Origin of the sequence: Pseudomonas sp. Hp2, from assembly GCF_006386585.1 — a bacterium.
Lineage (GTDB): Bacteria > Pseudomonadota > Gammaproteobacteria > Xanthomonadales > Xanthomonadaceae > Pseudomonas_S > Pseudomonas_S boreopolis.
This window is the reverse complement of sequence record NZ_VAHJ01000002.1, coordinates 395,921-452,608: the sequence shown is the minus strand read 5'-3', so window position 1 is coordinate 452,608 and position 56,688 is coordinate 395,921. Positions and strand designations below refer to the sequence as shown.

The following is a 56,688-nucleotide window of genomic DNA, read 5'->3' as shown; positions in this document are numbered from 1 at the left end:
CTGCGTCCGGACGCCGGCTCGAAGTAGCGGCCATTACCTTCGTTCACAATGACCGATCCTACGTATCCGCGATCGAGCAGATTGTCGAGACGTGCGTAGGCATTCCATTCCCAGGAACCGCGGTGCCACCGATAGCCCGAGGAGAGCGAGGCCACGAAATAACCGGGTGCCGAATCGCTGTTGGCGTCATTCACGTAGATCTTGCTGAGGTAGCGCCCTTCGATGCCCAACCGCCAGCCCTCGGGGGGAGACCAGGCAAGCGCACCGTAGAGCATTTCCCTCGCAACCCCCGGAATGCGGTTTCCTGACGAGATCGCGGATCCCGCCACATCATCGCGGTAGCGTGCATCGATCCGGGTGTAGGCCCAATCGGTGCGCCAGTTTGTTGACTCCAGAATTGCGCTCCATTCCAGTTCGACGCCGTCGCGTCGGGTGCGTCCGCCATTGCGATAGGTTGCGCGACCATCGATGCTTCCGGCCGAGACGATTTCATCGCGCGTGTCGGTATGGAAAAGCGCCAAGGACAGCAGTCCGCCAGCTACTTGCGTTTTTGCTCCTAGCTCGTAGTTGTCGCTGACGGCTGGCTGCAAGCCCAGGTTCAGTCCAGCGCCTCCGTCTGGCCGATAGGAGGCTTCGTTGGTCGTCGGCGTTTCGAAACCACGGCCATAGGATGCGTAGAGCATCGTCGCCGAATTGATTCGATACCGCAGCGCACCCATTGGCAGCACCTTTCGATAACGAGTCGACCCGCTGTCGTTGCCGTTTCCTTCGGCGATGTAGTGGTCATTGGAGTCGAAACCCACGGTGCCGTACCGAAGGCCGGTGTCCAGCGTCCATCCTGGCGCAAACTCCCAGGATGCCTGGACATAAGGGTCGAGGTTGAAGACATCGTTGGTTTCATCTCGACGCAGTCTGCCACGTACCCCCACGGCACTCGGACTGCTGGCACTTCCCGTGAAGTTCTCGTAGCCCCTACGGCGCTCGCTCAGCGAGTCGTAGGACACCCCTCCGATCAAGGTGAGCGGCTGGCCAGCCAAACTCAGGCGTGATGTCCAACGCAGGTCGATGCCACCGTACTCGCGCTGAAGATCAATCACGCCACCGGCATGTTGGGGATTGCGCTGTGTGGCAACGGGAATGGATTGATACTGTACGGTGTCACGTTCACCGTAGTAGACCATGGCACGAAGATCGTTATTGGCATCCACTTGCCGCTCGTAGACTAGGCCACCTTGGGACTGCCTGACCGTCTTGCGGGTGTTGTACTGTTCCGCCTGCGGCGTGGCCTGCCTCGGATCTGCCTCATATTGCGAGCGGGTCAGGCCCAGCGGGTCGTCGGCCCTCAGATCCACGCTGTTGGCAACGAGGGTCAAGCGGCTATCGGGATCAAGCTGCAAACCCAGCTTCACGTTCCCCAAGTTCTTTTCTGCCCCACTGTGGCTGCGGTATCCGCCTGTGGTGAAGCGGTTGGTACTGACCACATAGTCGAGTGGGTCAGAGGCGCCGCTGACCTTGAGCCCGTAGCGCTCGGTGTCGTCGCTTCCAGCGCCGGCATCCGCTTGGACGCGGGGCGCTCCAGCGCCATCTTCAGTAAAGACCTGGAGCACACCACCCGACGCATTGCCGTACAAGGCCGAGAATGGTCCACGGAGCACCTCGATGCGGTCGATTGACGCGATGTCGATGTTCGACGTCTGTCCCTGTCCGTCCGGCATGGTGGCAGGGATACCGTCCACGTAGAGCCTGACGCCACGCACACCAAACGTCGAGCGGGCACCGTACCCGCGCATGGATATCTGCAAATCCTGCGCATAGTTCTGGCGATTCTGTATCTGCAGGCCGGGCACGTGCCCGAGGCTTTCTGAAAGATTGATTCCCGGACGGTCCGTACGCATCTGGACGCCATCGACAATGCTCACTGATGCGGGCGTGTCCTGCGGGCTGGTGCCATAACGAGTACTGGTGACCACGACCGTATCCAGCGTGGTGGTTTGCGCTACCGCAACCGCAATTGGCGTCAGAGTCATGCCCCAACAAGCCATACCCGACACCGCAATGCGAAAGGAGCTTCCCATCATGAGGCTATAGCGCAAAGACAAGCTTGAGGCTTGCGACCAAGATGTCGTCGCGATCACCTAGCCCACCGGGATGGCGGACATACTGGAAGCCCGGGCGCAGTGTTGCAGCCGGTGTCAGCTTGTATCCGTAGTTCAACTCGGCCGCTTGCTCGTGGTCCTGCGGGCTTGCTTGTCTCAGCCCAGCCTCATTCTGCGCTCGTTGCGACCGGCTGACTCGATTGTTCACCGATACCTGACCGATGCCCAAGGTGACATCGTCCTTGGGACGCCCCGGAAGCGGCCCCGTAAAGCTGAAGATCAGTGCCGCCTTGCTGTGAAGTCGATTGGTCGCGCGATCAGTCACCGCTAGGTTGCCCACGACCGTCAACCCGTGCGAACCATCGGCCCTCGGTGCCAGCAGTTGCTGCACCACATTGGCGTGGAAGCCCGCATGGTGGTTCTCCCTTGCAAACTCGCCCCCCGAGACCGCCTGGTACTCGCCATTCACGTCATAGACGATGTTGTTCGAATTGCTCGTGTCGTACCAGCCACCGACCTTGTAGGTGCCTGGCAGGTCGTGCCGGCTCCCGAACGTCGGGGTCCACTGAAGCTCCGCAGCATAGATCGTGCCGGTCGCGCCGCCGGTTCCGAGATAGAAGCCCCGGTCCTCGCTCAGGTTCACCGGATTGGACTCGATGACGCCGAGGTTGACATGCAGCGTCGGGGCAAGTCGCTGACGCAGGCGCACGCCCCAGGAGCTCACGGGCAAGTTGTAGAGATAGCCACTGACGATCTGGCTTGAGGCCGGACCGCACAGTACGACGTTCGAGATGTTGCCGCACGGGGTCGCGCCATAGTCCTCGCCATGCGTGACCCGGCCGAACTTCAGTGCGGTTGCCCCATCGTTGAAGCTCTGTTCGTACCAGAAATCGGACAGTCGCCAGATCTCCCCGCGGCCGTAGATGGATTGCAGAGGCTGGAGCAGCCCGAGATTGGCGTCGTTGGACAGGTTGTTGCCGTGCCGGTTGGTCAATGTCACCTGCAACTTGCCTCCCGGATGGCCCCACGCCTTGTCCGTGTCGATGGTGACCCCGAGCAGGAACTGGCCCGCCGCACGGCCCGCCTCACGCGTCCCCCCGTTGAAGTTGTGGACGGAATCGACAACCTCGCTTCCAGTGAATGTGACACCGTCCTCCGCGAGACGGTGGCGCAGCCCGCCCCAGTCACCAGTCAATGTCGAGCGATTCCAGAAGCTGCTATCGGCGGCTTCCTGTGCGTCAGCGACGCCCGTACCCAGTAGCGCAGAAAGAATCACGCTTTTTTGCAACGAGCGCATAGGGGCTATTTTCATTCTTGGAATTCCTGGACCTGCTCGGCGCGGCATCCGGTACTTAACTCGCATGAACCGCGCGTCCCATCCGGGCGGTAAGCGCGGGCATTGGGAATTGCCTCAGCCGAACGGGATGATTGGGACGCTGGCCTTGTGGCCAAGAGGACGGCTTTGCCGTCCTCTTGATGCCAGCACTTCAGCGCGGCGGCCGTGCCTGCCCGGGCAGGGCGTAGGCGATGATGTAGTCGCCATGGTCGGGTGCCGCGCGGGAACCGCTCGCCGTCACCACGACGTACTGCCTGCCATCAGCCGGAGAGGTGAACACCAGCGGCGTCGAACCACCGCCCACCGGCAGCGGGCTTTTCCAGACCACCTCGCCCGTCATGACGTCGATCGCACGCAGGTAGTAGTCGGAGGTGGCTGAGAAGAACACCAGCCCCGAACCTGTCGTCACCGCGCCGCCCAGTGTCGGCATGCCAAGCTCGACCGGCAGATGGGTCTTCATACCCAGCGGGCCAAACTGCTCGGGCGTACCCAGCGAGCGATGCCACAAGACCTTGTGCGTGGTCATGTCGATGGCGGCCATGGTGCCGAAGGGGGGCGTTGTGCACGGCACGCCGAGGAAGGACTGCACCATGCCACGCTCGGCACCATAGGGGGTGTTGGCCATCGGAATCACGCCACCGACACCTTCCACCGACTTGTTGGCCAGCCGTCCGTTCGTCTCCTCGCGGGTGAGCAACCGGCCCTTCATCATGATCCGCATGTCGTTGACGATCATGATGTCGTGCTGCTTGTCTATCGATTGTCCACCCCAGTTGGTGGTGCCGTACCAGGAGGGATTCTCGAGATACCACTTCAACTGCGGCGGCGTGTAGTCGCCCTCGTAGTGCAGTCCCTTGAACTGCACACGGCAATTCAGTTGGTCGATCGGCGTGATGCCCCACATCTTGGCTTCGGTCAGCATGCCATCGCGCATCTCAGGCATGCCGACCGAATAGGGCTGTGTCGGCGACAGGCGTTCCCCCGGCACCCCCTTGGTGGGTACCGGGCGCTCCTCGACCTGCGTGAGCGGCTTGCCGGTGCGGCGATCCAGGACGAAGATCTGTCCGTTCTTGCCCGCCTGCACAAGCGCCGGCACTCGCCCACCCTTGCCATCGGGCATGTCGTAAAGCACTGGTTTGGACGGAAGGTCGTAATCCCACACGTCGTGGTGTACGAGTTGGTATACCCAGCGCTCCTGCCCAGTAGTGGCATCGAGTGCAACCACCGATTGCGATACCCGATCGGTGGCCGCCGAACGCTGTCCACCGAAAAGGTCGGGGGTACCGCCACCGGTAGGCAGGTACACCATGTTGAGTTCTGGATCGTAGCTGGGCGTTGCCCACATGTTCGGGGTGCCGCGGGTATAGAACTCCCCATCAGCCGGCTTGCCGGTCTGGCCAGGACGGCCCACATCCCATGCCCAGGTCAATTCCCCCGTGACGGCGTTGAATGCGCGCACGACACCCGAGGGCTCATCGGTTGATTGGTTGTCCATCACCCAGCCGCCGACGATGAGATTGCGGCCTGCCAGCAATGGCCCCGAGGTGGGGTTGTAGAAGCCCGGGATGACCTTGCCCATGCCCTCGGCCAGATACACGGTTCCATCTTCGCCGAAAGAAGGCACGGGCTCACCGGTCTCCGCGTCCAGGGCGATCAGCCGCATGTCGCCGGTGGTGAGGTAGACACGCTTCTTGCCGGGCGCGTCGTTGGCCAGTTCGGGAATCTCGAAGTACGCCAGCGAGCGGCATCGCATCCAGTTCGCCGTGGACGCCGGTGTCACCTTGGGGTCGAAGTGCCAGAGCTTCTCGCCTGTATCCCCGCGCACCGCGAAGACCTGCCCCGACTGGGTGCACGGGTAGAGCGTATTGCCGATCTGGAGCGGCGTATTCTGGTTCTCCCGACCATCCGCGCTGATGTCTCCAGTACGCAACGTCCAGGCGACTTGCAACTGGCCGACATTGTCCTTGGTGATCTGCGTATCCGGCGAGAACTGTTCTCCCGTCGTGGTGCGTCCAAATCCTACCCAGTCCTTGGGTTCGCGGTCGGGCCTGTAGTCCGCAGCGACCTGCGGAGCCGATCCGGATTTCACGAGCCAGATGGGGGAGAACGCACCCACGAGGGTCGCTACCAGGCCGGCAGCGGTCGCACCGGCGATCCCGTAAGAGAGTCCGCGTATGCGCGGAATGCCCCTGGCTCCAGGCAAGCACGGAACGCAGACGGCCAAGAGCAACCCGAGAACCGCGAACATGCCAAGCCGTGCGGCGAGCGGCCAGAACTGGAAGCCGGCTTCCCAGAGCGACCATAGCGCTGTGACGACGAAGAACCCCAAGTACAGGTACGCCGCACGCACGCTGAGTCTTGCAAGCAGAATCGCCGTGGCGATAAGAGCGATGCCTGCAGGCACATAGTAGAGTGACCCACCAAGCATGATCAGCTTGGTGCCGTTATAGAGGAAATACAGTCCAACCAGGCCAATCAACAGGCCTAAAATGATCGTATAGAGCCTAAGAGTCGCTAACAAAACTCCGGAAGATTCCGTAGGCAGATGATCGAGCAGGCAAGCGACAGCCACGCCAGATGGATGTCGACGCGCCGCTCGATCGGCATGCTCAGGTTGAGAGGGCATAACATGTTCTCCTGAAGGAACAATCGCCAACCCTGAACACAGGCGAAGATTCCGAGAATGGCTGTGTGCGACGTTGGATCAGGACCGGGCCTGTCCTCGAAGCGGTTGGCACCAATTGCCCGGCGTATGGAATCTGTCTATTTAGATCGAATTTCGAACAGATGACCGCGAGCGCCGAGACAATTCCGCGCAAGACGCCGTTTAGCCCACACTGTTCTAGCCGCGAAACAACCAGGAAATCCATTATCGAGGCGCAGGAACATGGTGAACTTGTGTAGTCCTGCGACTATATGTCACTGTGCATAGAGGGATAAATGCTCCACAGAGAACAACAATGTGGACTTAAATTCCACAGATGGTTCGGGGTCTATACATCCCTCTCTAACCAATTTCATTCATGGGCTGTCTAGTCCAGTGCACCGCTTTGTGCATGCTCGACCAAGCAATCAATGACATAGCGAACACGAGGCGCGAGCGAGGCCTCCCTGAGCCAGATGAGGTGAACATCGACATTGACGTCGGAATAGTCGCTCAGCACCGGAACAAGATGCCCCTCTTGGATTTTGTCTCTAAGGAGAGAAATCGGCATCTGGCACAGTCCAAATCCGGCTGCGGCGGTCTCGACAATGGACTCTCCATCACTCAGGCGATGTGTTGCTGGAGGCGTTACGAGTTTCGACCTTCCTCCATCGCGTACGGTCCAGTGCTGCGGCGGCCCATCCTCGGTACCGACAATGCAACTATGGTTGATCAGATCGTCAGGTGTTGCCGGCACTCCGCGGCGCTCAAGGTACGCCGGGGAAGCGCAGATGATCCTTTGCTGGCTCGCCAGCTTCCGGGCGACGAGGTGGCTGCTGTCCTGAAGCTGGCCGAATCGCACCACCAGATCCGCATCCACCTGCATGGGATCAATCACTCCATCGTTGAATGTCATGGTCAGTTGAAGATGTGGGTGAGGTTCAGCCACCTTCAAGAGAATGGGCATCAGCACACGCCGACCGAATGCAATCGGCATATCCACATGTATACGGCCACGCAGCACCTGGTCGTTCGAGGTAATCCTCGCCTCTACGGCGGCAATGCTCTCCATGGCCAACGAACATGCCTTGAAGTAAGCCTCACCATCAAACGTCAGGCGTAGTCGCCTTGTCGTGCGGTGGATCAGACGCACTCCCAGCCGCGTCTCCAAGCGTTTGATGCTCTTGCCGACAGCCGATTTCGTGACCCCAAGCCGCTCGGCTGCCGCCGTAAAGCTTCCCAACTGAGCCACGGTCACAAATGCGCTTATCCCGGACAGGGATTCAGGAAGCATCTCCACCTTCGTTCTCCAATGCATTAATTGTGGAAATTTGCTCGCCACAGCGTATCCGGCGAAGCGGTTTATCCCGCCGTTTCATTGCCACTATCATGGTTCACGCTTCTCAGCTGCACGGCATTGGCCTCCAGTCCATCGCAGTTGATCTGCGCCCCGCTGAATCGGCTCGTACAGCGACAACGCCACGTAGCGATTTACCGGGAAGAAAGCGCCGTCATTGAAAATCAAGGCGGGTAGCGTCCTTTCATCTAAAGAAAGCTGAGGAAATATCATGCCGGTCGTACGCGTAAGCTGGTTTGAAGGTAAAGACACGAAGGCAAAGCAGGCCGTTGCGGCCGAAATCACCGAGAGCATCGTCAAGAACACCGGAACTGATCCGAGTTACATTTACGTCATCTTCGAAGACGTAGCTCCCTCCGACTGGGCAGGGGCCGGTAAGCTCTTTGGTGGAAGCACCGACGCCCCCACCTGACGCAGTCTTGCACCGTTAACCATAAACAGCGCTGCGCATCTCGAAGAGGCAAGCGCCATTGACCCTTGCCGTCCCGCGAAACGGCGCGGGCCAGTAGGCAGGCAACTGTCGACTCTCCGGTTGCCCCCTTTCCGGGAGCGCTGCTCCTTGACTTGACCAGGAATAGGCCACGCGGAGCTTTCGCTAGGCCAGTCGCCCAAGTTCGCCGTTTCCATTTCCCCAGACGTCTCGACCAATGCGCCACTACGTCAAGCCCCCTGGCAATCGACAGGGGGCTTGAATCGGCAGTTCGGGCTTGAAGCCGCACTCCACCGACTAGCGGATGAATCCATTGATCGGCGCAAGGTATTCCGCGCCGAAAGTGTCGAGCCTCGCCCGTGCGGCCTCATCCGGTTTTCCGTACACCGTCAGGCGTGCCACATCGACCATCCATGCAAAGCGCTCGGCGAATGGGGCGAAGGTGACATCCACGTGCGAAACCAGCGATTCCGAGTCACGGTAGTGCTCGAAGATGTGGACGATGCTCCCGTCCGTATTGGCACTGTATTCGTACGCGAGGGTTCCCGGCTCCTTGCTCGCACCTGCCACGGCCTCGGAAATCATCTGCTTGAATTTCTCGAACTGACCCGGCTTCACCTTCAGTTCAAATACCACATAGACGTTCTTGCTCATCTTTACTTCCTTCGTTGTTGAAAAATCGCCTGAAGCTCGTCCAGGCACGAGTGGTCGAGTCGCGGATGCAGGCATCAATCCCTTGACTCATCAGCTTCGATCGTAGCGACGCCTCTCTTAAGCGGGAGTGGTTTCAGGGCATGGAGCCGGGCTGGGAAACACTGGCAACAGGTATTCGCCCAGCTCGTCGATCACCTCCGAGGCGGGGCGCCGCTGCGGCTTGAAGTGCAGGCCGACGTGCGAGACACCTTGTTCCTGCTGCCGCAGCCAGAGTTCGCGCAGCGCGTTGCGTCCGCCTCGCAACACACGACCCGGCTGGATCGGCTTGTTCGGATCGCGGTCCAGGTCGAACAGCGTGCCGTAGCCATAGGGCTTGAAAACATCAGTCCCGCAGGCCGCACGCCACTGCGCGATGATCTGTGGGATCCGCATCGGGTCGGCGATGTACGAGAGGATTCCGTCGACCTGCTGTGCGGTCCAGTCCAGTGTCTGGCCTGCATGGCCGATCACGATGCTGGGCAGCCTCGGTGCCACCGGCTTGGGCACCAGATCCAGCCCGCCATCGAGGCGACCATAGAAGCGCGATTCGTGAATCGGCCAGGCGTGTTCGGTCGTGGCCCGGATTACCGCCAGCGCATCACGGAAGCGCTCGGCCCGGTTGCCGTACTCGACACCGAACGCCGGATACTCGACCGGCCGGTCGCCGGTGGCGAGCCCCAGCACGAAGCGCCCGCCCAGCAGCTGGTCGATGGTCGCGGCTTGCTTGGCGACGATCACCGGATCGCGCAGCGGCAGCACGATACCCGCGGTGCCGATCGTGATATTGCGGGTGATCGCCGCGAGGAAGCCCGCGTAGACCATCGGGTCGAGGACTTGGCCGACATCGCCGAAGTTGGGATCGTAGAAGGGCACGTCGCGCAGCCAGATCGCCGAGAAACCTGCGGCATCGGCATTCCTGGCCAGTTCGGCGTGTCCGGCCAGGGTCGGGCCAGCGCTGTCGGGATAGCTTTCCAATGGTGAGATGAAGCCGAACGTCAGGCGTCCCGGCTGGAACACTCTTGCATAGCCTGGATGGCGGGCAAGGCTCGTAGGCAGCTTGCCGAGCGCGGTGGGCAACGTCATGGTCAATCTCACATCTCCGGGACAAGGGTGCCCGGCACGCACCAAGCCCACTTGAAAACCAGAACTCTATCCCCCCGGATTAACAAGAAAAATGGGGTAAATTTCCAAACATATCGGAACAAAAACGCAGGAATAGACGATGAACTACTTCGGAGCGCTCGAAGCGTTCGTGCAGGCAGCGGAAACCCGCAGCTTCACCGAGGCCGGACGACGGCAGGGCGTTTCATCGTCGGCAATCGGCCGCTCGGTGGCGCGATTGGAAGAGGAGTTGGGCGTGCGCTTGTTCCACCGCTCCACCCGCGCCATTGCACTGACCGCCGAAGGCGAGCTGTTCCTGCAGCGTTGCTACCGGATCTTCTCCGAGCTCGACGTCGCCAAGAACGAGTTGAGCAGGGCCGCAGGGACGCCGCAGGGACGCCTTCGAATCGGACTGCCCCAGTTGGGCGCGCACCTGATGCGCCACCTGATCGAGTTCCAGCAGGCCTTCCCCGAGATCGACCTGGAGCTGGATTTCAGCGACCGTCTGGTCAATGTGATCGAGGAGGGTTTCGATGCCGTGATGCGCATAGGGGACGTCGACGACTCCCGGCTGACCATGCGCAGGCTCGACGGCTACCGTCACCGGCTCGTGGCGGCTCCCGGCTATTTGTCTCGCCACGGGACACCGACTCGGCCTGCCGAACTGGCCGATCACGCCTGCCTGCGCTATCGCTATCCCAGCACTGGCAAGCTCGCTCCTTGGCCATTGTTCGCACGAGGCCGGCCGCTTTTTCTGGAACTGCCGCAATCGGCGGTCAGCAACACCATCGATTCCCTGTTGGACATGGCCGAAGCGGGTCTGGGCATCGCTCTGTTGCCGGACTTCATCGTCGCAGATGCCGTTGCGAAAGGCCGCTTGGCGGTGATGCTGGACAAGCATGTACGCGACCACCGCAACTTCTGCATCCTCTGGCCCTCCAGTCGGCACACCTCACCCAAGATCAAGGCATTCGTGGATTTCATGGTTTCCCGGCTCGGTGCGGCCGGTGCCCTCCAGCGCAGATAGCCTGCTCCCTCCGTGAGCCACCAGCACCACATCATGACAAAAAAGGCATGATTCAAGACTGGTTTTGGTCTTAGACACCATTCACCATCACGCCGGAAAATTCATCGGGATATCTGCGGGCAGCCGACGGGCGCCTTGCACCGGCACCGCTCCATATCCCATCAGGCCAAGACAAGGTCATGTCTCTGACATTACCGCGACTCTGCTGGACGACGGGAGGAACGGCACACCGCCACGACTCATGCTCGCGCCGGATGGTCCATCTTGGCGCCCCTGGCAGACTCGTGGAGGTTTCATGTCTTCAACAACTACTACAACAGCAACAGCATCAACCGGGCGCAGCAAGACCGGCTGTCTGGTGCGTCCGCTGGTGGTACTCATCACGTTGCTCGCCGTCTGGTTCCTGGTCGGCGGCATCATGCTCGCAGTAGCTGGGGGATCCTGGTACTACTTGCTGTCCGGTATTGCACTATTGGTTTCCGGCGTCCAGCTATGGCGCCGCAAGAGCACTGGCGCCTGGTGGTTCGCGCTGGTGTTCGGCGCAACCATTCTTTGGACCATATGGGAAAGCGGCTCCGACTACTGGGGCTGGGTTCCACGCCTGAGCCTGCTCACCGTACTGGGCTTCCTGCTCAGCCTGGTCCTTCCCGACCTCGATCGCGGAACGCCTCGCAGGATTGCTCTCGTCTTCACAGGCGCGTTGACGGCGGTCTTCGCGGTGGCCTTCGGCCTGGCCTTCGTTCCTCACAACGTCATCGCCCCGGCCGGCGCCATGCCCGATAAACCGTTGATCGGCGCAGATACCAATGCCGGGATTCCGGACTCGGACTGGGTCGCCTACGGTCGCGACAGCCGCGCCACCCGCTACAGCCCGCTGGCACAGATCACGCCGGCCAACGTGGGCAACCTCAAGCGTGCCTGGGTGTACCGGACCGGTTCACTGCCGCTGGATGAGAAGAACAACCGCTGGGCGCCACAGACCACTCCGTTGAAGATCGGCGATGCCATCTACCTGTGCACCGCCACCAACGATATGCTGCGCCTGGATCCGGCGACCGGCAAGGAAGTCTGGCGCTACAAGTCCGACGTGCGCGAGCAAGACATCCCGTACACGGCCGCCTGCCGTGGCGTAACTTACTACGAGTCACCGCAGACGCCGGCCGGCCAGGCCTGCCATGCCCGCATCATCGAGGGCACCCTCAACATGAAGCTGGTCGCGGTGGATGCCGAGACCGGCAAGCCCTGCGAGCATTTCGGCGAGAGTGGCCGGGTCGACCTCATGGTGGGCATGGGCAAGACCGTGCCAGGCATGGCGGCGGTCACCTCGCCACCCGTGGTGGTCAATGGCGTCATCGTCGCCAACCACCAAGTCATGGACGGCCAGCGCCGCTGGTCGCCATCGGGCGTGATCCGTGGCTATGACGCCGAGACTGGCGCCTTCCGTTGGGCCTGGGACGTGAACCGTCCGCACGAGCATGGCCTGCCGCCGCCCGGCCAGTCCTACAGCAAGGGGACACCCAACTCCTGGACCAACATGACCGGCGACAACAAGCTGGGGCTGGCCTATGTGCCGACCGGCAACTCCACGGTCGACTACTACTCGGCGATGCGCACCCCGGAGGAAAATGCCGTCAGTTCGTCCGTCGTCGCGCTCGATGTGCAGACCGGCGAGCCGCGCTGGGTGTTCCAGACCGTGCACAAGGACGCCTGGGACTACGACATGGGGTCGCAGGTCACCCTGCTGGACTATCCCGATGCCAATGGCCAGCCGGTTCCTGCCATGATCGTACCGACCAAGCGTGGCCAGACCTTCGTACTCGATCGTCGCGACGGCAAGCCACTGAGTCCGGTGGAGGAGCGTCCGGCACCGGCGGGGAACGTGCCGGGCGATCCGCGCGCGCCGACACAGCCCTGGTCGGTCGAGATGCCGCGCATGAGCGGCCCGGATCTCACCGAGCAGATGATGTGGGGCATCACTCCCCTGGACCAGCTGTATTGCCGCATCAAGTTCCGCAACACCCGCTACGACGGAGAGTTCACCCCGCCTGGCGTGGGCGATCACTGGCTCGTCTATCCCGGCTTCAACGGCGGCAGCGATTGGGGCAGCATGGCCTATGATCCGAAACGGGGCATCCTGGTTGGCAACTACAACAACCTGCCCGTGCGCGAACGCCTGATCCCGCGTGCCGAGGCCGACAAGATGGGGCTTCGCTCGATGGACAACCCGGAATACAAGCCCGGTGGAACGCCCGTCGAAGGCAACGGCCCTCAGGAAGACACGCCCTACGCGATCGAGACGACCATCCTGATGGTCAAGCTGACCAACATGCTGTGCACCGAGCCGCCCTACGGAGGAGTCAAGGCGATCGACATGCACACGCGCAAGGTCCTGTGGGAGCGCCCGTTCGGAACGGCGCGCGCGAATGGCCCGTTCAACATTCCCACCGGCCTGCCGATCGAGACCGGTACGCCCAACAACGGCGGCCCGATGATCACGGGTAGCGGCCTGGTGTTCATCGGCGCGGCCACCGACAACCTGCTGCGTGCAATCGATCTGGCGACCGGCAAGATCATCTGGAAGGACGTGCTGCCGGCAGGCGGGCAGGCCACCCCGATGACCTATGAGTACAAGGGACGCCAGTATGTGCTGATGATGGCCGGTGGCCATCACGTGATGGGTACCCCGACTGCGGACTATCTCGTCGCCTATGCATTAGATCAGTGACTGGTAGCGACAGATCAGTGACTGGTAGCGACCGGAAGCGGCGACATGATCGCCGTTCCCGGCTGGCTCGCTCGTCATTTCACGTGCGCGCGAGAGTCGCCCACCTCTGCTTCCCATACCCAAGCAAGGATTGCTCCGGACAGCGCGATGCCGGGATGAACACCAAGTCACTCGTTACCTGGGACAGCGACGGTGCCGTACGAAATCCACGTCAGTCTTCACTTTACTGGCCGCAAGAAAGCCTCAGATATGCGCCCCCCCCTGAATGCTCCATTCGTAAGAAGCAGTCTCCATTGCGCCGCCCCGGTAATTTCGGTGCCGACCTTCGCCCAGGCGCCAGCCTCCAAACCAGATTTGAGGAGCGCCTTCTGGAAGAAGTTCCTCCGACGGTTCCGCCGCCCGAACATAGCGGGACATCTGCGCCTGATACTCAGCACACAGGGAGCCCTGGCACTGGCCCTGCCCCTTGTTGGCTGCATGACCGTTCCCGACGTTCGGGAACCTGCCCTTGCCACGCCCGCGGCGGCGTTGCGGGCGCGATCGATCGCAGTCACCCGTCATCCGGCCCTGAGTGAGCAACCTGCACCATCCCAGTGGTGGCATCTGTTCGGTGATCCGACGCTGACGACACTTGAAGCCGAAGCCGCCGCTTCCAACCTCGATCTTCTGGCTGCCTCTGCACGCATCGAGGAAAGTCGCGCACAACTGGGGATGGTCGATGCTGCACGCCGGCCACAAGTCTCTGTCCAAGCCGGCTACACCCGCTCGGCCTTGAGCGAACACTCGCCGATGGTTTTGCTCGGCGCGCCAAGCGAACCGACGAGCACCTGGTCGCTGGGACTACAGGCTGGATGGGAACTGGATCTGTGGGGCTACCTGCGGCATCAGAGCGAATCGGCCGAAGCCAGACTGCAGGCCAGCGCCTACGGCATGGACGCGGTGAAGGTCTCCGTTGCCGGCGATGTCGCCCGTACCTACCTGTTGCTGCGCGGCGTGCAGGCGCAACTGGGCATCGTCGAGGAGAACCTCCAGATTGCCAGGAACTTAGTGCGCATGACCGAAAGCCGTCAGCGCAACGGCGTCGCGACACGCTTCGATGCCGCCGCCGCCCATGCAGACGTTGCGAGTATCCAGGCACGCCTGGCGCAATTGCAGCAACAACGCGATGCCTTGATGAACGCCCTGGCGCTGCTCCTGAGCAAGCCGCCACGAGAGCTGGACGAACGCCTGGCCGATGCCGCGTTGCCGGCACTGCCCGAGCGCCTCCCCATCGGCGTGCCTTCGGAGTTGGCCCGCAACCGCCCTGATATCCTGCAAGCGGAAGCCCGCTTGCGTGCTTCCGTGGCGGATATCGGGGCTGCGGAAGCCGATTTCTATCCGCGCATCCGTCTCACGGGCAGCGTCGGCGTGCAGGCGTTCGAGCTTTCCGACCTGGGCAGTTGGAGCTCTCGGCAGTTCTCGGTGGGGCCGGCGCTCCACCTGCCGATCTTCCAGGGCGGCAGGCTCAAGAGCAACCTGGCCCTGAGCGATGCCCGGCATCGCCTAGCGGGCATCGCCTACCGGCAAACCGTGCTGCGCGCCTGGCATGAGGTGGACAACGCACTTAGCGCTTACGCCACCGAACTGAAGCGGCACGAGCAATTGCAGCTTGCCTGGACGCAGAACCAGACGGCGCTGGAAGTGGCCCAACGCGCCTATCAGCAGGGCACGTCGGACTTCACTTCCGTCCTGGTCGCCAGGCGCTCGCTGCTGTCCAGCCAGGCCGAACTGGCCGATTGCGCGACCGCCTCCGCCCTGTCGGTCGTGGCGCTCTACCGGGCGCTCGGCGGCGGCTGGTCTTCGGAACTGCGGATGGAGACTGCGGCAACGGACAAGGATGCCTCATGACGCCACCACCCGCGCCGGCAGGTACAAGCGCACCACCGCCTGGAAAACCGCCTATGCCGGCATTCGGCCCACGCCTGGCTTGCGGCCTGCTCGGCGTGTTGCTGGCGGCGATGGTGGCCGGCCTGAACAGCCGCGTTCCCGGGCTGGTGCTGAGCGACGTGCAGGGAGCTCTGGGCTTTGCGCGTGACGATGCGTCCTGGCTGACCACTGCCTACTCGGCCGGGGAGCTGGCGGCCATGCCGTTTGCGACCTGGCTTGCCATCACCTTCTCGCTACGCCGCTTCCACCTGGCGTCGCTGACGGCCGCGCTGACCTTGGCGGCCATCATGCCTTTCGTGCGGGATCTGCATCTCCTGCTGGCGTTGCGCGCGCTTCAAGGGCTGTTTTCCGGTGCGCTGATCCCGATGCTCATGGTGGCGGCATTGAGCTTCCTTCCGTTGCCTATCCGCCTGCACGGCCTGGCACTCTATGCGCTGACCGCCACCTTTTCGCCAAACGTCGCACTCTGGTTGGCGACGTTGTGCGTGGACCGGATGGCAGACTGGCGCTGGGCCTACTGGCAGGCGATCCCGCCGGGATTGCTGGCGATGGCGATGATGGCCTGGGGCGTGCCGAAGGTGCCCATGGCGCTGTCGCGCCTGAAGCAAGGCAACTGGTTGGGCATGGCACTGGGAATCCCGGGTCTGGCCCTGCTGGTGGTCGGGGTGGATCAGGGCGTGCGCCTGGACTGGTTCAACTCGCCACTGATCGTGGCGTCGCTGATGACGGGGACCGTGTTGACCGGGCTGTTCCTGGTCACCGATTGGCGACACCCTACCCCCTTCCTGCGGCTGCAGTTGCTCGGCCGCCGGAATCTTGGCCTGGGCTTCAGCGTGTTCGTGTGCCTGTTGATGATCGTGGCCACGGCCGTCACCTTGCCGGCCAACGTGCTGGGGCAGTTGCAGGGCTTCCGCCTGGAGCAGAGCGCCACGCTTGGCCTGATCGTCGGATTGCCGCAGCTGGTGCTCGGCTTCTGTGTCGCGCTGCTGCTCTATCAACGCTGGGTCGACGCCCGCTACGTCTTCGCTACGGGACTGGCTTTCATCGCAGCGGCCTGCTGGCTGGCCAGCGGCATCACCAGCGAATGGATGGTGGCGCAATTTGTTCCCGCAGAAATCCTGTACACCATCGGCCAGCCGATGGCGATCGTCTCGCTGCTGTTCCTGGCCACGAGTGTCGTCCAGCCCATGGACGGCCCCTTTGTCGCCAGCGTCGTCAACACCTTGCGTGCGTTCAGTTCGGTGTTGGGCGGCGCGCTCATCGGCCAGCTCACGACCGTGCGCGGCCACTTCCACAGCGAGATGCTGGTTGATCGTGCGGGAAGAGTGCTACCTCGCCTATCGCCGTCCGACTTTGGACTGGACACCCTGGCCGGGAGCATCGCCCAGCAAGCCAGCGTCCTGGCCGCAGCGGATGTCTACCGAACATTCGGCCTGTTGGCCCTGCTGCTGATCCCGCTGGTCCTGACGCTCACCTACATCCCTGCGCCCATGACGCAGCCCACTTCAGTCGCGTCATCTGCCGTACCGGCAAGCACCACACCTTGACCTTCTACCATCGGTAAACAGTATTTCATGGCTACCAACCTTCGCTTTCGCATCACCGTGGGCACGATTGCGCTCATCGTTCTACTCGTCGCCCTGGTCGTCCTCAATCGGTCCGAATCCAACGCCTCCGAACAAAGTACCGATGACGCCTATCTACAGGCGGACTCCACGATGGTCGCTCCACAGGTGGCTGGCGTCATCACGCGTGTGGGGGTCGAAGACCACCAACTCGTGCAGGCCGGCACCCTGCTGGTCAGCATTGATGACCGGGAACTTCGCATTGCCGTCGATACTGCCAAGGCCACCGTCGATAGCCTGGAGGCACAACTGGACCGCCAGCAGAGCAGCATCGCGCAAGCCCGCGCAGCAGTCGCCGCCTCCACGGCCAACTTGAAGCTTGCCGAAACCAATCGGAAACGCTTCGCCAATCTGGCACGCGATGGATCCGGCACGGTCCAGGCTCAGCAACAGGCCGAAGCGGAATGGGATGTTCAACGCGCCGCACGCGAACGTGATCGGGCTGGACTGCGTTCGGCCGAACAACAGGTTGCCATCCTGCGTGCCGAGTTGGAAAAAGCAAAGGCCGCTAAAGCGGATGCCGAGTTGAACCTGTCTTACGCCAGTGTACATGCACCCATTGGTGGCGTCGTCGCTCAACGCCGGGCCAGGTTGGGCGGCTATGCCCGCGTGGGCGAACCGTTGTTGACCTTGGTTCCTCTGGATGCTTTGTACGTGGAAGCCAATTTCCGCGAGACGCAACTTGCACGTGTGCGGATAGGCCAGCCGGTGGACATCACCGTCGACGCGCTACCCGGAGAACATTTCAAGGGGCACGTCGAGAGCCTGGGGCCAGCCAGCGGAGTGAGCTTCTCACCCGTACCGTCCCAAAATGCCACTGGCAATTTCACCAAGATCGTGCAGCGTCTGCCCGTACGCATCCGCCTCGAACCAGGCCAGAAGAACACCAGTCTTTTGCGGGTCGGCATGTCCGTGCGTCCGAACATCGACGTGACGGCAAAGGACGCAAGCACTGAACCATCCGAGGCTTCATCGTGAAGCCAATATTCAGAACGTCAACACCTCAGGGGATTGCGATGCAAGGTTATCAGATTACCTTCTTCACTCAGCAAGATCGCACACATGGTTCGACGCCTCTCGCTCAATGGCTGGTCGAGCAGGCTAAACAGCAGGGCATCCGCGGGGCGACATTGTCTGGAGCCATCGAAGGGCTGGGACACGACGGAAAGACTCACGCGATCAACATGTTCGACTTGTCGGATCAGCCGGTTCAAGTCACGCTCGTTGTCAACGACGAAGAAGCCAAGCGGCTTTTTTCTCATCTCACGCAAGAGAAAGTACAGGTGTTCTACATGATTCTGCCGGCAGAGTTCGGGATGTTGGGCGGCGACGGCTCTGGCATGCCACAGATGCTATCGTCTCCAAGCGGCGCGTAAGTCGAGACGCGGAGTCATTGTTCCGTTGCGTTACCGCGCCACTGCTACGGCACTGCAGCCAGCGATCAGAAATCATGGAATCGGTTGTGCTTGGCATCCAAGGACGCCGGATCATCGTCCGCGAACTTGCGGACAACAGCCTTGACCGATTCAATCAGCCCGCGGTCTTCCTGCGCGCGGTGACACATGAGTACCGGAATCGTCACATTGGCATCCTCGATAAGGCGATACGCGATATCGGATCGCAAGTGCCGCGAGTTAGCTGGGACCAAGCAGAATCCGAGGCCCGCCGCGACGAACGCCAGTGCAGTGTCGATCTCGCTGACTTCCCTGATCTCTGACGGCCGACTCGCGGAGGCGCGAAGCCAAGCGATGGTCTGGTCGGCAAAGCCCGCCTTGTGGCCGCTCGGATAGACGATGACTTCCCTGTCGTCGAGATCGGCAATTCCAATTGACCCTTCACTCAAGGCCAGTACATCGTCAGGGGGTATGGCGACGAACAGTCGTTCGTCACGCATCGGGATCTGCACAATGTCAGGTTCGAGATAGCGAGATCGGCTGAAGCCGATATCGATCACCCCCTTCCGCAGAGCGTCGTCTTGATCTCCCGACATCATCTCCCGCCAGCGGATATCAACGTCAGGCAGCGCCTCGGCAAGGTGCTTCATCACATGGGAAATGCCACCGTAGACGATGGTGGGCGAGAATGCGATGGTCAGGGTGCGCTTGCGTCCCGCCCCGAGTTTTCTAGCAGTGGCCTGCATTCGCTCCACGCGATCCAGCACAGCCAGCGCATCCTCGTAGAAGCGGCGTCCTGCATCTGTCAGCATGAAAGGACGCGCGCGCCGATCGATCAACTGAGCGCCAAGCTGCTCTTCCAAGCGAGCGATCTGCCTACTCAGGGCCGGCTGAGCAATGTGAAGTGACTCCGCCGCACGAGTGAAGTTGCGTAGCTCAACCACCACGACGAACTTGCGCAATTGCTTCAACTCAACCATCAGATAGTCCTAGAGAGAAGCGCGGCAATGCAATGCCTACACGTAAAAATCTCAGCCCTCGCCTTCGTTAGTAGAGTTCTCATTTGCCTATACAAGAATAGCAACTCGTCCATAGCGCATAGTGGAATTTATTTCAACTGAGTGAATACCGTGACCTCGTATATCACCCCAAAGGGAAGCGCTACGATTAAAGCAACCTCTTATCCAGGCAGTCTTCCTAAAGGCAATAGCTCATGTCAATTTCGGATCTTATCAACTCCCGCACATCTGCAAACAGCTACGATACGTCACGCGACTTGTCTGAGGCGGATATTTCGGAGTTAATCTTCCTTGCAACACGCGCCCCTACCGCCTTTAATTTTCAAAACTGGAAATTCATCGCGGTACGTAGCAAAGAAGCAAAGGCACGACTCCTGCCACTGGCTTTCGATCAACAGAAAGTAGTCGATGCTGCCGTGACATTCATCATATGTGGGACGTTGGAACCTCACACGACGCTACCCGCTTCGCTATTGCCAACGTTTGAAACAGGCATCATCGACGAAGCTACCTATAACGCCTGGATTGTGGCCGCGCAAGGCAACTACCAGAATAACCAGGTACTTCAACGTGACGAAGCTATCCGCTCGGGTTCCCTCGCAGCGATGACGCTGATGCTGGCAGCAAAGGGGAAGGGCTTGGTATCAGCGCCGATGATTGGATTTGACCCCGTTGGAGTGTCCGAAGCGTTTGGACTCGCCGCCACCGAAGTTCCTGTAATGCTGGTGACAGTGGGATATCCAGGGCCAGCGAACTGGCCGCAGAAGCCGCGCAAGCCTGTGCAGGACGTATTGTCATTCGTCTGATCGCCATACCAGCCCTGCTCTAGGTCGCCAGGGAGCTATGTTGATGGAGTTGCGACACCTCCGCTGCTTTATAGTCCTGGCAGAAGAACTGCACTTCACACGAGCCGCCGAGCGCCTTCACATTGACCAATCGCCGCTTTCCAGAACCATCAAGGAACTGGAAGACGATTTAGGCATGCTGCTATTTGACCGTGACCGTCGCGGAACTCGTCTAACCCGTGCCGGCGCAGTCTTTCTGCAAGACGTGCGCCGTCTGTTCACCACACTGGATCAGGCTCGCGAGAACGTCAAAGCCGTTTCCGCTGGGTATCGTGGCAGCCTGCGAATTGCGGTATCCGATGGCGCAATTGATCCACGCCTTTCCGAGTTCCTGGCGCGTTGCCGCGAAGAAGAACCGGAGATCGAGATTCGACTCTCCGAGGTCCCGTTCCCCGAACAACTGCGTGGATTGCGGTCGGGCGACTTCAACATCGGTTTCGCGCATGCCGACAACACTGGCAGCGGTATCGTTGCTGAAGCCATCTGGCGAACGCCCATCGTGGCGGCACTCCCGGCCCGTCATCCGTTGCTCATCCACAAGGAAGTACCGCTCAATGAACTGGCGCGGTTTCCCTTGGTCATGTGCGATCCGCAAATATGCGAGGGATACTTCAGGGAACTGACCCGCCTGCTGTGCACGCAAGAACATCAACCGAACGTCATCGAACACGCAACCTCGCTGGATGTAATGCTTACCCTCGTCGCCGCAGGCTACGGCATCGGCTTTACTTCTTCGGTCCGGGTGGCGACCTGCCGCCTCCCGAACATCGTGATTCGCCCCTTAGCAGTCGAGTCCGCCATCATCACGACCTATCTACTCAGGCCCGACAGCGAAAGCCCATCCTTTCCATTGGGGCGATTCCTGGCACGCTTGCACGCCCCCGCCGACGACTAAGAGCCGCTAACAAAACTGACTTGAACGCTGGTTCGCAGGTGGCAAAATTGCCGGCATGCCCCGTCGCAAAGAGATCCCCGCCGCGCTGTGGAAGCGCATCGAACCGCTGATCCCGTCAGTAAAGCCTTCGCCCAAGGGCGGGCGGCCGCGCGTCAGCGACCAGCAAGCCCTCAACGGCATCGTCTATGTCCTGCGTACCGGCATCCCATGGGAAGAATTGCCTCTGGAACTTGGCTACGGCAGCGGCATGACCTGTTGGCGCCGGTTGCGCGACTGGCAGGCCGCAGGCGTCTGGCATCGCCTGCATCAGACCCTGCTGGCCGAACTGCGGCGGGCCGACAGGCTGGACCTGAGCCGAGCCGGCCTGGATGCGGCCAGTGTGGCTTCCCCCCGGGGGGCGCGTACACCGGGCCGAACCCGACCGATCGCGGCAAGCTCGGCAGCAAGCGGCATCTGATCGTCGATCGCAACGGCGTTCCCTTGGCGTTCTGTGTGACCGGAGCCAACCGGCACGACTCGGTGGTCTTCGAGGCACTGGTCGATGCCTTGCCGCCGATCGCCGGCAAGCCCGGGCGTCCACGGCGTTTGCCAGGCAAGTTGCACGCCGACAAGGCCTACGATATCGATCGCTGCCGCGCGCATCTCAAGCAACGGGGCATCACCCCCCGCATCGCTCGCAAGGGGATAGAGCGCAACGACCGATTGGGGCGGCATCGCTGGGTGGTCGAGCGCACGCATGCCTGGTTCGCCGGAATGGGCAAGCTGCGCATCCGCTTCGAGCGGCGCGTCGACATCCATCTGGCGTGGCTGTCGCTTGCCTGCTCGATCATCTGCCTACGGAATCTTCCGGAGTTTTGTTAGCGACTCTAAGCCTCGGAGACCGTTCACGGCTTCTCTCCGGAACGAAGGTTGCTTTCCGTAGCAGCCATCAGATCGGCCGCGCTTTTATCCAAAGCCCCAGCGATTCTCAGGATCATCGCCAAGGTTGGCATGTGCTCTCCGCGCTCAATCTTGCCCAAGTGAGAACGCTCGATCCCAGCCCGGACGGCGAACACATCCTGAGCAATGCCTTGTTCCAGCCGGGCAGCACGAACGGCATGGCCGAAGGCCATTGCAGGTTCAGCTTCGTAGGTGGGTGTGCCGGCTGGACGGCCTCGTTGGACTGAGCGCTTTTGCATTAGCAAAAGCGTCGAATATCTGGGTAAATTAAACCACGTTAACTTTAACTCTTGCTATGATATTTGCCTGTTTTTACGCATCTAACACTCCTTCCCTGGAGGGGGCCATGAGCACCTCCCAACGGTCTATAACGCTGAAGCTCGCAGCCTCGCCCGGCGCGCTGTCCCCGCTGCTGGCGAACCTGCTCGCGCTGCAACGCGCAGAAGAACCTGAAACGCAGGTGCTGCTGGAGGAAGCGCCCCCCGAGGACCTTCTCCATGGACTGGGCAGCGGTCGCTACGACTTCGGCATCACATGGACGACGTCAGCGGAACCATCTCTACGCAGCCAACCGCTCTGGAACGAAGAATTGGGCATCGCTGTTCCTTCGCGGTCGCCCCTGCTCGTGCATGCGGCTATTCCATCGGAAGCACTTCAGCTCTATCCCCTGATCCAGGCCTGCATTGCACTGAGCGATGACCTACTGAGGCAGTTGGACTGCCCACTCCAGGATGCCTCTTCGTTCGAGTTGATGGCAGCCCTGGTCGCCGCAGGCTACGGTATCGGTGTAGCACCGCGCTCGCGCATTTCGCAGGCGCACGGCTGGGGCATCGTCTGTCGCCCTTTGGCTGGCGGGCCTCATTCCGTCAGGGTACAGTTGCTGCGGGCCGGCTCCAAGCAAGAGCCGGCCGCAGACCGTTTCGCGGAGCGCGCAGCGAAGATCACGGCCGCAGACCACTGAACCCGACAGGATCATTGGTAGCAGACTGCCTCGCGAACTACGCGAGCCGCTTCCTGAAGCGTGCCAGGCGTCACCGCTTCGATCGGGGAGCGACCGCCCAGCCGCTCCTGCGGCGCGACCAGTACACGATAGAGCCGCCACATATCCGGGCCGCCGTCCTCCACAGACCGAATCGCTTCCCAAGCCAGCTTCTGCTTGACGGGATCGAGCTGCCAGTCGGGGATGCGTTGCCCGCGGTTGCCCAGGCTCAGCGAGAGTAACTTGCCGGCCTTGATCTCGCGGTTGATCTGGTCCTTGGACCTGCCAGCCAGCTTGGCGAACACCGGAACCGGCAGCTTGTCCGGCGCTTCGTAGATGCTCAGCATTTCCTGACGCTCGCGTTGGATGTCCGAGATGGCTGGTTCTTCCTCCGGCTCCGGCTCACGCAGGGGCGGCAACGGCGACAGCCGCTCGAACACCGGGCCGCTGGCGTTCGCTCCAACCATGGTGGGCGACACCATCGCCGAGGTCGTGACGTCCCCTGCGGCCTCCGGCAAAACCAGCATCGAGTCCGCCTCGCCGCCGACGACCGTGGGCACGCCTTCGATATGGATCTTCAGGTGTGTGCTGGCGGCCTCGACATGCCCCTGTTCCAGCAGGTCCAGCCGGTCAGCCCAGTCCTGCATCATGCGCCGGCGCGGCTCAACGTACAGGGCATGGTTGTAGGCAGCGCTGACCCGGTTGGGGTCCGAGTGCGAAAGCTGGGCGTCCACCCAGAGCTTCGGGTAGCCGATTTCGTTGAGCGCCGTGGAGATCGTCCCGCGGATGCCGTGGCCGGTCAGCAGGTCCTTGTAGCCCATGCGCGTCAGGGCGCTGTTGAGGGTGTTCTCGCTGATCGGCTTCTTCAGGTCGCTGCGGTGGGCAAGCAGGTGCTTCTGGGCGGGCTTGACCAGTTCCAGCAGGAAGCGGGCGATCTCGATGGCCTGGGCGGACAAGGGCACGATGTAGGGCGGGATGTCCTGCGGGCGCTTGTTGTGCTTGCGCATGTCGTCCTGCAACTGCTTGACGACTTCGGGCGGGATGATCCACAGGCCCTGGTCCAGGTGAAACTGGGCCGGCTCGGCGAACCGCAGTTCCCCGGTCCGCACGCCCGTCAGGAACAACAGCCGGATGCCGAGTTGGGTGATGAGCTGGCCACGGTAGCGACGCAGCCTGTGGAGCAGATCAGGGATTTCCGGCAGCCGGAGATAGGGATTGTTCACGACCGGCGGCTTGGGCTTGGCCACCACATCCAGATCGGTGGCCGGATTGTTCTCCAAGCCCGGAACCTTCACCTTGGCGTAGCGGAACAACTGGTTGAGCCAGGTGCGCACCTTCTCGGCCGTTGTCAGCGCATCGCGTTCCTCGATCTTCTTCAGCACTTCCTCCAGATCCGTGCTGCGCACGTCGGTCATCGTCATGATGCCGAGCCGAGGCAGCACGTCCTTCTTAAAGATGCGCTGGATCTGCGACAGGGTGCTGTTGCGTCCCTCCTTGAGTTCCAGCGTGCGCTGTTCGAGCCAGCGGAGGTAGACCGCCTTGAAGCTGTTTTCGTCGGCCAGGCGGACGGCCTGACGCTTGCGCTTGCGATCGACCTTGGGGTTGATGCCCTTGGCCAGCAGGGCGCGGGCCTTGTCGCGCTCCTCGCGGGCCTCCCGAAGGCTGACCTCGGGATAGGTGCCCAGCGACATGCGCTTTTGCTTGGAGGCCCAGTAGTAGCGGAAATGCCACGCCTTGCAGCCGGTGTCGGACACGAACAGCCCGAGGCCGTCGAAGTCAGGGAGGGAATAGTCTTTGCCGGTAGCCTTCGCCTGCCGGACGACGAGATCTGAGAGTGCCATGCTCAAGCTCCTGAACGTGAGTCAGGTGCTCGATGCTGTTCCCGTCGAACGCGCTCCCCCAGCAACAATCCGGCTTCACCGCTTCCGTAAAGATGGCCTCAAAAATGGCCTTAAACGTCGTGGCTGTAGCTGGATTTCAGTAGATGTCGCTGGAACGAAAAAAGAGGCCTTCGCCTCTTTTTTCAGGGATTTACAGACGTCCGTAGAGGTCCATAGATCCAAAATTGGAGCGGGAAACGAGACTCGAACTCGCGACCTCAACCTTGGCAAGGTTGCGCTCTACCAACTGAGCTATTCCCGCGTTGAGCTGCGCATTGTACAGGGACATTCCGGTTCGTGCCAGCCCTTCTTCACACTCGAAAGCAGGCCGGCGCACCTGCGGGGATGGCCCGGCGGCAGGCCACCGGAAGCTTCGTAAGTAGCTGAATTCCCTTGGATCCTGCATGGGATGCGCGCATGAAGGCCATGCGCCGCGGAGCGATGCCGCGACCGGCCCGGCAAGCGTTCGTGCCACGCGCTCAACCTCGTTCGATCCCGCGCGCGAGCCCTGCAAGCCTGCGCACGAGCGGCTCGTACAGGTGCTCCGGCGTGTTCCCGTAGCCGAGCACCAGGCCGTTGTCGGAAGGCACCGGCCGCATCGCGAACGCCGACAGTGCGGCCGCCCCGATCCCATGCGCGCTGGCCGCCGCGGCCAGCGCGCGGTCCGGGCAACGACCGGGCAGCCGCAGCGTCAGGTGAAGCCCGCATGGCCCGCCCTCGACCCGGTGCGCGATGTCGAAGCGCCCTAGCGCTTCGAGCAGCGCCCGCCGCCGCCCTCGGTACAACCGCCGCATCCGGCCGAGATGCCGTGCGTACTCGCCGCTTTCGATGAAGTCCGCGAGCGCGAGTTGCGTATGCCGCGGGACCCCGCGCAGCAATTCGCCCAGCGCATCGGCGACGACGGGCACCAACGCCTCCGGCAACACGACGAAGCCGAGCCGGAGCGCCGGGAGCATGGTCTTGCTGAACGAACCGACGTACAGCACCGGTGCGTTCGCGACTAGGCCCTGCATCGCGCCGATCGGCTCGCCGGCATGGCGGAACTCGCTGTCGTAGTCGTCCTCGATCACCCATGCGCCATGGCGCTGCGCGGCATCGAGCAGCGCCAGCCGCCGCGCGACCGACAGCACCGCGCCGGTGGGATACTGGTTCGACGGGGTCGTGTAGACGATCCGCGGCGGACGTCCCCGCCAATCCCCGGCCTCGACGCGCAATCCTTCCGCATCCACCCGTACCGGCACGACCTCGAGATCGCCGGCGCGCATCGCCGCCCGCGCACCGCGGTACCCCGGCTCCTCGATCCAGGCGACATCCCCGGGATCGGTCAGCAACTGCACGCACAACGCGATCGCGCCTTGCGCGCCGTCGGTGATGACGATCCGCGCGGGCTCGCAATGCACGCCGCGGGTGACCGCGAGGTGCCGCGCGATCGCGGCACGCAGGACGGGCTCGCCGAACGGATCGCCGTAGCCGAACGCGCCGGCACCCGAGCGCCGCCCTGCCCGGTCGAGCGCATGCCGCCACGCGGCGGCCGGGAATTGCGCCAGCGCAGGCACGCCCGGCCGGAAATGGCCGCCGTCGTGCACGGGCGCGGCGGGACGCAGGTCCGCGATGCGGCGCGCGACCTTGGGTGCCGCCACGGCCTTCTTCGCCCGCGCCGGCCGTACCAGGTCGACGACACGCGTACCCAGCCGGTCCGAACGCAGGAAACCCTCGGCGACCAGTTGTTCGTAGACGGCCGTGACCGTGTTGCGCGAGACCCCGAGCGCGTCCGCGAGCGCGCGCGTGCCGGGCAGCAGGCTGCCGGCCGGCAACGCGCCTTCGAGCATCGCGTCGCGCAGGCGCCGCAACAGTTGCCGTTGCAGCGGCGGAGCGCCGCGCGTGCGCGTCAACGGGGCATCGAGCGGCGGCAATGGCAAGGCAGGCTTGGCGGTCATGGACTGGCACCATGGAAATCGGGCCGGGTGGATCTTTCCATGGTACCTCCGGGTACCTACGATCCCTTGCACCGGCATGCCGCCGGTCCCTACCGAAGCGAGAGCGACCTTGTCCCACACTGCCAACGCCCATGGCCAGCCCGTCGGGCTGCCGGTTCCCGGCTGGAGCGCGCGCCCATGCCCCGAGCGGGTAACGCTCAGCGGCCACTACGGCCGGATCGAGCCCCTCGACGTGGAGCGCCATGCGGCCGAACTGCATGCCGCCTACGCCGCCGCCCCGGACGGCCGCGACTGGACCTACATGTCGATCGGCCCGTTCGAGGATCTGCAAAGCTACCTGTCCCATGCGCGAGCTGCGGTCGCGAGCACGGATCCGCTGCACTACGCGGTGGTCGACCGGGCCAGCGGGCGCGCGCTCGGCACGTTCGCGCTGATGCGGATCGATGCGGCCAACGGCGTGGCCGAGGTCGGCTACGTCGCCTTCTCCCGCGCGCTGCAGCGCACGCCGATATCGACCGAAGCCCAGTACCTGCTCATGAAGTACGTGTTCGGCACGCTCGGCTACCGTCGCTACGAATGGAAGTGCGACGCGCTGAACGCGCCGTCGCGCAGGACCGCGTTGCGGCTCGGTTTCCGCTACGAGGGCACGTTCCGGCAGGCGATGGTCTACAAGGGACGCAGCCGCGATACCGCCTGGTTCTCGATCGTCGATCGCGATTGGGCGGTGCTGGCCGCGGCTTTCGAGGCGTGGCTCGCCCCCGGCAACTTCGACGCGCACGGCGCGCAACGCCGCTCGCTCGCCGCGATACGCGCGGACCAGGTCCGCGAAATGCACGACAAGCGCGCCGCCAAGCGCCCCACGATCGCGGTCCGGCCGCTCGCCGCCGGCGACGAGGATGCCTGGCGCCCGCTGTGGCGGGACTACCTCGCGTTCTACGACACCCGCCTCGACGACGCGATGTTCGCCACGACCTGGGCGCGGCTGACGGATCCGGCCGAGCCCATGGTGGCCCTGGGCGCCTTCGACGGCACCGGCCGGCTGCTCGGCATCGCGCATGCGCTCTACCACCGCTCCTGCTGGACGGTCGGACCGTACTGCTATCTGCAGGATCTCTTCACCGTGCCCGACGGGCGCGGCCGCGGCGTCGGGCGCGCGCTGATCGAGGCCGTCGGCGCGCACGCGCGTGCAGCCGGCGCGGACCGCGTGTACTGGCACACGCACGAAACCAACACGACCGCCCGCGCACTGTACGACCAGGTCGCGACCAACGCGGGGTTCATCCAGTACCGGAACAGCATCGATTGAGCGCGTGCGGCCACACGCCCACGCGCGCCGGACGGGCAACGCCCATTGGCGCATGGACCCTGCCCAATGGCCGGGTCGCAGCATCTTCCCCCTCCTAACCGCCGAAGAGGCGTTCCCCAACCCCGAGTCAGGACATGCCCATGCCATCGCCTCGTCCCGGCATCGCCGCGAAACGGCGTGCCTTCCGCAAGCTTCATGAAACCGGCTGTTTCCTGCTGCCGAACCCTTGGGACGTCGGCAGCGCGCTGTGGTTGCAGCGGCTGGGCGCCGTCGCGCTCGCGACGACGAGCTCGGGCCTGGCCTGGTCGCTCGGGCGTCCCGACGGCGGCGTGACCTGCGCCGAAGCGCTCGCGCACCTGCGCGCGATCGTCGATGCGACCGACGTTCCCGTCAACGCCGATTTCGAGCGCGGTTTCGGGGCCGACCCGGATGCCGTGCACGACAACGTGCGGCTGGCGGCGCGGACCGGCATCGCCGGCCTGTCGCTCGAGGATTCGACCGGCATTCCCGCCTCGCCCCGGATGGGCCTGCGCGCCGCGGTCGAGCGGCTGCGGGCCGCGCGCGCAGCGCTCGATGCGGAAGGCGCCGACGTCGTGCTGGTCGGCCGCGCGGAAAATTTCCTGGTCGGCCACCCGGACCTGGCGGACACGATCGAGCGCCTGGTCGCCTATGCGGACGCGGGCGCCGATTGCCTGTACGCACCGGGCGTGCGCGACCGCGGCGACATCGCCGCGATCGTCGCGGCCGTCGCACCGAAGCCGGTCAACGTACTCGCCGGCGCGGGGATCGGGCTTTCATTGCGCGAACTGGAGGATCTCGGCGTGCGACGCGTCAGCATCGGCGGAGCGCTCGCCCGCACGGCGTGGACCGGGTTCGTCCGCGCGGCGACGCGTCTCGTCGGGCACGGCTCGTTCGACGGCTTCGCGGACGTCATGACGCACGATTCGATCGATTCGGCCTTCCGCGGCCGCGGCCCGGACGCACCGTCCGGCTAGCGGTGCGTGCGTCGCAAGCTGGAGCGGGAAACGAGACGTGTACTAGGACAGTAAGTCGTTGTTTCCCAAACACTTTCTTCGTTGGGCTGGCCAGCGAAGACCTCAATTGTAGCCTTGTTTTTCGTCCTCGGCAACAAATTCGTCCAAAGAGTTCCACAGACGTCCAAAGAGCTGCACTCAGTACACCAGACCCACGATCGGTACATCGTCGTAGGCGACTGCCTCGAACTCATCATCCACGCCCGGTTGTCTGCCCCGCATCCATCATCGCGAAGACGATCAGGCAGATGGTTCTGGTGATGGCACAGGTCGGATTCCACCTGGGAACGCCTGCACCACAACTCACAGGCGACCTTCTGCTCAAGCTCCTTTGAAAGAACGCGCACGCTGGCCACCGCGTTTCCGCACACGATTCTTTGTCGATATATCAGGATGACGGGGCAAGCATGACAGATGCGGGTTTGCTGCGTCCGGCTGGACATTCGACGACGATTGCGGCCCCCTCACGCCTCCTGAGACCGCTGGCATATCAGGTCATACCTAGACGGTTTTGCAGAAACCGTAACTTCTCACGACCCTGATAGCGTGAGCGTCACTGTCGAGCCTACGTCCCGATGCTCGACCTTCTAATCGATGAATTTTTGCACATCGAGCACACGACGACTACCAGTTGCGCGAACTGGTGAGAAGTATTCAAACCACATGACGAAGCGGCCTTAGGTGCCCACTTCCTGCACAGACGACAGGCCGACCATGAGGTCGGTGACAAAGGAGTCGGTCATGTAGTTCTTCTCCTGGAAGGAGACGGAGCATGCACGAGAACAAGAATGATGCACCAACATCAAAGGTGTTCTATCGCCCGATCGAAGCGTCCATCCGCTGGGCCGGGCTGCTGCGATACGAGCAGGTGATCCTGGCTTCGATTTCGTCGCCAAGGCGCCTGCCGCAGTCGTTGGACTGCCCACGTTGTGCCGAGCTGAGGCTTTGCACCGAACGTATCTTCGACGGCATCCTCAATGGAGAACTGCCCTTCGGGCAGAACGGCATCACGACGCGCGATTCCACGCTGATCGACTCCCCTGATCTGACGGTGCGTCACGTCGATCTGAAGCGCTGGATGCGACAACACTATCCCGAGCAACGACCGGGCTTCCTCTTCTCCCGAAGCGAGCGCATCGCCCATCCCTTCATCTCGCTGGAAACTGGGCAGGCGATGCTAGTCGAGCGCCTGGCCCTGAAGTCCACCTTGGACCAGTACAAACGCCAACTGCATGAGTTGCAGGAAAAGCACGGGGCGCTTCTCAAGCAGATGGCGCCCTCTGCTGGCGCACAGTGCCTGATCAGTGATCGCGCCGAAGCCACCTACCTGAACATTATCGGCAGCATGCTGGACCTGATGCTCGGCCAGTCGCCTTCGGGCGTGCCGTACTCCAGCTTCAAGACTCAGGAGGCGGTGGTTAGTGCATTGGTCGCCCATCACAGCGGCGCAATGGGGATCGCGGAGCGGACGCTAAACGGCAAGTTCGCCACGGCCAGACGCCGGCTGCGTAGCGCGACAGTCTGAGGTTTTCCATCTTGTATGTGCAATCGCGGAGATTGCATTTGCAATGTCTTTTCCCATCCATGTCTATTGAATGGAGGTCACGCCAACAAACGCCACTGAGCGTTCAGGAGTGACCGCCATGTCGCAAACACCTGCACTGCCCGCAAGCGAGCGCCGCATCCTGCGGCTTGATGAAGTCGAAACCAAGTCGGGTTTCAAACGCGCCCACATCTACAACCTGATGCGCAAAGGCCTGTTCCCGAAGGCGCTGCGCCTGGGCGTGCGCGCGGTCGGCTGGGACTCCATCGAGATCGATCAGTGGATCGCCGAGCGCGTCAACAACCGGGCCTGACCCGTTCTCCAGCGGACTTCCCATCCTCACACGGAGAACGCCATGCAGGTCGTATCCATCATTTCAACAAAAGGTGGCGTCGGCAAGACCACCACGGCCGCGAACCTCGGCGGGCTTGCCGCCGACGCGGGGCTGCGTGTGCTACTGCTCGACCTCGACGTGCAGCCCACCTTGTCCTCGTACTACGAGCTAGGCCACCGCGCACCTGGTGGCATCTACGAGTTGCTGGCCTTCAACGAGCGCGACCTCGGGTTGCTTGTGTCCCGCACGATCGTCGCGGGCCTGGACTTGGTGCTCTCCAACGACCACCGAGGCGAGCTGAACACCTTGCTGCTGCACGCGCCGGATGGGCGCCTGCGGTTGCGCCATCTCTTGCCGGTCCTGGCGCCTCTCTATGACCTGGTACTGATCGACACCCAAGGCGCGCGATCGGTGCTGCTGGAGATGGCGGTACTCGCCTCCAACCTCGCGCTGTCGCCCGTGACCCCGGAAATCCTCGCGGCGCGCGAGCTGCGGCGCGGCACCATGCAGTTGCTCGAAGACATTGCGCCCTACCGGCACCTGGGCATCGAGCCTCCACCTCTGCATCTGCTCATCAATCGCGTCCACCCTGTGTCAGCCAATGCACGGCTGATCCAGCAGGCCCTGCGCGATCTTTTCCAGGACCATGCCGGCATCCGCGTGCTGGCCACCGACGTGCCGGCCATCGAGGCGTATCCGCGTGCAGCTACGCGCGGATTGCCAGTGCATCGGGTCGAATACCGCCAGCCGCCGAGCAGAGTCGCCCCCGCCGCGCTCGACACCATGCGCGGCCTCGCAGACGAACTATTTCCGCAATGGCGGCACCGATTTGCCATGGTGTCCGGCCGTCCGCCACACCCTCTTGATGCCGGGAGGTCCCATGGCGAACGCACATGAGCTTGCCCGAGGCCACAAGCGGCTTCGCGCCCTGATCGAGTTCGCGGTTGGCGAAGGTTGGCACGTCAAACGCACGCCTGGCGGCCACCTCAAGTTCACCAAGCCTGGCTGCGCCGCGATCTACACCAGCTCGACGGCCAGCGACCACCGGGCGACCCTGAATGCCCGTGCGCAAATCCGCCGCGCCGAGCGCGAGGCCCGATACCAAGCGCAGGGAGGCGGCCATGGCTGAGGTCACCTCCCAGCAGATGGCTGGCAAGCTGCTCGCGGCCGGGTTCGAGCGCAGCGGCCCGTCAGCCTCGACCTTGAGCGACCCGATCGCCGACACACCCATGGTCGTGACCCTAGATCAGTTGCGCCCCTACGACCACGATCCCAGGAAAAAACGCAACCCGGCCTACGAGGAAATCAAGGCGTCCATCCGCGAGCGAGGTCTGGACGCGGCGCCGGCCATCACTCGCCGACCAGGTGAGGATCACTACATCATCCGCAACGGCGGAAATACGCGGCTGGCGATCCTGCGCGAACTATGGTCAGAGACCAAGGACGAGCGGTTTTTCCGTATATCGTGCCTGTTCCGGCCGTGGCCCAGCCGCGGCGAAGTCGTCATGCTGACCGGCCACCTGGCCGAGAACGAATTACGCGGGGGCCTCACGTTCATCGAGCGCGCCCTCGGCGTCGAGAAGGCACGCGAGTTCTACGAGCAAGAAAGTGGCACTACCTTGAGCCAGTCCGAGCTGGCCCGCCGCCTCGCTGCCGATGGCTTCCCGGTACAACAGTCGCACATCAGCCGCATGAACGACGCGGTGCAGTATCTCCTGCCCGCGATCCCCACCGTGCTCTATGGCGGCCTCGGTCGCCATCAGGTCGAACGCCTGTCGGTCATGCGCAAAGCCTGCATGCTCGCGTGGGAGCGCTACGCCAAGGGCCGCTCCCTGGTTCAGGACTTCCACGAATTTTTCCAGGAAGCGCTGTCGCAATTCGACGTCCAGGCCGACGAGTTCTCCGCGCAGCGCGTACAGGACGAGCTGATCGGCCAGATGGCCGAGTTGCTGGGTGTCAATTACGACGTGCTCGCCCTGGACATGACCGAATCCGAGAGCCGGCAGCGCGCCTTGATCAGCGACCCAACGCCGCCCTCGACGCCGCCTGCGTTGCCGGAGCCTGAGTCGGAAACCATCGCGCGCCCACCTGCCAACACCGCGCCACCCACCGCAGGGGCTGCATCGGCAGCGCCGCCTGCAGGCCAACCTGCGGCAACGCCTTCGACGCGCGAGAGCGACACGGATACCAGTCAGGCGGGTCCGGCCAGCCCTGCGGCGGGGAGCGATCTGCTTCGGGAACACATCGTCTCGCCAGCACCGACGACCGAACGGCTCCAGTCCATCCAGCGCATGGTCGCCGATCAGTTGGGCGATGCGCTGCCTCCCGACTTCTCGGCGAGCGTCTTGCAGTCCATCCCCGTGCAGGCTGGCGGGCTCTATCCGATCTCCGATGTCTGGTACATCGATCCCGGCTTGGATACTGCCGAGCGCTTGCGCATCCACATCGCACAGTTCGCCCGCGAAATCGCGAGCGAGGCAGACCTGGACGAGTGCATTGATGACCGTGCAGAGGGTATCGGTTTCGCCTGCCGGGCCCGCACCCAAAGTCCGGCGCCGCTGGGCCGTTCCGTCCTCGCATTGTTGGCGTGCCTGGCCGGTCAGCGGCCCGCCGACGTCGGTCTGCACGACGGGCAAATCGTCATCGACCTGCCGGCGTTGCTGCACGGCCAGGGTGATGCGGCCCAGCGATTGAGCGACACCGCGCTGGTCAAGCTGTTCCGGCTGCTGCGGCTGGCCCGGCGCCTGCTCGATCTTGAAGCCGGCGCTGCGGACCTTGGAACGTGAGCGAGGGAGGCCAGCATGTCCGCACCACACCCACTCAACCAGGCCGTCATCGCCCAGGCCCTCTATGACCTGCGCAATGGGCAACTGCGCCGGTGCAAACTGATGGGGTTTGGTGAGGAAGAACTGGACGCCCTCAAGCATCCCGCGCTGATCAGCGTGCTCGCCAACGCCAACGTCTCCTGGTGCTCGGTGACGGTGAACCGCGAAGTGCTCCGGCGACTACTCAAGCAGGCGCAGGACGTGGAGAAGGAAATCGCCACGGTCGATCGCATGCTCAGGCTGGGTGCGAGCACCGAGATGGTCAGTCGGTTCTATGGCCTGACCCACCAGGAGGTGGCGCTTCGCCGCGAAATCCTCGGCCTGCCCAAGCGCAAGGGCCGCCACCCCGTGCTGGACGAGAAACAGGACACGGATCTGTGGCGGCAATGGAAGGCCGTGACCGGCAGCAGGAATGTCGATCTCGAAGACGAAACCTCCATTCTCGACGCCGCCATGGACTTGGCCGAAGCCATGTCGCTGCCTCTGTCGGTGGTCTGGGCCTCGATCAAGAGCTGGGTCGATCAAGGATTGGGTTGAGCCATGGCCGTGGACGACACCGCACCACGCCGTGGCCCCGTCGCACTCGCGGACCTGTTCGACGCCGCCTTGAAAGACCTCGTGCCCAAGCCCAGTGCGCCAGCACCTATGCCTGCGCCGACGCCCGCCACGTCCGGCGATGCCTTCCTCTTCAGCGGCAACCGGCATGAGACCGTGCCGCGGCGACTGTTCCTCGACCGTCGCCTGACGCCGCTGGAGCGCAACGCCTGGCAGGTGTTCCGGCTGATGCTCAACGACGATGGCGTGACAGCCTTCCCGACGTATGAGCAGCTTCGACCCTGGCTGGCATCGATGCCATGCGCCGGGCAGGCCTCGCATGAAACCGTGGCCCGAGCGTTGACGCTGTTGCGCCTCACCCGATGGTTGAGCCTGGTGCGGCGACGGCGTGACCCCAAGACCGGCCGCATCCTCGGCAACCTCTACGTTCTGCACGATGAACCGCTGACGCCCTTCGAGGCCATGCAGCTCGACGCCGACTACCTGGCACTGGTCAGCCAGTCCCTCGGCCATTCGGCCAAGGCCGTCCAGATGGTCGGCCTGAACACCCTTAAGGAGATCGCGGAAGATCCGCTGCTCTCCGGGCGCACATTGCCGTCGCGGCTGCAGGTTCTGGCAGAACGCCTCGCCAGCCAAGGCATCACGGCCGCCGCAAGTTATCCACAGGAGGACGCCGCCCACGATTCCGAAGAAGGAGCATCGAGCCTTCTTCGGAATGCGGATGACCCATCTTCGGAATCCGAAGCAGGGGCGAAACCCGTGCTAAACGCCTCTCTTCGGAATCCGAAGATGGCCCGTATAGTACGTAGTAGTCGTATTAATGAAGTACGTACTACCGCGCAGGCGCGCGCGCTGGGCGATCTGCAATGGCCCAAGCGCTTCACGGAACTGAAGGCAGAGCAGCAGACAGGTGCCAGGGTGGCATTGCAGCAGGTTGATGCCGCGCTGAGACAGGCCGTGCTGGACGAATGGGCCACACGATGCAGCAGTCATGGCATCCGCAATCCTGCGGGGTATCTGTTCGGCATCATTCAGCGCGCCATCCATGGCGAGTTCAATGCCTGGGCCAAGAAAGACGCGCCATCGGCATCCGTCCCGCCAAACGAGCGACCACCACCAGCACCGCCACCTCAGCCGCAGGGTAAGCCAGTGCCGCCAGAAGTCGCCAAGCAGCACATCGAGCGGCTACGCAATCTGCTCGCCAGCAAGTGAGTCGGCATGCAAGGCGGTGAAACTAGATGCCCATGGCCGCCAGTAGAGCTATCCCCTGGGGATAGTTCCGCTGCTGGGCACAACGCCAAGCTGTCGCAGGCCTGGGATCGACCATCTGCCGCAGCATCGGCGTTGCCCCCCCTGATCCCGGCGTGCAGCGTTCGTTGGCGCTCCATGGAGCTATCCCCTGGGGATAGCTCGCGCCGCATGCAACCGCCACGCCCTAAACCGGGGCCCGCCGGGATTCGGATTCTTGACTGACTGCCTTCCGCTTCCTGTCGAAGCTGGCCGCTCCTTTTCCAACAACGAGCGGACACCATGGCAACCAATGAACCTCTGCAACTGAATCTCGGCTCCCTGCGCAGTGCGATGTCGCTGACCCTGCACACCCATCACGCTTCCCGCATCTGGCATGGTCGCGCCGCCGCCGAGGGGCGACCGGGCATCGTCGGCCTGAATGGCTATATCGCCCAGATGAACAAGATGCGGCGGGGCTCGGAGCAGGACGATCCGTACTCGGACTGGTGGATGCTGCGCATCGAGGACAAGCTCGACCACACCAAGGTCACGCTGCAATCGCTGCGCGAGCAGGTGGACCAGGCGCTGGCGAGTGTGCCGCCGGCGCTCAGCCTGGGCGAAAACCTGAACGTGCAGCCGGTCAAGCTCCCGCTCTTCGTCAACGCGCAGCTCGGCTTTGCCGCGGTCTATCTCCTGGCCGACTACGACGACATCGCCCGCAAGCTGATCCTCGCCCATCACACCGCGCTCATTGACCGCATCACCTTGGAACGCTGGCTCAACGAGGGCGCACATTCACTGCGCAGCCTGTTCTCGCTGGCCCAGCAGTATCGCTATTCGGGCTGCACACGCGATGACTTCGCGTCGAAGAATGCCGCAGCGCGGGCAGCGCTGGAGAAGTATGGCGAACTGCCGCAGGACGTGCTGGAAGGCACGCGCCGGTCGAAGTTTGCGCCGCCCATCGTGCGCCGTGGCCTGCAGCAGCGCGGCGACGGTCCTGCCGAAGCATCACTGCCCGGCGATGAAACCACCACCGCAGAGTCGCCCGAAGCCGCAGCCGGCGAGGACGAGCCGGCATGAGCGATCCGAACCCACCGACCCGCTACTTCCGAGGCCTGCAACAGGGTGCCTTCATGCGGCTGGAACACGCGGCCTATCTAAAAGGCCTTTTAAAGCCTTTTAAGGGTAAAGGGGACTTCGAGGCCTGGGCCAGCCAGTGCTTCGCCATGCGCGACGAGTTGATTGCCCTGGCACAGCGACAGGTGCTGGAGCAGGCATGCGGGCACCCCTTCCACCTGCTGCCCATCGAACTGGCCCAACAGACCACTGGCGCAGGAACCGTCTTCTTGCGCTGGCGCAGACACGACAGATCGGCCATGGGCGTGGCGCTGTGGCGGGAGCTGGTCGCCAGCAGCAGCACACCCGTCAACCTGCTGGCCGACCTGCACGCGATCGAGCTGCAGCGCATCACGTTGAACATGCAGATCAGCCTGCTGCACACCCTGGGCAGGCAGGCGCAGGAATGCGCCAGCAAGGCGGCCGAGGCGGACGACGCCTACCTGCGCCGGCTCACGCCCATTCCCGCCGCAATGCGCGATCGGTGATTGCGCCGGGCATCCAGCACGCTCCCGGCGCCGACGAGGCACGGGTATTTCAACCACCACGGAGATCACACCATGAGCACGCATTTTTCCGGCGAAGGCAACATCGGTTCGCCACCGGAGTACCGCGAATTCCCCAACGGCAACGACGAACCCAGCCGCCTGCTACGCCTGAACGTCTATTTCGACAACCCTGTGCCGAAGAAGGATGGCACGTTCGAGGACCGGGGCGGCTTCTGGGCGCCGGTGGAAATCTGGCACCGCGACGCCGAGCACTGGAAGGACCTGTACCAGAAAGGCATGCGCGTGCTGGTCGTCGGCCGCATGGAGCGCGAACCTTGGACGGACAACGAGGATCAGCCGCGCGAAACCTGGCAAATCAATGCGCGCAGCGTCGGCATCCTGCCGTACCGCATCGAGTCCGTGGCCCTCAGTCCGAAGCCGCAGGAGGCAGAACCGAAGCCCCAGGCCGCTCAAGAATCGACCGCGCCGAAGGAGGCGAAGCGCAGGAAGTGAACCGGCATGGAGGGCGGCGGCCGCAATGCTTCGCCGCCCTCCATGCGCTCGCGAGCTATCCCCAGGGGATAGCTCCACCAACGTCCACCGACTTCCACGCGCTCCCGCAAATCGCGGCTTCCGGTCCGCACACCTGCGGCCACGCGCCACCCCGCCCAAGCCATTCCATTCCGTGAAAGCGGTCGCCGCTGCATGCGGCTTGTTTGCTGCTGCCCCAGGTGGCGCTCGGCATCCTCGATTCCAGCAACTCCATGAACAACGGGAATCGGGATGGACGGACATGCGGCTGTTCTTGTGCGAGAAGCCCTCCCAGGGCAAAGACATTGGCCGGATTCTCGGTGCCACGCAGCGCGGTGAAGGCTGCCTCAACGGTTCCGGCGTCACCGTCACCTGGTGCATCGGCCATCTCGTGGAAGCCGCAGCGCCCGAAGCCTACGACGAGCAGTTGAAGCGCTGGTCCATCGAGCAGTTGCCCATCATTCCCCAGCATTGGCGGGTCGAGGTCAAACCGAAAACCGCCACGCAGTTCAAGGTCGTCAAGGCGCTTCTGGCGAAGGCGACCCAGCTTGTCATCGCTACCGATGCCGACCGCGAGGGCGAGTTGATCGCGCGCGAGATCATCGACCTGTGCGGCTACCGCGGCCCCATCGAGCGGCTGTGGCTGTCGGCGCTCAACGACGCATCCATTCGCGCCGCACTCGGCAAGCTCCGGCCATCGGCCGAGACCTTGCCGATGTACTACTCGGCGCTGGCGCGCTCTCGGGCGGACTGGCTCGTCGGCATGAACCTCAGCCGGTTGTTCACGGTGCTGGGGCGGCAGGCCGGCTACGACGGCGTGCTGTCGGTCGGTCGCGTCCAGACCCCGACGCTCAAACTGGTCGTGGACCGGGATCGCGAGATCGCAGCCTTCGTGTCCGTGCCGTACTGGGCCATCGACGTGTCCCTGTCCGCTGGCAGCCAGGCTTTCACCGCGCAGTGGGTTCCCCCGAAAGCATGCACCGACGACGCCGGCCGCTGCCTGCAGCAGCCCATCGCGCAGCACGCCGCGCAGCAGATCCGCGCCGCGGACAGCGCCCAGGTGGTGGCGGTCGAAACCGAGCGCGTGCGGGAAGGCCCGCCGCTGCCGTTCGACCTGGGGACCTTGCAGGAGGTGTGTTCCAGGCAGCTTGGGCTCGATGTGCAGGAGACCTTAGACATTGCTCAGGCCCTATACGAGACGCACAAGGCCACGACGTACCCGCGCTCCGATTCGGGCTACCTGCCCGAAAGCATGTTCGCCGAGGTGCCAACGGTCCTCGACAGCCTGGTCAAGACCGATCCCTTGCTGCGACCGATCATGGACCAGCTCGACCGCACTCAACGCTCACGCGCCTGGAACGACGCGAAGGTGTCTGCTCACCACGGCATCATCCCGACGCTCGAACCGGCGAACCTCTCGACCATGAGTGAGAAGGAACTGGCAGTGTATCGGCTGATCCGGGCGCATTACCTGGCGCAATTCCTTCCTCACCACGAGTTCGACCGCACTGTGGCGAACCTCTCCTGCGGCCAGCAGACGCTGGCGGCCACCGGCAAGCAGGTCGTCGTCAAGGGGTGGCGCCTGGTGCTGGCCGAACCGCAATCCGAGGAGGATGGCGACCCTGCGGCGCGCAGCCAGGTACTGCCCGCGCTGCGCGAGGGCCTGGCATGTCAGGTGGCCGACGTCGATCTGAAGGCGCTCAAGACGCTGCCCCCTCGGCCCTATACGCAGGGCGAGTTGGTCAAGTCCATGAAGGGCGTCGCCAAACTGGTCTCGGACCCGCGCCTGAAACAGAAGCTCAAGGATACGGTCGGCATCGGCACCGAAGCGACGCGGGCCAACATCATCAGTGGCCTGCTGACGCGGGGCTACCTCATGAAGAAGGGCCGCGCCATCCGCGCCTCGGATGCGGCCTTCACCCTGATCGACGCGGTGCCCACAGCGATTGCCGACCCAGGGACAACCGCCGTCTGGGAACAGGCGCTGGACATGATCGAAGCTGGACAGCTCACGCTGGACGTATTCATCGGCAAGCAGGCTGCATGGATCTCACAGTTGATCGCGCAGTACGGCAGCACGTCCCTGTCCATCAAGGTTCCCCACGGACCGCCTTGCCCACAGTGCGGCGCACCGACGCGCCAGCGCACCGGCAAGAGCGGCCCATTCTGGTCGTGCAGTCGCTACCCCGACTGCAAAGGCACGCTGCCGGTCGAATCCGGCACGTCCAAGCGTGGTGCCTCGCGCCCGCGCCGCAGCGGCCGCAAAGGCTCCTGACCGACCCCGTTCCCCGTGAGCCGTGCCCGCCATCGGCGGCGCGGCCTGTGTTCCGCACGCCCTGCGGGACGCCCAGCGCGCAACGCCTTCTTGTCCGTGTGCGCGTCCCGCTTGGTCATCCCCGGCCGCGGGACCTGAAGGTAGCTTCTCCGCGAACCGCCTCCTGCGCGTTCTGCTGATCTGCATTTCTCCCGCCTCTGCGAAGGGTCCCCCGGTGGCTTGCCAAGCTGCGCGAGCCACCCGGAGACCCTTCGTGGTCAGCGGTATTCGGTGCCGGTGCCCGCCGGCGCAAAAACGGGCTCCCTTTGTGCGCGGATGTGCGCCAGACGATGCCGGCGCGAACCACGACATGCGCCGGGTGTGATTGCTGATGAGCAGACGGTTCTAGCGACGACCGGGCCTGCACCAGCCCACGGGTGGTTCTGTCCTCCCGAGCCGAAGGCCGCAGGGCCTTCGGCGCCTTTCTCCTGCCTATCAACGTCCCGGCCCGCCCCGGGCCACACGAACAGGAGACCCGACATGAACCCGCAACCTTGCACCCTTCGCGGTGCACCCCAGGCCGCGCCACTGCTGTACGGCAGCGTGTGCAGCGGCATCGAGGCCGTGAGCCTCGCATGGCAACCCCTCGGCCTCAAAGCCGCGTGGTTCGCCGAGATCGAGCCGTTCCCGAGCGCCGTGCTCGCCCACCGTTACCCCCATGTGCCCAACCTGGGCGACATGACCGCGATCGCCCGTCAGGTGCGCGCCGGCACCGTGCCGGCGCCCGACATCCTGGTCGGCGGCACGCCGTGCCAGTCGTTCAGCGTTGCCGGCGCGCGCCAGGGGCTGAACGACCCGCGCGGCGCCTTGACCCTTGCCTATGTGGAGCTTGCAAATGCCATCGACCAAACCCGCCACCAAGACCGCCGCCCGCCGGCAACGCTCGTCTGGGAAAACGTCCCCGGCGTCCTCAACGACCGCAGCAATGCCTTCGGGCATTTCCTGGGAGCACTGGCCGGAGAAAGCCGTGCGCTCCAGCCGCCAGGGGAAAAATGGGCGCACGCTGGTTGTGTGTCTGGACCCCGCCGCCGCATCGCCTGGCGCGTGCTCGACGCTCAATATTTCGGTGTCGCCCAACGCCGCAAGCGCGTGTTTCTTGTGGCATGTGGTGGTGATGACCTCGATCCCTCCGAAGTACTTTTTGAGCGCACAGGCCTGCGCGGGGATTCTTCTGCGGGCCGTGCGCCGTGGCAAGAAGCTGCCCGCGCTGCTGGACCGGGTGCTGCAGCAGCAGGCGGATACGCAGGATTCGCTGGACTGAACCAGCCCTACGGCAAGGTCACGACGACGTTCGGATTCAGCGGCGGCATTGGCCCCGTCGATGTTGCGGCATGCCTGATGGCCGCGGGTCCCAAGCACGACATCCGCACCGAGACGTTCATGGTGCAGTCCATCGCCGGCAGCATCGCCCACACCCTCGACACCGCCAACAACGGCAAGGGCAGCAGCGAGGACGGTACGGGAAAGGGCGTGCCGATCATCGCCTTCACCGCCCAGGGCAGCGGCGCGGACGCCACGATCGAACTGACGCCGACGCTGCGTGCCGGCGGGCATCGCAACAGCCATGCGAACGCAGGCGTCGTGCCCGCCATCGCCTTCGCGCAGAACAACCGCGGCGAAGTGCGCTTCGAGTCGGGCCATGGACAGGTGTCTTGCACCGTCCTGTCCAACGGCAAGCCGGGCTACGGTGTGCCGATGGTGGCCTGCGTTGCCCTGCGGGGACGGACGCAGGGTCTTGCCGCCGAACTGGGCGGAAGCGTTGCGGCGGCGTTGCGTACCAGCGGCGGCGGCGCAGACAAGCCCCATGTCCTGGCCCCCGACTTCGAGGCACATTTCCGCTACGACTGGAATGAATCCGGTGCAGCGGACTGGTCGCAATGGCGGGTGCGGCGGCTGATGCCCATGGAGTGCGAGCGGCTGCAGGGCATGCCCGACGACTACACGCTGATCCCCTATCGCGGCAAGCCTGCCGCAGACGCTCCGCGCTACAAGGCGATTGGCAACTCCATGGCCGTCCCGTGCATGGCTTGGCTGGGCAACCGGCTGGTGCAGTGCCTGCACAAGACGGACTCGACCGCTTCGGATTGATCGACGACGCAGCCTGCCGGCCGCGCCATTCTCCCCCTGCATTGCCGATGTATCGGCAGCAGCCCGCAGCCAGGGTGTCAAGGCTGCCGTGGGTTCCGCCCACGCCACCCACCAGTTCGCTTCGGCATCTCACCGGCGAACGCTGCCCACCGGGGCACCGATGCCTCCTTTCTCCAACCCACGGGATGGTCGCCACGTCCCGTCAGGGGCATGTCGCCACCCGGTCGATTTCAGGACTTCCCATGGACACCATCACCAAGCAAGACCGCATCACGCTGAAGAACCTCAAGGTCGCCGACTTCGCCAGCGAGGAAACGCTGTGCTTCACCGCGACCATCGTGTTCGACGGCACTCCCATCGCCGAGGCCCGCAACGACGGGCATGGCGGCTCGACATTCCTCCGCGCGCTCAATGGCAAGACGACGCTGCTGGCTCAGGCCGAAGCCTTTGCCAAGGGCTTGCCGCCTGCGCCGCTCGATCTAGGTCAGGAGGGTGAAGACCCTCATTACATCGACATGACGCTCGACTTCCTGGTCGATGAACTGGCCGATGCCATGCACGCGGAGCGCAAGGTGCGAGCCGCCTTCAACCGCGACATCGGCAACAAGGTGCTGTTCATCAAGGACGGCAAATTGCTGTTCATCAAAGGCATCAAGCTCAAGGCTATCGCCGACCGCAAGGCGTACTTCGCGTCGCTGCGCACCAGGCAGGCCCAGCCCATCGTCATCCTCGCCGAGCTTCCGCCCGAGCGGGCATTCGACCTGTGGAAGCAGCATGTCCTGGGCGACAAGCCCGATTGACCCAGCGCCACCGCACCCTCCTGACAGCCCCGTACTCGATGCGGGGCTTTTCTTTTCCGGTGCTCATCAATCGGGGCTGGGCCGAATGCCGTTTTCCAACTGACGCGACGCAGCCCTCGCACGAAGCTGCCTGCATGTTCGCTGATTCGTCAGCACATGCCAGCAGCCAGGGTTCCAGGCTGCCGCGGGTCTCTCCCGCGTCACCCACCAGTCCGCATCGCATCAATTCTGCGGATGAGCGTCCCCGTGACGCTGATGCTTTTTATCAACCGCGTGCGGGAGCTGCCATCCCGTGAGGGACAAGGCCCCGCTTTTCCAAGGAGCCCGTCCATGTCCCAGCAAGCCTCTTTCGGCCAGTTGGCCCTGACCTACTGCGGCAAGTTCCTGCCGCTCGAAGTCTTGCAAAGCGCCGCCGGCCACTACATCGGCACGCGCGATACCGAAGGTCCCGTTTCGCGGGAATCCCGCGAGTACTTCCGCAGCTATGCCGCGGCTCAACGCGCCCTCGAAAGAGGCGGCTGGTCCCAGCTCGCCATTCCCTGATCCAACTGGAGAAATCACGTCATGAACCAGCTACTGCCGCGGGAAGTCGTCGATCAGATCATGCGGGAAGAGCAGCATTTCGCTGCCGCGCCCCAAGCCTTCTTCGAGGCCTGGAAGCGCGGTGTCGAGATTGCTGGTCCCGAGTGGTTCGGCGACGGCACCCGTGAAGGCCTGAACCAGGCCAACACCAAGTGGGATTTGCGTCCCGACATGCTGCGGCTCAACGATGCCCTCGGCGTCCTGAGCAGCGGCGAACGCATGTTCCTGTCCGCCATGGTCAGCTTCTACAACGCGCGCGAGGGCGGTGCCATGCTCAAGCGCTGCCGCTTCCACGGGCTGTCGGACTTCGACGGTCTCGATCTGGAACGCCGCAAGGTCATCGCCGACCTGCTGGTGAACTACAGCGGTTGGTGAGCCGGTCTCCGGCACGCCACTGTCCTCTCGCCCCCCCGTGAGGGACATGCGCCCATAAGGCCATGTCCCTCAATTTTTCTTCCCCATCGCCCGACGCCAACGGCCTTGGGCTATTCCCTGCGGATGCCATCGTCCGCATGGGCTGGCTCCGCTCTTCTCGAAAGGAGCCAGCATGGCAAACAACTACTACGAAGGCACGGGCGTTCTCGTGCTCAACCGCGTTACTCCCGTCATCAAGGCACTGTTCGGTGCTTTCGCGCTCGACGAAAACCATCCCGGCAATGGGCAGGCCTACATCGCCCAGATCGCCGAAACCAATGATCCACGCTGGACAGATGTGCTGAGTTGTCGATTCCGCCTCTGCTTGAACGGCTGGCCGCGCACTTCCGTGCTGACCAGGACGGGGAGCGGGAGAACCTGATCGAGCACCACCAATTCGAGGACAGCGCCGACCTGGAAGCCCTGCTTCTGATCGCTACCCGCTTCGATGACGGCCATAACCTGACCGCCATCCAGTTTGAGGGCTGCTGGTATTGCAGCAAGCCAAGGCTATTCGAGTTCGGCGGCAACGGCTGCTACCTGAGCCGCGAGGTCCAGGTCTTCAGAACGTCCTCGCAGGCGCTTCAACTCGGCGATCAACTGCGCAACACCATCCTGGCCGCCGACATCGAAGAGGCCTCAGCGTTGATCGCGCTGGAGGCCGCCAACCTGCTTGCCGGCATCACCGATGAGCAATTTCGCCTAAATGTGCGCCATCGCATCGCCGAACGGCTGGTTCAGACGCCAACGATCAGCGCCGACTGACGCATTTTCCACTTTCAACCCACCGGGTCCAATTCCCGGTGGCGGGGATTGGCCCCATTATTCAAATCTGGAGAGTTCCCATGTCCCAGAAACCCAATCCCTTTCTCCGCGGCTACTGGAATCTAAAAATCGTCCGCACGCTGTGCATCGGCTACGACGACGGAAGCCCGCATGTCTGGCGAATCATCCACGCGAGTCAAAAGCACTTTTCCGACGAGGAACTGATTTCATCCTCGTGCATCGTCACCAGCGATTTCGCCGTGGTCAGGAATGGTCCCGAACCCGTGAGTGCCGAGGTGCTGGCCGAATGCGATACCGCAGAAGGTGTCAGCGGCGAAGGTGTAATCGGTGCCGTGGTCTATGCCATCCATGGCGACGACTTCGACGGTCGCCCCATCCACGTCGGCGACGCCTATTCGGCAGAGGCAGCGCGGGAAGTCGTACAGCGCCTGAGTTTCGAGACCGGCTACTACAGCCGGTGCTGGGAAATCAGCAGCGCACACATCAGCCAAGAAACCGGCCAATACCTCGCCAACCTGGCAGACCTCGCTACGCCGGAGGCATTCCTGTTCATCGCGTTCCGGGTTCCGTACAGCCCGGCGATCGGCATCAAGCTGATCTCCACCCCCTGGACGGACAAGAACCTGGACCACGCCGAGGGCATCAGTGCGGAGCAGCTTCGCCAGGAGCACCGAAGCAAGGGTATGCCGGATGACCTGGCGAACGTCATTGAACTGGCTGGCCAGGCCGACGTGCGCATCCTGATTCTCGACGCCGACGCACCCGTGCTGTTGGGCCTGCCGTTGGCCGAATCCTAGCAGCCGCTCGACGCAACATCCTTCCTCTTTGTTCTCCCCCATACCGGCCCGTCTCCCTCCCGGAGCCGGGCTGGTCCATTTTCATAGGAGCAACCTCATGTTCCCCGACCTCATCTCGCGCACGCCAGACTTCGAGCACCAGCTCGGCGCCTGCGTCAATGCCATGGGCCAGGACGACGCCATCGGCCAGATCCTGGTATTCGAGCGCATGAGCGGCACGCTGCACATGCGCCATATCGCCAGCGCCGACCTGGTGGACACCGACATTGACGACTACGAAATGGTCGTCTTCGACGGTGGCAACACCAGCGGCGATACATGGAAGCATGTCTTCTTCCCACATCAGCGCGAGCACTACTTCGTGTACGAAGCCTGACCCAACCAAGCCCCTTTCGAGGGGCTTTTTCTTGTCCGCAGCGCAGGAAAGCGGGTGCGACGCTGTGCGATTTCTTGCAAGCAGGCCGCCCATTCCAGAGCCATCCTTGCTCCATGTTCGTCGGCGTTGCCGACACATGCCCTGGCAGCCGAGACCTTCAAGGCTGCAAGTGCGGGAAACCGTGCTGGTCGTTTCTTTCTATGGACGTACCCCGTCCGTTCACGCCACCCACAAGGGACCTCTCCCTTGCGGGCGGGGAATCCCTTGTTCTTCCTCAAGGAGATTCCCATGGACCGTTCCCTCATCAAATCCATGATGCCTTCGCTTGTCGCGGGCCATGTCCCTCGTAACGTGCGTTCGTTCAAATACCGCGTATTCGATGATCAGCCGCAGTCCTCGACGTTGGGCTTCGCCATCGACCCTCAGCCCTTCAACGGCAAGGTAGTCTCCGCGACCGACGATGCCATCGTCGTCAAGCTCAAGCCTTCCGAGTTCGCCGTGCTCGATCCCAACCTGGTGACCACCGTTCCCAGCGAGGGCGCCAAGGTCCATGTCCAACCCTACGCCCGGCGACGTTTCGACGGGCTGCGCGCGGACACCCCGGAAGTCGTCACCGAGAAGACTTCGGATGGCACGCCTTACACCATCACGAGGCATATCCTTGGCAAAGCACCCGCCAAGCTGCCCATTCCCGAGCCGCAGTGCATGGAGCTGGGCCAACTCATCGAGCAGTTGGAGGAGATGCCCGCGCCCGACGGGTTCCGGTGCATCACCCACATGCTGGTCGATGCAGGTGCCCGCGACTTCGCCTGGGTCGATCCCAAGCCCTCCAAGATCATCGAGACCCCGCCGGCGATCAGCTTCACGGTCTCAACCACCAAGTTCGAGGGTCAGGTGACGATCCTCTACGACCGTGGCGGCGACACCTACGTGGTGGAGCTGCACCGCGACGGTGAGTTGATCGATAGGCACGACGGGGTGTATTTCGACATGCTCGGTGAAGTGCTGGAGCGGCTCATCGACGACGGGCGCTGGCGCCTGATCGACGTGAGCATGATCGACGCCAAAGCCTCTCGGCAACGTCAGGCGATTCCAGCCTGACGTGCCAGACAGGAAGCCTAGCGGCACGACTGATCAGTCCACAGCCTATCGGCGACTGCCCCACAAGCCTTCCATCCGTTTCGGTGGAGGGCTTTTTTTCTTCATCCATACAGGAGATTTCAACCATGTCACTGCGATTCAGAGGCTCCGACCTGCGCCCCGTGCTTGCCGAGGCCATCGCCAACCAATGCCGCGTCGCCCTGGCCAAGGACCAGGGCGTGTACTTCCTCGCCGAGCGCGGAGAGCGCCGCCCCGATGGCCGCGTGAAGCTGCTGGCCTATGCCGTCGGCTGCAACCCGGATACCGACCCGTTCGATGACTGGTGGGAACTGGCACGCGCCGAGCTTGGCGGCGACGACTTCGGCGAGTTCTTCGACCCGAAAGACAGCGTTTTCACTCGCATTCTGCAAAGCTCAGATGATCTGGAGCTGTCCGCCACCGCTACGTATCTGTCACTGGCGGCGGTGGAATCGGCGTAGTCCAAAAATGTCCGCATACCCCTTGAAGCCCCCATTTCGGGGGCTTTCTTTTGGGCGGAACTGGGCAGCCTGGAAAAAATGGGAAGCGCCCGGATGCCGATTGATTGCTGTCGCGCGCGCGAGGCCCGGCCATGCTGACCCCATGCCTGCTGACGTTGTCAGCGACATGCCGGGCAACCATCGGTCTTCGAGGTTGCGTCGCAGTTCCCACTGCGTGACCGAGCCAGCTCGCACCGCATCCATCCGCGAGCGGCCACCAGTCTCTGGTGGCGGATGCTTTCGCCTTATCGACCCACCGCGGGGTTACGCACCTTTCCCCGCATGCGTGGGGCTGGTGTGTCTCCGCTTCTTCCCTATGGAGATTCACCATGAACACCACGTCCAACGAGAAATCGTATTTCGACCTCCACACCTCGGGCATCGGCTATATCCAGCGTGTCCGTGAAGTGCCTGTCCGGGGCGGCCGCCGTGCGCAGCCTTTCCTGGCATGCACCGTTGCCGCGCTGGTCGGCCCCGCCAGGGACCCCAGCTACCGCTACTTCGACGTCAAGGTCTCGGGTGCCGAGGCCAAGAACCTCGTCCAGCGCTACATCGGCGTTGACGATCCCAAGCAGCGCCCGCTGGTGCGCTTCCGCCTCGGCGACCTGTGGGGCGATGCGTACATCCGCGACAAGGGCGAGCGCAAGGGTGAAGCCGCCGCGTCTCTCAAGGCGCGACTGCTCAAGGCCGAGCCGCTTGACCGGGCCGAACTGGCTTCCATCAAGCAGCACGAGCTGATCACCCGCGGCATCGGCTACCTTAGCCGTCCGAAGGACGTCACCCCCAAGGATGGCGATCCGTTCCTGTCGTGCTGCGTCGCGGCTCTGGCCGGGCCTGTCGGTGAACCGGACTATCGGTACTTCGACACCATCGTCGCCACCCCTGAAGCCGAGCACCTGGTTCGCCGGTGCGTGCAGGCCATCGAAGGGGACCGCAAGGTGCTGATCGCCTTCAAGTTGAACGACATGAAGATCGATCCGTACATCCGCACCAAGGGTGAGCGCGCCGGGGAGCCGGGAGCGAGCCTGGAATCGACGCTGATCCACATCGGTCTGATCAAGATCGACGGCACGCAGGTCTATCCGACGAACCAGGCGCAGGCCGAGGACGCACCCGCGCCCGAAGCCGAGGACGCCGCCGACACCGCTGCCGACCAGCCTGTCAAGCCCGCCGAGCGCGAGCCCGCAGGTGAAGTCGAAGAGCAGGAGCCGGCATTGGCTGCTTCGTTCTGATCCGGCATGGCCCCTCACGGGGCCTTGCCTTTTTCCTATTCCTCAAGGAGAAGCATCATGGCAGTCACATCGGCACCCGAGAAATCGGCCACGCCCATCATCGTCCCGGGCCAGCTCGCGCTGCGCACCATTCACGGCCGCAACGGAAAGTTCAATGTTGGCAAGCTCGAATGCCAACTCGGAAAATTCACGATTAAAGACGCGGAGTTGGAGCAATACCCCGAGGGCAAGTACCAAGGGGAGTTCGTTCTTCGCTACATCTTCCTCAAAGGCTATCCGATCAGCGACGGCAGCATGCGTTTCGAGATGCGCGCCAACCTGGACGGTATGACACTTTTCGGCATCGACAAGCTGAGCAAGGCCGAAGCACATAGCTTCGCCCCGCAGGAAGTCGATCCGCTCGATGAAGAGCAAGGGACGCAGCCTGTGGCAACGCCGGCCAAGCCCGCCAAGGCATCCAGGTCCGCCAAACCTGCACCCGTGCAGGCGTCCGCGGACCCGCTGGTCGATACCACGCCCTTCGGCGTGGACGCGCCGCCTGCTGCGGCTGCTGCCGCCGGCAGCACCGAGGATGGCGACGCCGCGCTGTTCGGCCTGTTGTGGCCGCTGGGCGAGTCCGTGAAGCTGGATTCGACCATCGACCGCCGCGCCCTGCGCGCGCAGATCGCCCGCCTGGGCGAACTGGGCTACGCGCTGGACTTCAAGACGCAGGAGTGGAGCCGCCAGGCCGAACTGCAACCTGCGTGATTGCGGACGCCGCATCCGCGGTGTTCTTCATCCACCCGCCGGGGTTCCTTCCCCATGCGGGGGGAGGCCTCGGCTTTCTTCTGGAGGTCTCCATCATGTCCACCATCGCTTGCGATACACCCCGTTCCGCGCTGGACGAAACCGCGTGGCGCGCCGTTTGCAAGACGGCCGCCGAGCATGCCCAACGTGGTTGCGGCCTGTCCTGGGATCACTGGGTCACGCTTTTCAGCTCGGAGATCGACGCGCAAGCCAGTCGGTTGCCGCATGACCAGCGCACTCAAGCGCTGGAAATCGCGACCCGGGAATGGGACTACGCAACACCTGCCGAACGGCAGGAAACCCAGGACTGGAATGCGGAGCATGGCTACTGCTCGCATGGGATCGAGTTCGGCTACTGCCCGGCCGGTTGTGATCGCGACGATGACGACTGGGACTGAGGGCAAAGCATAGGTTCCTTCGCCGCACACGCGGCATTTCCATCACCCGCTGGGGGTTCTTCCCCACGGGGAGGCCTCCGGCTTTACTTCTTCAGGAGGCCTCTCATGGGCTGGTATTTCTCACCTCAATCGCGGTCTGAACTGATCGCGGAACTGATCGCACAGCAGGAGACCGAGCGCGCCAGCGTGAAGGTCATCGCCCACACGCTGCGCGGCAACGTCCTCTGGTCCGTCGCGGAAGTGACGGCCAAGGCCGAAGGCGTGCATCGTGATCTCGCACCGGGCCAGTCCCTGCGCTACATCCGCTGCGATCTTCTGGAACGCAGCGGCAACCAGTGGGGCTACAAGCCGCTGGACGAGTCCATGCACCCGTACTACTACTCGTGCCCGTTGAGCTACCTCGACATGGCGCCGGAGCAGTCCGCCGACTGGCGTGCAGGCGTTCGCGCCTACCACGCGCGGCGTCGCACCCCCACGGCATCCACGGCACCCGCCGCGGCGCTGTTGGCCTGAGTCAGGAGGAACCGACATGGACCCGATCCTGGCTGCGCTCCCCGCCTCGCTGTTGAAGCTCGTTGAAGGCAGTTTGTCCAACGACGAACTTTCCTCCGACGAAGAAATGCTGGGGTACTTCATCGACAACGGCCTCACCGAGGAGCAGGCACGGCAGGCACTGACCTACCGCGACCAGTACCTCAACAACATCTACCTGGACGGCTTCACGCCGATCACCGCGGTGGACGAGGCGCTTCACTTCAACCCGCACACCCGGCAGTTCGAGCCGGACTGAGCGATTTTCTTCCACCCCCCGGGGCAGTACTTGCCCCAGCGGGCGATGCTGTTCCCGTTCATCCGAGGACACCACCATGCCCACCAATACTTCTTCCACGCTGTACCGCATCGACGAATGCCCGGACGTGATGGCCGACGCCTGCGTCGGCGATGACCAGGGCAACCTGATCTTCCTGTCCATCTGGGCGCGCGACACCGCCGTCCAGCAGTTCCTCGCTCGCCTGACCCTCGGGCGCGACGAGCAGGGACTGGACCAGTTCCACGTCATCACCGACCAGGGCGGCAGCGTCCCGGTGTTCATCGGCAACGTCGATCGCCTGGAAAAGCGCATCACGCGCGCTTACCGGCGAACGCTGTTCGGATCGCTCTCCAACGTGTGGCTGTTCGACCGGCGCTGCGTCAAGCCCGACAAGGCCAACGCCAGCGCACTGGCACTGCTGCCACAGGGCAGCGCCCACCGGCTTGACCGCCTGTGGATGCTGGTGCGGGACACCTGCCCGTTGCCGCTGCTCGACCACTGGCGCGAGACCGTGCTGGAACTGCTGCAAACCCGCGAGATGCTGGCCCGCCTTCCGTTCGCCCTCGGGCCGTTGGAAGGCCATCGGCTCGCCATCGACGTGCCGGCGCTGACCCTGGCGCTGGGTTCCCTGATCCGCAGTGACGTGCTCACGGCCTATCCGTATCCGGCCAAGATCTGGACGCCGGAAGCGGTAGCGGCCTGACCCACCCACGGAGGCACGCCTTGGCGTGCTTCCGCCATTCATCCCCCGCCAACCAGGAGACTTCCATGGCCCTCATGTTCCCGCGGCTCGCCCGCAATTTCGCCAAGAACGGTTACTACCCAACCGACGAACCCACGCTCGAAAGAGCCCTCAACGCACTGATGCCCAGCGACGGGCCGATGTGCATCCTTGATCCCTGCGCCGGCGAAGGCGTGGCGATCGCCGAAGCCGCCCACGCCCTCGGGCGCGAGCAGGCCAAGGCGTTCGCGGTCGAGTTCGACGCGGAGCGGGCACGCCATGCCCGCGGCCTGGTCGATCACTGCCTACACGCGGACCTGATGGACACGATGGTCTCCAAGCAGTCCTTCGGGCTGCTCTGGCTGAATCCGCCGTATGGCGACCTGTCCAAGGACATCAACGGCAACATCGGCTATCAGGGCCAAGGCCGCGCCCGTCTCGAAAAGCTGTTCTATCAGCGCAGTCTGTCGTTGCTGCAATACGGCGGCGTGCTGGTCTTCATCGTCCCCGGCTACGTGCTCGACGCGGAGCTGGTCGGCTGGCTGACACGCCACTACACGGACCTGCGCATCTACCGAGCGGTGGAGACGCAGTTCAAGCAGGTGGTGATCTTCGGCCGTCGGGTGCGTCAGCGCGAGCTGGCGTCGGATTCGATTAAGGCCGTGCGCAATCTGCTGCTGCAGGTTGGGCTTGGCGAAGTCGAACCCGAGGAACTGCCGAGCGACTGGCCGTTCCTGCCGTACATCGTCCCCGCCAGTCCGGCCGAGCCGGAGCACTTCTTCCGCGTGACGATGGAGCCCGAACAGTTCACCGACGAGGTTGGCAGGCTGCAAGGTCTCTGGCCGTCTCTGGACACGCACCTAGGGGCCGCGCAGCAATCGCTGCGTCCACCGGCGCGGGCCTTGTCCCACTGGCATCTCGCCCTGGCTTTGGCCGCGGGTGCGATTTCCGGCGTCGTGCGCTCCCAGACCGGGCGCGTGCTCGTCGTCAAGGGTGACACCCACAAGGACAAGACGCTCCAGCGGGAATTCACCGAACGCGACGACGGCTCCATCGCCGAGACCCGCATCCTCACCGACAAGTTCGTGCCCGTCATCCGCGCGTGGGACATGACGCCTGGCTCCCCGACACGGGGCGAGGTGCTGACCATCCGCTAATCCCCCGGACGCCTGACGTCCTGCTGCACTTCATCGAAGGAGAAACACCATGCTCTCACGTCTGTTCCAGCGGCCCGCGCCGCACAAGCAACCCTTGTTCGCACCGGCCTCGTTGCAGTTGAGCGAAAAGGTGCACTGGCTGGCCCGCCGAGGTCTCATCGATCCCTTGTCCTATGTACAGCGCCACGTGCGCGGCGACTGGGGCGAGATCGACGAGGCCACCCGCCAGGCCAACGATGTCGCACTCGATCAGGACAACCTGATGATCTCCCAGTACCGCATCACGCCGGAGTTGGTGCTGATCGTGAAGACCAGCGAAGACCACCAGACCACGGTGGTCCAGCTTCCCGAAGAGCGCGACCTGATCTGAAGGCACCACCTCGTCATCCCATCCACCTGACGGAGCCACTTCACTCCGCCAGGGGTGTCGTGGCTCAATAACCTTTCAAGGAGGAGCCCATGGCATCACATCGCATCGAAACCTACTGCCAGAGGCTGGCGTTCCCCATCGGGGCGCTTATCTTCAGCAAAGGCATTGACCGCCTGGTCCGCTCGGGTCGCCTCGACCCGATCCCGTACTTCAGGCGCCACACCCGTGGTGACTGGGGCGACGTCAACGTCCAGCAATGGCAGGCCAACAGCACCGCACTTCAATCAGGTGCTTCGCTGGCATCGCACTACGTGATCCACCCGGGGCTGGCCATTCGCATCGTTACCGACGCGGAGCGCCGCGCCACCGTCATCGTTCTGCCGTCCGAGGACTGAGCACGGTTCACCCGCTGGCCATCCAGGCCAGCACCTTCAACCACCTTCGGCCACGCGCCGATTTACTTCCCACCACGGGGCATGCCACTGCCCCGCTGGGGGTGGTGCATGCCCCATTTTCTTTGGAGCATCACCATGTCCCTCGATCTCGAAACCAATGCCGCTGAAGCCGCGCCCGTACAGGGCGAACTGCTCGATGCGGAATCTTCCCCTCTGACCCTGAGCCTTCAGGATTTCGTCGGCGAGTTCGGCGACGAACTGCTCGACGCCCTCAACAGCGCTAATCCGCCGGTCTATACCGGCCAACCGCAGGCACATCGCCAGCTCATCGTCGCCAGCCTCAAGCGCAAGCTGTTCCAGGCCCAGGCCGAAGTCGTCCATGCCGCCGCCGAGCTGCTGATTGACCGTGGCGAACATGCCGCGATCGTCAATGGCGAAATGGGCTGCGGCAAGACGACCGTCGGCATCGCCACGGCCGCCGTGCTCAACGCCGAAGGCTACCGCCGCACCTTGGTTCTTTCGCCGCCGCACCTTGTTTACAAGTGGCGGCGCGAGATCCAGGAGACGGTAGCGGGCGCCAAAGTGTGGGTGCTTAACGGGCCGGATACGCTCGTCAAGCTCATCAAGCTGCGTGAGCAGTTGGGTGTGCAGCCCACGGGTCAGGAGTTCTTCGTCCTGGGCCGCGTGAGGATGCGGATGGGCTTCCACTGGAAGCCTGTCTTCACCCAGCGACGCACCCGCCACGGCGACGTCGCCGCATGCCCGGACTGCGGCACGGTCATCACCGACCTCGACGGCGAGCCGGTCAACCCGGTCGCGCTTGAAGCCGAGGAGTACCGCAGGAAGTGCAGCCATTGCGCCGCGCCCTTGTGGACGCTGATCCGCCCGCGCAGCCTGTCCGGCAGCGATCAGTCCTCGGCCGTCCTCAAAGCCTTGAAGCGCATCCCGACCATCGGGGAAATCACCGCGCAGAAGCTCATGAAGCGCTTCGGTGATGGTTTCCTTGCCTCGATGTTGGGGGACAACGTGCATGAGTTCATCAACCTCATGGACGGCAACGGCGAACTGGTCTTTTCCGACCGTCAGGCCACGCGCATGGAACGCGCGATGGCCAACATGGAGTTCGGCTTCGGCGAGGGCGGCTACCAACCGTCCGAGTTCATCAAGAGGTACCTGCCGCAAGGCACGTTCGACCTGCTCATCGCCGACGAGGCCCATGAGTACAAGAACGGCGGCAGTGCCCAAGGCCAGGCCATGGGCGTGCTGGCGGCGAAGGCTCGCAAGACCTTGCTGCTGACTGGCACGCTGATGGGCGGCTATGGGGACGACCTGTTCTATCTGCTGTTCCGAGCCCTGCCTGGGCGGATGATCGAAGACGGCTACCGCCCGACCACGAGCGGCAGCATGACCTCGGCTGCGATGGCGTTCATGCGCGATCACGGGGTCTTGAAGGACATCTACTCCGAGAGCACCGGCACGGCGCACAAGACGGCCAAGGGCACCAAGGTATCGGTGCGCACGGTCAAGGCTCCGGGCTTCGGCCCCAAGGGCGTCTTGCGCTGCATCCTGCCGTTCACGATCTTCCTCAAGCTCAAGGACATCGGCGGCAACGTCCTGCCGCCGTATGACGAGGAGTTCCGCGAAGTCGCGATGGACACGGCGCAAGCCGCGGCCTACCGCGATCTGGCGGGTCGGCTGACCGCGGAGCTGAAACAGGCTCTGGCGCGACGCGATACGACCTTGCTGGGTGTGGTCCTCAACGTGCTGCTGGCCTGGCCGGATTGCTGCTTCCGGTCGGAGACCGTGGTGCATCCGCGCACGCGCAACACCTTGGCGTTCGTCCCGGCTCAGTTCAACGAGTTCGAGGTGACACCGAAAGAGCGCGAGCTGATCGACATCTGCAAAGAGGAGAAGGCGCAAGGCCGCAAGGTTCTGGCCTACACGGTCTATACCGGCACGCGCGACACCACGTCGCGCCTGAAGGTGCTGCTGGAGCAGGAGGGCTTCAAGGTGGCGGTGCTGCGCGCGAGCGTGGACGCCAGCCGCCGCGAAGACTGGATCGCCGAGCAACTGGACCGTGGCATCGACGTGCTCATCACCAACCCCGAGCTGGTCAAGACGGGGCTGGATCTGTTGGAGTTCCCGACGATCGTGTTCATGCAGTCGGGCTACAACGTGTACTCGCTCCAGCAGGCGGCACGCCGCTCCTGGCGCATCGGGCAGAAGCACCCCGTGCGCGTGATCTATCTCGGCTACGCCGGTTCCTCGCAGATGACATGCCTCGAACTGATGGCCAAGAAGATCATGGTCTCGCAGTCCACCTCGGGCGATGTACCCGAATCGGGGCTGGATGTCCTGAACCAGGATGGTGATTCCGTCGAGGTCGCACTGGCCCGGCAACTGGTCGCCGCCTGATTCCCACGCCACAAGCCGGCCTAGCGCCGCCGGCATTTCTGTTGTTCCCACCTTGCAGCCACGCCCACGTTCTCCGTGGAGGTGGCTGCGCTTTTTTCATCCCAAGGAGATTTCCATGAATACCAACACCCAACCGTCCGAAGCCATCGACACCCAACGGAAGCTGGAAGCCGAGATTGCGGATTTCCTGCGACAGCGCATCGAAGATGGGAACCTCGATGCGGAGGACATCCCTGTGCGCCTGGCACGCTATGGTCTGATGGCCCCCGAGGCGTTCCTCGCCGAAATGCGTGAGCGCATGGGCATCGACGACGAGAAATAAGAGACCCATTTTCACAGGCCCCAACTTGGGGCCTTTCTTTGGTGAAGGCGCTGCCGGCAAATCGGGCGCTGTCTGGTTCGCATTGTTTGCTGCCGCTCGTAGCCCGAGCGGCGATGGTGAGGGCTCGATGTTTCAGGACGCCGAGCTATGTGCCCCTCTCCACCCTGGTTTCACCATCCCGAACGCCGCCTGCTGGCGGGATTTCTCGGCCTGCTTTGGTCGGTGCTGGCCGGTGGCTGCGCGACGACGACTGCGCCGGTCGCGCCCGACACCATCGAGGAAGTCTCGGCCGCGCCCGAACCCGAAGCGCCCGAGTACATCCCGGTCGTGCGCTACGCCCGCTACACGCTGGTCGAACTGGCCCCTACAGCGGCGCAGCGCGACCTGCTGTTGCAGACCATCGACGTGTCGATGCCCGAGGATGCCCGCGCCACGGTCGGCGATGGGCTGCGGCATGTGCTCAAGCGCAGCGGCTACAGCCTGTGCCAAACGGCG

General features: G+C 63.5%; 56 protein-coding genes and 1 tRNA gene (2 of these 57 only partly in view). 46 read left to right on the top strand and 11 right to left on the bottom strand.

The features are described from left to right. The 4 genes from FD678_RS07075 to FD678_RS07060 form a co-directional block, all read right to left on the bottom strand. On the bottom strand, window positions 1-2,027 hold the 5' portion of the coding sequence (locus FD678_RS07075; protein ID WP_218569558.1) for a TonB-dependent receptor. It extends 37 nt beyond the left edge of the window; only the first 2,027 of its 2,064 coding nucleotides appear in the window; it begins with the start codon at window positions 2,025-2,027; the stop codon falls past the left edge of the window. Window positions 2,028-2,082: 55 nt separating this feature from the next. Beyond that, on the bottom strand, window positions 2,083-3,408 hold the full coding sequence (locus FD678_RS07070) for a carbohydrate porin (protein WP_177497614.1): 1,326 nt from the start codon (window positions 3,406-3,408) through the stop codon (window positions 2,083-2,085). A 175-nt stretch (window positions 3,409-3,583) separates the two neighbouring features. Further along, complete coding sequence (locus tag FD678_RS07065) at window positions 3,584-6,058, bottom strand: membrane-bound PQQ-dependent dehydrogenase, glucose/quinate/shikimate family (RefSeq protein WP_140720643.1); 2,475 nt, start codon at window positions 6,056-6,058, stop codon at window positions 3,584-3,586. 406 nt (window positions 6,059-6,464) lie between these two features. Then, window positions 6,465-7,370: a LysR family transcriptional regulator gene (locus tag FD678_RS07060; RefSeq protein WP_140720641.1), complete on the bottom strand. Its 906-nt coding sequence runs from the start codon at window positions 7,368-7,370 to the stop codon at window positions 6,465-6,467. Between the two features lie 274 nt (window positions 7,371-7,644). Here FD678_RS07060 and FD678_RS07055 point away from each other — a divergent pair, with 274 nt between their 5' ends. Further along, window positions 7,645-7,845 (top strand): tautomerase family protein, encoded by a 201-nt coding sequence (locus FD678_RS07055; protein WP_140720638.1) that lies wholly within the window; start codon window positions 7,645-7,647, stop codon window positions 7,843-7,845. Between the two features lie 315 nt (window positions 7,846-8,160). On the opposite strand, the gene FD678_RS07050 is transcribed toward FD678_RS07055, so the two are convergent. Beyond that, window positions 8,161-8,517, bottom strand: a complete 357-nt coding sequence (locus FD678_RS07050) for a putative quinol monooxygenase (RefSeq protein WP_140720636.1) — start codon at window positions 8,515-8,517, stop codon at window positions 8,161-8,163. Window positions 8,518-8,634: 117 nt separating this feature from the next. Next, the gene (locus FD678_RS07045) at window positions 8,635-9,639 is read right to left on the bottom strand and encodes an LLM class oxidoreductase (RefSeq protein ID WP_140720634.1); all 1,005 of its coding nucleotides are present in this window, start codon (window positions 9,637-9,639) and stop codon (window positions 8,635-8,637) included. Window positions 9,640-9,778: 139 nt separating this feature from the next. Here FD678_RS07045 and FD678_RS07040 point away from each other — a divergent pair, with 139 nt between their 5' ends. From FD678_RS07040 to FD678_RS07015, 6 genes are all read left to right on the top strand, one after another. Beyond that, on the top strand, window positions 9,779-10,684 hold the full coding sequence (locus FD678_RS07040; protein WP_140720632.1) for a LysR family transcriptional regulator: 906 nt from the start codon (window positions 9,779-9,781) through the stop codon (window positions 10,682-10,684). A gap of 295 nt (window positions 10,685-10,979) precedes the next feature. Further along, window positions 10,980-13,409, top strand: a complete 2,430-nt coding sequence (locus tag FD678_RS07035) for a membrane-bound PQQ-dependent dehydrogenase, glucose/quinate/shikimate family (protein WP_140720630.1) — start codon at window positions 10,980-10,982, stop codon at window positions 13,407-13,409. 405 nt (window positions 13,410-13,814) lie between these two features. Next, a complete protein-coding gene (locus tag FD678_RS07030; RefSeq protein WP_305955976.1) occupies window positions 13,815-15,296 on the top strand; it encodes an efflux transporter outer membrane subunit in 1,482 nt (493 codons plus the stop codon). 53 nt (window positions 15,297-15,349) lie between these two features. After that, window positions 15,350-16,882: an MFS transporter gene (locus FD678_RS07025; RefSeq protein WP_218569557.1), complete on the top strand. Its 1,533-nt coding sequence runs from the start codon at window positions 15,350-15,352 to the stop codon at window positions 16,880-16,882. 27 nt (window positions 16,883-16,909) lie between these two features. Further along, entirely contained in the window at window positions 16,910-17,938 is a 1,029-nt protein-coding gene (locus tag FD678_RS07020) for an HlyD family secretion protein (RefSeq protein WP_140720623.1), read from the top strand. 38 nt (window positions 17,939-17,976) lie between these two features. Continuing rightward, window positions 17,977-18,336 carry a DUF190 domain-containing protein gene (locus tag FD678_RS07015; protein WP_140720621.1) on the top strand — a complete coding sequence of 120 codons (360 nt, stop codon included), beginning with the start codon at window positions 17,977-17,979 and terminating at the stop codon, window positions 18,334-18,336. A 65-nt stretch (window positions 18,337-18,401) separates the two neighbouring features. Here the strand turns inward: FD678_RS07015 and FD678_RS07010 are convergent, their stop codons facing one another. Further along, a complete protein-coding gene (locus FD678_RS07010) occupies window positions 18,402-19,334 on the bottom strand; it encodes a LysR family transcriptional regulator (RefSeq protein WP_140720619.1) in 933 nt (310 codons plus the stop codon). A gap of 233 nt (window positions 19,335-19,567) precedes the next feature. Here FD678_RS07010 and FD678_RS07005 point away from each other — a divergent pair, with 233 nt between their 5' ends. From FD678_RS07005 to FD678_RS06995, 3 genes are all read left to right on the top strand, one after another. Next, a complete protein-coding gene (locus tag FD678_RS07005) occupies window positions 19,568-20,179 on the top strand; it encodes a nitroreductase family protein (RefSeq protein ID WP_140720616.1) in 612 nt (203 codons plus the stop codon). Window positions 20,180-20,222: 43 nt separating this feature from the next. After that, window positions 20,223-21,113, top strand: a complete 891-nt coding sequence (locus FD678_RS07000; RefSeq protein ID WP_140720613.1) for a LysR family transcriptional regulator — start codon at window positions 20,223-20,225, stop codon at window positions 21,111-21,113. A 55-nt stretch (window positions 21,114-21,168) separates the two neighbouring features. Beyond that, window positions 21,169-21,974, top strand: a protein-coding gene (locus FD678_RS06995; protein WP_140720611.1) for an IS5 family transposase whose coding sequence is annotated in 2 segments (ribosomal slippage) — window positions 21,169-21,499 and window positions 21,499-21,974 — 807 coding nt in all. Because the reading frame shifts where the segments join, the coding sequence is not laid out codon by codon here. A 23-nt stretch (window positions 21,975-21,997) separates the two neighbouring features. Here FD678_RS06995 and FD678_RS06990 read toward each other — a convergent pair. Further along, a complete protein-coding gene (locus tag FD678_RS06990; protein WP_140720609.1) occupies window positions 21,998-22,291 on the bottom strand; it encodes a helix-turn-helix domain-containing protein in 294 nt (97 codons plus the stop codon). A gap of 107 nt (window positions 22,292-22,398) precedes the next feature. Between FD678_RS06990 and FD678_RS06985 the strand changes: the two genes are divergently transcribed. Further along, window positions 22,399-23,013: a substrate-binding domain-containing protein gene (locus FD678_RS06985; protein WP_177497610.1), complete on the top strand. Its 615-nt coding sequence runs from the start codon at window positions 22,399-22,401 to the stop codon at window positions 23,011-23,013. 11 nt (window positions 23,014-23,024) lie between these two features. On the opposite strand, the gene FD678_RS06980 is transcribed toward FD678_RS06985, so the two are convergent. The 3 genes from FD678_RS06980 to pdxR all read right to left on the bottom strand — a co-directional run bounded on the left by FD678_RS06980 (window position 23,025) and on the right by pdxR (window position 26,848). Then, window positions 23,025-24,872 carry a tyrosine-type recombinase/integrase gene (locus FD678_RS06980; protein ID WP_140720605.1) on the bottom strand — a complete coding sequence of 616 codons (1,848 nt, stop codon included), beginning with the start codon at window positions 24,870-24,872 and terminating at the stop codon, window positions 23,025-23,027. A gap of 225 nt (window positions 24,873-25,097) precedes the next feature. Continuing rightward, window positions 25,098-25,173 (bottom strand) — tRNA-Gly (locus FD678_RS06975). 217 nt (window positions 25,174-25,390) lie between these two features. Next, window positions 25,391-26,848 (bottom strand): MocR-like pyridoxine biosynthesis transcription factor PdxR, encoded by a 1,458-nt coding sequence (gene pdxR / locus FD678_RS06970; protein ID WP_140720602.1) that lies wholly within the window; start codon window positions 26,846-26,848, stop codon window positions 25,391-25,393. 109 nt (window positions 26,849-26,957) lie between these two features. Between pdxR and FD678_RS20735 the strand changes: the two genes are divergently transcribed. The 35 genes from FD678_RS20735 to pilL2 form a co-directional block, all read left to right on the top strand. Continuing rightward, window positions 26,958-28,154: a GNAT family N-acetyltransferase gene (locus FD678_RS20735; RefSeq protein WP_305955972.1), complete on the top strand. Its 1,197-nt coding sequence runs from the start codon at window positions 26,958-26,960 to the stop codon at window positions 28,152-28,154. A gap of 140 nt (window positions 28,155-28,294) precedes the next feature. Continuing rightward, window positions 28,295-29,149: an isocitrate lyase/PEP mutase family protein gene (locus FD678_RS06960; RefSeq protein ID WP_218569556.1), complete on the top strand. Its 855-nt coding sequence runs from the start codon at window positions 28,295-28,297 to the stop codon at window positions 29,147-29,149. 811 nt (window positions 29,150-29,960) lie between these two features. Next, on the top strand, window positions 29,961-30,713 hold the full coding sequence (locus tag FD678_RS06955; RefSeq protein WP_033972340.1) for a hypothetical protein: 753 nt from the start codon (window positions 29,961-29,963) through the stop codon (window positions 30,711-30,713). Window positions 30,714-30,831: 118 nt separating this feature from the next. Then, on the top strand, window positions 30,832-31,044 hold the full coding sequence (locus FD678_RS06950) for an AlpA family transcriptional regulator (RefSeq protein ID WP_009459729.1): 213 nt from the start codon (window positions 30,832-30,834) through the stop codon (window positions 31,042-31,044). A 42-nt stretch (window positions 31,045-31,086) separates the two neighbouring features. Continuing rightward, window positions 31,087-31,962, top strand: coding sequence for a ParA family protein (locus FD678_RS06945; protein ID WP_033972342.1), 876 nt, complete (start codon window positions 31,087-31,089; stop codon window positions 31,960-31,962). Continuing rightward, window positions 31,946-32,194 carry a hypothetical protein gene (locus FD678_RS06940; protein ID WP_019726333.1) on the top strand — a complete coding sequence of 83 codons (249 nt, stop codon included), beginning with the start codon at window positions 31,946-31,948 and terminating at the stop codon, window positions 32,192-32,194. Before FD678_RS06945 ends, FD678_RS06940 begins: the two co-directional genes overlap by 17 nt. Then, window positions 32,187-33,851, top strand: a complete 1,665-nt coding sequence (locus tag FD678_RS06935; RefSeq protein ID WP_033972343.1) for a ParB family protein — start codon at window positions 32,187-32,189, stop codon at window positions 33,849-33,851. Before FD678_RS06940 ends, FD678_RS06935 begins: the two co-directional genes overlap by 8 nt. Before the next feature lie 15 nt (window positions 33,852-33,866). Next, window positions 33,867-34,427: a DUF2857 domain-containing protein gene (locus FD678_RS06930; protein ID WP_033972344.1), complete on the top strand. Its 561-nt coding sequence runs from the start codon at window positions 33,867-33,869 to the stop codon at window positions 34,425-34,427. A gap of 3 nt (window positions 34,428-34,430) precedes the next feature. Beyond that, window positions 34,431-35,657 (top strand): STY4528 family pathogenicity island replication protein, encoded by a 1,227-nt coding sequence (locus FD678_RS06925; protein ID WP_033972345.1) that lies wholly within the window; start codon window positions 34,431-34,433, stop codon window positions 35,655-35,657. 318 nt (window positions 35,658-35,975) lie between these two features. Continuing rightward, on the top strand, window positions 35,976-36,755 hold the full coding sequence (locus FD678_RS06920) for a PFL_4669 family integrating conjugative element protein (protein ID WP_033972347.1): 780 nt from the start codon (window positions 35,976-35,978) through the stop codon (window positions 36,753-36,755). Then, entirely contained in the window at window positions 36,752-37,279 is a 528-nt protein-coding gene (locus FD678_RS06915) for a DUF3158 family protein (RefSeq protein ID WP_009459718.1), read from the top strand. Before FD678_RS06920 ends, FD678_RS06915 begins: the two co-directional genes overlap by 4 nt. A 72-nt stretch (window positions 37,280-37,351) precedes the next feature. Then, a complete protein-coding gene (locus FD678_RS06910) occupies window positions 37,352-37,792 on the top strand; it encodes a single-stranded DNA-binding protein (protein WP_024008204.1) in 441 nt (146 codons plus the stop codon). Window positions 37,793-38,072: 280 nt separating this feature from the next. Then, entirely contained in the window at window positions 38,073-40,085 is a 2,013-nt protein-coding gene (locus FD678_RS06905; protein WP_033972349.1) for a DNA topoisomerase III, read from the top strand. A 519-nt stretch (window positions 40,086-40,604) separates the two neighbouring features. Then, window positions 40,605-42,212, top strand: a complete 1,608-nt coding sequence (locus FD678_RS06900) for a DNA cytosine methyltransferase (protein WP_033972351.1) — start codon at window positions 40,605-40,607, stop codon at window positions 42,210-42,212. 242 nt (window positions 42,213-42,454) lie between these two features. Next, window positions 42,455-43,012 (top strand): hypothetical protein, encoded by a 558-nt coding sequence (locus FD678_RS06895; RefSeq protein WP_023103929.1) that lies wholly within the window; start codon window positions 42,455-42,457, stop codon window positions 43,010-43,012. Window positions 43,013-43,342: 330 nt separating this feature from the next. After that, window positions 43,343-43,555: a hypothetical protein gene (locus FD678_RS06890; protein WP_003290186.1), complete on the top strand. Its 213-nt coding sequence runs from the start codon at window positions 43,343-43,345 to the stop codon at window positions 43,553-43,555. 21 nt (window positions 43,556-43,576) lie between these two features. Further along, window positions 43,577-43,969, top strand: coding sequence for a hypothetical protein (locus FD678_RS06885; RefSeq protein WP_023103928.1), 393 nt, complete (start codon window positions 43,577-43,579; stop codon window positions 43,967-43,969). A gap of 172 nt (window positions 43,970-44,141) precedes the next feature. Then, complete coding sequence (locus tag FD678_RS20950) at window positions 44,142-44,390, top strand: hypothetical protein (protein ID WP_426789285.1); 249 nt, start codon at window positions 44,142-44,144, stop codon at window positions 44,388-44,390. Next, complete coding sequence (locus FD678_RS06880) at window positions 44,315-44,773, top strand: hypothetical protein (RefSeq protein WP_426789286.1); 459 nt, start codon at window positions 44,315-44,317, stop codon at window positions 44,771-44,773. The genes FD678_RS20950 and FD678_RS06880 overlap by 76 nt, the downstream gene beginning before the upstream one ends. Window positions 44,774-44,853: 80 nt before the next feature. Continuing rightward, window positions 44,854-45,591 (top strand): DUF5983 family protein, encoded by a 738-nt coding sequence (locus tag FD678_RS06875; protein WP_017512403.1) that lies wholly within the window; start codon window positions 44,854-44,856, stop codon window positions 45,589-45,591. A gap of 97 nt (window positions 45,592-45,688) precedes the next feature. Continuing rightward, complete coding sequence (locus FD678_RS06870; protein ID WP_033972353.1) at window positions 45,689-45,967, top strand: hypothetical protein; 279 nt, start codon at window positions 45,689-45,691, stop codon at window positions 45,965-45,967. A 288-nt stretch (window positions 45,968-46,255) separates the two neighbouring features. Beyond that, on the top strand, window positions 46,256-47,068 hold the full coding sequence (locus FD678_RS06865; protein WP_033972355.1) for a hypothetical protein: 813 nt from the start codon (window positions 46,256-46,258) through the stop codon (window positions 47,066-47,068). Window positions 47,069-47,193: 125 nt separating this feature from the next. Then, complete coding sequence (locus tag FD678_RS06860; protein ID WP_009459699.1) at window positions 47,194-47,547, top strand: DUF3085 domain-containing protein; 354 nt, start codon at window positions 47,194-47,196, stop codon at window positions 47,545-47,547. A 368-nt stretch (window positions 47,548-47,915) separates the two neighbouring features. Next, window positions 47,916-48,818: a DUF3577 domain-containing protein gene (locus FD678_RS06850; protein ID WP_033972358.1), complete on the top strand. Its 903-nt coding sequence runs from the start codon at window positions 47,916-47,918 to the stop codon at window positions 48,816-48,818. Between the two features lie 57 nt (window positions 48,819-48,875). Beyond that, window positions 48,876-49,565, top strand: coding sequence for a DUF3275 family protein (locus FD678_RS06845; RefSeq protein ID WP_033972360.1), 690 nt, complete (start codon window positions 48,876-48,878; stop codon window positions 49,563-49,565). Further along, window positions 49,562-50,002: a hypothetical protein gene (locus tag FD678_RS06840; RefSeq protein ID WP_441346741.1), complete on the top strand. Its 441-nt coding sequence runs from the start codon at window positions 49,562-49,564 to the stop codon at window positions 50,000-50,002. Before FD678_RS06845 ends, FD678_RS06840 begins: the two co-directional genes overlap by 4 nt. Before the next feature lie 105 nt (window positions 50,003-50,107). Further along, a complete protein-coding gene (locus FD678_RS06835) occupies window positions 50,108-50,515 on the top strand; it encodes a hypothetical protein (RefSeq protein ID WP_033972362.1) in 408 nt (135 codons plus the stop codon). A 16-nt stretch (window positions 50,516-50,531) separates the two neighbouring features. Next, window positions 50,532-50,792, top strand: a complete 261-nt coding sequence (locus FD678_RS06830; RefSeq protein ID WP_033972363.1) for a hypothetical protein — start codon at window positions 50,532-50,534, stop codon at window positions 50,790-50,792. 76 nt (window positions 50,793-50,868) lie between these two features. Beyond that, entirely contained in the window at window positions 50,869-51,516 is a 648-nt protein-coding gene (locus FD678_RS06825; protein ID WP_033972364.1) for a hypothetical protein, read from the top strand. A 20-nt stretch (window positions 51,517-51,536) separates the two neighbouring features. Continuing rightward, the gene (locus FD678_RS06820; RefSeq protein WP_219795426.1) at window positions 51,537-52,691 is read left to right on the top strand and encodes a DUF6094 domain-containing protein; all 1,155 of its coding nucleotides are present in this window, start codon (window positions 51,537-51,539) and stop codon (window positions 52,689-52,691) included. A gap of 49 nt (window positions 52,692-52,740) precedes the next feature. Continuing rightward, a complete protein-coding gene (locus FD678_RS06815; RefSeq protein WP_033972366.1) occupies window positions 52,741-53,061 on the top strand; it encodes a hypothetical protein in 321 nt (106 codons plus the stop codon). Window positions 53,062-53,150: 89 nt separating this feature from the next. Continuing rightward, window positions 53,151-53,456, top strand: coding sequence for a hypothetical protein (locus tag FD678_RS06810; protein WP_009459685.1), 306 nt, complete (start codon window positions 53,151-53,153; stop codon window positions 53,454-53,456). A gap of 135 nt (window positions 53,457-53,591) precedes the next feature. Beyond that, window positions 53,592-55,871 (top strand): helicase-related protein, encoded by a 2,280-nt coding sequence (locus FD678_RS06805; RefSeq protein WP_033972367.1) that lies wholly within the window; start codon window positions 53,592-53,594, stop codon window positions 55,869-55,871. A gap of 115 nt (window positions 55,872-55,986) precedes the next feature. Further along, window positions 55,987-56,193 carry a hypothetical protein gene (locus FD678_RS06800; protein ID WP_009459683.1) on the top strand — a complete coding sequence of 69 codons (207 nt, stop codon included), beginning with the start codon at window positions 55,987-55,989 and terminating at the stop codon, window positions 56,191-56,193. Between the two features lie 147 nt (window positions 56,194-56,340). Continuing rightward, window positions 56,341-56,688: the 5' portion of a PFGI-1 class ICE element type IV pilus protein PilL2 gene (gene pilL2, locus FD678_RS06795; protein WP_029886381.1), read on the top strand. It continues 252 nt past the right edge of the window; only the first 348 of its 600 coding nucleotides appear in the window; the start codon lies at window positions 56,341-56,343; the stop codon falls past the right edge of the window.

What these genes read in the sequence shown, in the direction of transcription:
- FD678_RS06985 (WP_177497610.1), top strand. Translation starts at nt 22,399, where the DNA reads ATGAGCACCTCCCAACGGTCTATAACGCTGAAGCTCGCAGCCTCGCCC.
- FD678_RS07070 (WP_177497614.1), bottom strand. Translation starts at nt 3,408, where the DNA reads ATGAAAATAGCCCCTATGCGCTCGTTGCAAAAAAGCGTGATTCTTTCT.
- FD678_RS06935 (WP_033972343.1), top strand. Translation starts at nt 32,187, where the DNA reads ATGGCTGAGGTCACCTCCCAGCAGATGGCTGGCAAGCTGCTCGCGGCC.
- FD678_RS06925 (WP_033972345.1), top strand. Translation starts at nt 34,431, where the DNA reads ATGGCCGTGGACGACACCGCACCACGCCGTGGCCCCGTCGCACTCGCG.
- FD678_RS06830 (WP_033972363.1), top strand. Translation starts at nt 50,532, where the DNA reads ATGGACCCGATCCTGGCTGCGCTCCCCGCCTCGCTGTTGAAGCTCGTT.
- FD678_RS07040 (WP_140720632.1), top strand. Translation starts at nt 9,779, where the DNA reads ATGAACTACTTCGGAGCGCTCGAAGCGTTCGTGCAGGCAGCGGAAACC.
- FD678_RS06960 (WP_218569556.1), top strand. Translation starts at nt 28,295, where the DNA reads ATGCCATCGCCTCGTCCCGGCATCGCCGCGAAACGGCGTGCCTTCCGC.
- FD678_RS07020 (WP_140720623.1), top strand. Translation starts at nt 16,910, where the DNA reads ATGGCTACCAACCTTCGCTTTCGCATCACCGTGGGCACGATTGCGCTC.
- FD678_RS06950 (WP_009459729.1), top strand. Translation starts at nt 30,832, where the DNA reads ATGTCGCAAACACCTGCACTGCCCGCAAGCGAGCGCCGCATCCTGCGG.
- FD678_RS06805 (WP_033972367.1), top strand. Translation starts at nt 53,592, where the DNA reads ATGTCCCTCGATCTCGAAACCAATGCCGCTGAAGCCGCGCCCGTACAG.
- FD678_RS06850 (WP_033972358.1), top strand. Translation starts at nt 47,916, where the DNA reads ATGAACACCACGTCCAACGAGAAATCGTATTTCGACCTCCACACCTCG.
- FD678_RS07025 (WP_218569557.1), top strand. Translation starts at nt 15,350, where the DNA reads ATGCCGGCATTCGGCCCACGCCTGGCTTGCGGCCTGCTCGGCGTGTTG.
- FD678_RS06865 (WP_033972355.1), top strand. Translation starts at nt 46,256, where the DNA reads ATGGACCGTTCCCTCATCAAATCCATGATGCCTTCGCTTGTCGCGGGC.
- FD678_RS06815 (WP_033972366.1), top strand. Translation starts at nt 52,741, where the DNA reads ATGCTCTCACGTCTGTTCCAGCGGCCCGCGCCGCACAAGCAACCCTTG.
- FD678_RS06895 (WP_023103929.1), top strand. Translation starts at nt 42,455, where the DNA reads ATGGACACCATCACCAAGCAAGACCGCATCACGCTGAAGAACCTCAAG.
- FD678_RS06825 (WP_033972364.1), top strand. Translation starts at nt 50,869, where the DNA reads ATGCCCACCAATACTTCTTCCACGCTGTACCGCATCGACGAATGCCCG.
- FD678_RS07050 (WP_140720636.1), bottom strand. Translation starts at nt 8,517, where the DNA reads ATGAGCAAGAACGTCTATGTGGTATTTGAACTGAAGGTGAAGCCGGGT.
- FD678_RS06875 (WP_017512403.1), top strand. Translation starts at nt 44,854, where the DNA reads ATGTCCCAGAAACCCAATCCCTTTCTCCGCGGCTACTGGAATCTAAAA.
- FD678_RS06870 (WP_033972353.1), top strand. Translation starts at nt 45,689, where the DNA reads ATGTTCCCCGACCTCATCTCGCGCACGCCAGACTTCGAGCACCAGCTC.
- FD678_RS06835 (WP_033972362.1), top strand. Translation starts at nt 50,108, where the DNA reads ATGGGCTGGTATTTCTCACCTCAATCGCGGTCTGAACTGATCGCGGAA.
- FD678_RS06810 (WP_009459685.1), top strand. Translation starts at nt 53,151, where the DNA reads ATGGCATCACATCGCATCGAAACCTACTGCCAGAGGCTGGCGTTCCCC.
- FD678_RS06800 (WP_009459683.1), top strand. Translation starts at nt 55,987, where the DNA reads ATGAATACCAACACCCAACCGTCCGAAGCCATCGACACCCAACGGAAG.
- FD678_RS07015 (WP_140720621.1), top strand. Translation starts at nt 17,977, where the DNA reads ATGCAAGGTTATCAGATTACCTTCTTCACTCAGCAAGATCGCACACAT.
- FD678_RS06890 (WP_003290186.1), top strand. Translation starts at nt 43,343, where the DNA reads ATGTCCCAGCAAGCCTCTTTCGGCCAGTTGGCCCTGACCTACTGCGGC.
- FD678_RS06900 (WP_033972351.1), top strand. Translation starts at nt 40,605, where the DNA reads ATGAACCCGCAACCTTGCACCCTTCGCGGTGCACCCCAGGCCGCGCCA.
- FD678_RS06980 (WP_140720605.1), bottom strand. Translation starts at nt 24,872, where the DNA reads ATGGCACTCTCAGATCTCGTCGTCCGGCAGGCGAAGGCTACCGGCAAA.
- FD678_RS06945 (WP_033972342.1), top strand. Translation starts at nt 31,087, where the DNA reads ATGCAGGTCGTATCCATCATTTCAACAAAAGGTGGCGTCGGCAAGACC.
- FD678_RS06990 (WP_140720609.1), bottom strand. Translation starts at nt 22,291, where the DNA reads ATGCAAAAGCGCTCAGTCCAACGAGGCCGTCCAGCCGGCACACCCACC.
- FD678_RS07035 (WP_140720630.1), top strand. Translation starts at nt 10,980, where the DNA reads ATGTCTTCAACAACTACTACAACAGCAACAGCATCAACCGGGCGCAGC.
- FD678_RS07005 (WP_140720616.1), top strand. Translation starts at nt 19,568, where the DNA reads ATGTCAATTTCGGATCTTATCAACTCCCGCACATCTGCAAACAGCTAC.
- FD678_RS07045 (WP_140720634.1), bottom strand. Translation starts at nt 9,639, where the DNA reads ATGACGTTGCCCACCGCGCTCGGCAAGCTGCCTACGAGCCTTGCCCGC.
- FD678_RS06885 (WP_023103928.1), top strand. Translation starts at nt 43,577, where the DNA reads ATGAACCAGCTACTGCCGCGGGAAGTCGTCGATCAGATCATGCGGGAA.
- FD678_RS06860 (WP_009459699.1), top strand. Translation starts at nt 47,194, where the DNA reads ATGTCACTGCGATTCAGAGGCTCCGACCTGCGCCCCGTGCTTGCCGAG.
- FD678_RS06920 (WP_033972347.1), top strand. Translation starts at nt 35,976, where the DNA reads ATGGCAACCAATGAACCTCTGCAACTGAATCTCGGCTCCCTGCGCAGT.
- FD678_RS06930 (WP_033972344.1), top strand. Translation starts at nt 33,867, where the DNA reads ATGTCCGCACCACACCCACTCAACCAGGCCGTCATCGCCCAGGCCCTC.
- FD678_RS06910 (WP_024008204.1), top strand. Translation starts at nt 37,352, where the DNA reads ATGAGCACGCATTTTTCCGGCGAAGGCAACATCGGTTCGCCACCGGAG.
- FD678_RS07065 (WP_140720643.1), bottom strand. Translation starts at nt 6,058, where the DNA reads ATGCCCTCTCAACCTGAGCATGCCGATCGAGCGGCGCGTCGACATCCA.
- FD678_RS06915 (WP_009459718.1), top strand. Translation starts at nt 36,752, where the DNA reads ATGAGCGATCCGAACCCACCGACCCGCTACTTCCGAGGCCTGCAACAG.
- FD678_RS07000 (WP_140720613.1), top strand. Translation starts at nt 20,223, where the DNA reads ATGGAGTTGCGACACCTCCGCTGCTTTATAGTCCTGGCAGAAGAACTG.
- FD678_RS06955 (WP_033972340.1), top strand. Translation starts at nt 29,961, where the DNA reads ATGCACGAGAACAAGAATGATGCACCAACATCAAAGGTGTTCTATCGC.
- FD678_RS06905 (WP_033972349.1), top strand. Translation starts at nt 38,073, where the DNA reads ATGCGGCTGTTCTTGTGCGAGAAGCCCTCCCAGGGCAAAGACATTGGC.
- FD678_RS07055 (WP_140720638.1), top strand. Translation starts at nt 7,645, where the DNA reads ATGCCGGTCGTACGCGTAAGCTGGTTTGAAGGTAAAGACACGAAGGCA.
- FD678_RS07060 (WP_140720641.1), bottom strand. Translation starts at nt 7,370, where the DNA reads ATGCTTCCTGAATCCCTGTCCGGGATAAGCGCATTTGTGACCGTGGCT.
- pdxR (WP_140720602.1), bottom strand. Translation starts at nt 26,848, where the DNA reads ATGACCGCCAAGCCTGCCTTGCCATTGCCGCCGCTCGATGCCCCGTTG.
- FD678_RS07010 (WP_140720619.1), bottom strand. Translation starts at nt 19,334, where the DNA reads ATGGTTGAGTTGAAGCAATTGCGCAAGTTCGTCGTGGTGGTTGAGCTA.
- FD678_RS20950 (WP_426789285.1), top strand. Translation starts at nt 44,142, where the DNA reads ATGGCAAACAACTACTACGAAGGCACGGGCGTTCTCGTGCTCAACCGC.
- FD678_RS06940 (WP_019726333.1), top strand. Translation starts at nt 31,946, where the DNA reads ATGGCGAACGCACATGAGCTTGCCCGAGGCCACAAGCGGCTTCGCGCC.
- FD678_RS06845 (WP_033972360.1), top strand. Translation starts at nt 48,876, where the DNA reads ATGGCAGTCACATCGGCACCCGAGAAATCGGCCACGCCCATCATCGTC.